The organism is Taibaiella soli (genome assembly GCF_003236175.1).
Taxonomy (GTDB): Bacteria; Bacteroidota; Bacteroidia; order Chitinophagales; family Chitinophagaceae; genus QKTW01.
The window spans coordinates 1-57,671 of sequence record NZ_QKTW01000015.1 but is presented as its reverse complement, the minus strand read 5'-3'; the positions used below and the strand labels follow the sequence as shown (position 1 = coordinate 57,671).

General features: G+C 43.8%; 48 protein-coding genes, 1 tRNA gene and 1 pseudogene (1 of these 50 running past the window's edge). 27 read left to right on the top strand and 23 right to left on the bottom strand.

Annotated features, from left to right (window positions below):
• The 15 genes from DN068_RS09450 to DN068_RS09380 all read left to right on the top strand — a co-directional run.
• On the top strand, nucleotides 1-602 hold the 3' portion of the coding sequence (locus DN068_RS09450; protein ID WP_110998667.1) for a geranylgeranylglyceryl/heptaprenylglyceryl phosphate synthase. Its footprint begins 157 nt before the window's first position; only the last 602 of its 759 coding nucleotides appear in the window; the start codon falls outside the window, past its left edge; it ends in the stop codon at nucleotides 600-602.
• Nucleotides 603-772: 170 nt separating this feature from the next.
• Nucleotides 773-928 (top strand): 50S ribosomal protein L34, encoded by a 156-nt coding sequence (gene rpmH, locus DN068_RS09445; RefSeq protein WP_110998666.1) that lies wholly within the window; start codon nucleotides 773-775, stop codon nucleotides 926-928.
• An 18-nt stretch (nucleotides 929-946) separates the two neighbouring features.
• Nucleotides 947-1,339 (top strand): ribonuclease P protein component, encoded by a 393-nt coding sequence (locus tag DN068_RS09440; protein WP_110998665.1) that lies wholly within the window; start codon nucleotides 947-949, stop codon nucleotides 1,337-1,339.
• Nucleotides 1,332-1,553: a membrane protein insertion efficiency factor YidD gene (gene yidD, locus DN068_RS09435; protein ID WP_207798890.1), complete on the top strand. Its 222-nt coding sequence runs from the start codon at nucleotides 1,332-1,334 to the stop codon at nucleotides 1,551-1,553. The genes DN068_RS09440 and yidD overlap by 8 nt, the downstream gene beginning before the upstream one ends.
• A 257-nt stretch (nucleotides 1,554-1,810) precedes the next feature.
• Nucleotides 1,811-4,627, top strand: coding sequence for a GH92 family glycosyl hydrolase (locus DN068_RS09430; protein ID WP_110998663.1), 2,817 nt, complete (start codon nucleotides 1,811-1,813; stop codon nucleotides 4,625-4,627).
• Nucleotides 4,628-4,737: 110 nt separating this feature from the next.
• Entirely contained in the window at nucleotides 4,738-5,526 is a 789-nt protein-coding gene (locus DN068_RS09425; RefSeq protein WP_110998662.1) for an SDR family oxidoreductase, read from the top strand.
• A gap of 263 nt (nucleotides 5,527-5,789) precedes the next feature.
• Nucleotides 5,790-7,049 (top strand): c-type cytochrome, encoded by a 1,260-nt coding sequence (locus tag DN068_RS09420; RefSeq protein ID WP_110998661.1) that lies wholly within the window; start codon nucleotides 5,790-5,792, stop codon nucleotides 7,047-7,049.
• Between the two features lie 115 nt (nucleotides 7,050-7,164).
• On the top strand, nucleotides 7,165-10,338 hold the full coding sequence (locus tag DN068_RS09415) for a TAT-variant-translocated molybdopterin oxidoreductase (protein ID WP_110998660.1): 3,174 nt from the start codon (nucleotides 7,165-7,167) through the stop codon (nucleotides 10,336-10,338).
• 112 nt (nucleotides 10,339-10,450) lie between these two features.
• Nucleotides 10,451-11,887 carry an NrfD/PsrC family molybdoenzyme membrane anchor subunit gene (gene nrfD, locus DN068_RS09410; protein WP_110998659.1) on the top strand — a complete coding sequence of 479 codons (1,437 nt, stop codon included), beginning with the start codon at nucleotides 10,451-10,453 and terminating at the stop codon, nucleotides 11,885-11,887.
• A gap of 64 nt (nucleotides 11,888-11,951) precedes the next feature.
• Complete coding sequence (locus tag DN068_RS09405; RefSeq protein WP_110998658.1) at nucleotides 11,952-12,527, top strand: DUF3341 domain-containing protein; 576 nt, start codon at nucleotides 11,952-11,954, stop codon at nucleotides 12,525-12,527.
• A 69-nt stretch (nucleotides 12,528-12,596) separates the two neighbouring features.
• Nucleotides 12,597-13,292, top strand: coding sequence for a c-type cytochrome (locus DN068_RS09400; RefSeq protein WP_110998657.1), 696 nt, complete (start codon nucleotides 12,597-12,599; stop codon nucleotides 13,290-13,292).
• A gap of 40 nt (nucleotides 13,293-13,332) precedes the next feature.
• Nucleotides 13,333-14,553, top strand: a complete 1,221-nt coding sequence (locus DN068_RS09395) for a quinol:cytochrome C oxidoreductase (protein ID WP_110998656.1) — start codon at nucleotides 13,333-13,335, stop codon at nucleotides 14,551-14,553.
• Nucleotides 14,554-14,648: 95 nt separating this feature from the next.
• Nucleotides 14,649-15,701, top strand: a complete 1,053-nt coding sequence (locus tag DN068_RS09390; protein WP_110998655.1) for a cytochrome c oxidase subunit II — start codon at nucleotides 14,649-14,651, stop codon at nucleotides 15,699-15,701.
• A 37-nt stretch (nucleotides 15,702-15,738) separates the two neighbouring features.
• Nucleotides 15,739-17,559, top strand: coding sequence for a cytochrome c oxidase subunit I (locus DN068_RS09385; protein WP_110998654.1), 1,821 nt, complete (start codon nucleotides 15,739-15,741; stop codon nucleotides 17,557-17,559).
• A 312-nt stretch (nucleotides 17,560-17,871) separates the two neighbouring features.
• On the top strand, nucleotides 17,872-18,996 hold the full coding sequence (locus DN068_RS09380) for a BamA/TamA family outer membrane protein (protein ID WP_123985296.1): 1,125 nt from the start codon (nucleotides 17,872-17,874) through the stop codon (nucleotides 18,994-18,996).
• A gap of 3 nt (nucleotides 18,997-18,999) precedes the next feature.
• Here the strand turns inward: DN068_RS09380 and DN068_RS09375 are convergent, their stop codons facing one another.
• From DN068_RS09375 to DN068_RS09360, 4 genes are all read right to left on the bottom strand, one after another.
• Complete coding sequence (locus DN068_RS09375; RefSeq protein ID WP_110998652.1) at nucleotides 19,000-20,076, bottom strand: DUF4421 domain-containing protein; 1,077 nt, start codon at nucleotides 20,074-20,076, stop codon at nucleotides 19,000-19,002.
• 73 nt (nucleotides 20,077-20,149) lie between these two features.
• The gene (gene gltX / locus DN068_RS09370; protein WP_110998651.1) at nucleotides 20,150-21,679 is read right to left on the bottom strand and encodes a glutamate--tRNA ligase; all 1,530 of its coding nucleotides are present in this window, start codon (nucleotides 21,677-21,679) and stop codon (nucleotides 20,150-20,152) included.
• A 288-nt stretch (nucleotides 21,680-21,967) separates the two neighbouring features.
• On the bottom strand, nucleotides 21,968-22,678 hold the full coding sequence (locus DN068_RS09365; RefSeq protein ID WP_165836338.1) for a porin family protein: 711 nt from the start codon (nucleotides 22,676-22,678) through the stop codon (nucleotides 21,968-21,970).
• A 126-nt stretch (nucleotides 22,679-22,804) separates the two neighbouring features.
• On the bottom strand, nucleotides 22,805-23,641 hold the full coding sequence (locus DN068_RS09360) for an aminotransferase class IV (protein WP_110998649.1): 837 nt from the start codon (nucleotides 23,639-23,641) through the stop codon (nucleotides 22,805-22,807).
• Between the two features lie 74 nt (nucleotides 23,642-23,715).
• Between DN068_RS09360 and DN068_RS09355 the strand changes: the two genes are divergently transcribed.
• Nucleotides 23,716-24,672 carry a UDP-3-O-(3-hydroxymyristoyl)glucosamine N-acyltransferase gene (locus DN068_RS09355; protein ID WP_110998648.1) on the top strand — a complete coding sequence of 319 codons (957 nt, stop codon included), beginning with the start codon at nucleotides 23,716-23,718 and terminating at the stop codon, nucleotides 24,670-24,672.
• A gap of 380 nt (nucleotides 24,673-25,052) precedes the next feature.
• On the opposite strand, the gene DN068_RS09350 is transcribed toward DN068_RS09355, so the two are convergent.
• The 6 genes and pseudogenes from DN068_RS09350 to DN068_RS09320 all read right to left on the bottom strand — a co-directional run bounded on the left by DN068_RS09350 (nucleotide 25,053) and on the right by DN068_RS09320 (nucleotide 35,675).
• Complete coding sequence (locus tag DN068_RS09350; RefSeq protein WP_110998647.1) at nucleotides 25,053-25,598, bottom strand: GNAT family N-acetyltransferase; 546 nt, start codon at nucleotides 25,596-25,598, stop codon at nucleotides 25,053-25,055.
• Between the two features lie 81 nt (nucleotides 25,599-25,679).
• Nucleotides 25,680-27,194: a bifunctional phosphoribosylaminoimidazolecarboxamide formyltransferase/IMP cyclohydrolase gene (gene purH, locus DN068_RS09345; protein ID WP_110998646.1), complete on the bottom strand. Its 1,515-nt coding sequence runs from the start codon at nucleotides 27,192-27,194 to the stop codon at nucleotides 25,680-25,682.
• 134 nt (nucleotides 27,195-27,328) lie between these two features.
• Nucleotides 27,329-29,383: pseudogene (locus DN068_RS22350) on the bottom strand (ComEC/Rec2 family competence protein).
• Nucleotides 29,384-29,557: 174 nt separating this feature from the next.
• On the bottom strand, nucleotides 29,558-31,405 hold the full coding sequence (locus DN068_RS09330; RefSeq protein ID WP_110998643.1) for a tetratricopeptide repeat protein: 1,848 nt from the start codon (nucleotides 31,403-31,405) through the stop codon (nucleotides 29,558-29,560).
• Nucleotides 31,406-31,497: 92 nt separating this feature from the next.
• Nucleotides 31,498-33,900, bottom strand: coding sequence for a 3-hydroxyacyl-CoA dehydrogenase/enoyl-CoA hydratase family protein (locus DN068_RS09325; RefSeq protein ID WP_110998642.1), 2,403 nt, complete (start codon nucleotides 33,898-33,900; stop codon nucleotides 31,498-31,500).
• A gap of 989 nt (nucleotides 33,901-34,889) precedes the next feature.
• Nucleotides 34,890-35,675: an OmpA family protein gene (locus tag DN068_RS09320; protein ID WP_110998641.1), complete on the bottom strand. Its 786-nt coding sequence runs from the start codon at nucleotides 35,673-35,675 to the stop codon at nucleotides 34,890-34,892.
• A gap of 152 nt (nucleotides 35,676-35,827) precedes the next feature.
• Here DN068_RS09320 and pheS point away from each other — a divergent pair, with 152 nt between their 5' ends.
• The 3 genes from pheS to rho all read left to right on the top strand — a co-directional run bounded on the left by pheS (nucleotide 35,828) and on the right by rho (nucleotide 39,901).
• Nucleotides 35,828-36,853, top strand: a complete 1,026-nt coding sequence (gene pheS, locus DN068_RS09315; RefSeq protein ID WP_110998640.1) for a phenylalanine--tRNA ligase subunit alpha — start codon at nucleotides 35,828-35,830, stop codon at nucleotides 36,851-36,853.
• 106 nt (nucleotides 36,854-36,959) lie between these two features.
• Complete coding sequence (locus DN068_RS09310; RefSeq protein ID WP_110998639.1) at nucleotides 36,960-37,940, top strand: NAD-dependent epimerase/dehydratase family protein; 981 nt, start codon at nucleotides 36,960-36,962, stop codon at nucleotides 37,938-37,940.
• A gap of 191 nt (nucleotides 37,941-38,131) precedes the next feature.
• The gene (gene rho, locus DN068_RS09305; protein WP_110998638.1) at nucleotides 38,132-39,901 is read left to right on the top strand and encodes a transcription termination factor Rho; all 1,770 of its coding nucleotides are present in this window, start codon (nucleotides 38,132-38,134) and stop codon (nucleotides 39,899-39,901) included.
• Nucleotides 39,902-39,985: 84 nt separating this feature from the next.
• On the opposite strand, the gene DN068_RS09300 is transcribed toward rho, so the two are convergent.
• From DN068_RS09300 to DN068_RS09265, 8 genes are read right to left on the bottom strand one after another with little or no spacing between them, the layout of a single operon-like run.
• Complete coding sequence (locus DN068_RS09300; protein WP_123985295.1) at nucleotides 39,986-40,663, bottom strand: hypothetical protein; 678 nt, start codon at nucleotides 40,661-40,663, stop codon at nucleotides 39,986-39,988.
• Nucleotides 40,664-40,707: 44 nt separating this feature from the next.
• Nucleotides 40,708-40,995 (bottom strand): hypothetical protein, encoded by a 288-nt coding sequence (locus DN068_RS09295; RefSeq protein ID WP_110998636.1) that lies wholly within the window; start codon nucleotides 40,993-40,995, stop codon nucleotides 40,708-40,710.
• Nucleotides 40,996-41,009: 14 nt separating this feature from the next.
• On the bottom strand, nucleotides 41,010-41,303 hold the full coding sequence (locus DN068_RS09290; protein WP_110998635.1) for a hypothetical protein: 294 nt from the start codon (nucleotides 41,301-41,303) through the stop codon (nucleotides 41,010-41,012).
• Between the two features lie 14 nt (nucleotides 41,304-41,317).
• Nucleotides 41,318-41,599 (bottom strand): hypothetical protein, encoded by a 282-nt coding sequence (locus tag DN068_RS09285; protein WP_123985294.1) that lies wholly within the window; start codon nucleotides 41,597-41,599, stop codon nucleotides 41,318-41,320.
• Nucleotides 41,600-41,627: 28 nt separating this feature from the next.
• The gene (locus DN068_RS09280; RefSeq protein WP_110998633.1) at nucleotides 41,628-41,903 is read right to left on the bottom strand and encodes a hypothetical protein; all 276 of its coding nucleotides are present in this window, start codon (nucleotides 41,901-41,903) and stop codon (nucleotides 41,628-41,630) included.
• Complete coding sequence (locus tag DN068_RS09275) at nucleotides 41,900-43,306, bottom strand: radical SAM protein (protein WP_110998632.1); 1,407 nt, start codon at nucleotides 43,304-43,306, stop codon at nucleotides 41,900-41,902. Before DN068_RS09275 ends, DN068_RS09280 begins: the two co-directional genes overlap by 4 nt.
• Nucleotides 43,296-44,066 carry a prolipoprotein diacylglyceryl transferase gene (locus DN068_RS09270; RefSeq protein WP_110998631.1) on the bottom strand — a complete coding sequence of 257 codons (771 nt, stop codon included), beginning with the start codon at nucleotides 44,064-44,066 and terminating at the stop codon, nucleotides 43,296-43,298. Before DN068_RS09270 ends, DN068_RS09275 begins: the two co-directional genes overlap by 11 nt.
• 19 nt (nucleotides 44,067-44,085) lie before the next feature.
• Nucleotides 44,086-44,508: a YybH family protein gene (locus DN068_RS09265; RefSeq protein ID WP_110998630.1), complete on the bottom strand. Its 423-nt coding sequence runs from the start codon at nucleotides 44,506-44,508 to the stop codon at nucleotides 44,086-44,088.
• A gap of 52 nt (nucleotides 44,509-44,560) precedes the next feature.
• Between DN068_RS09265 and DN068_RS09260 the strand changes: the two genes are divergently transcribed.
• A complete protein-coding gene (locus DN068_RS09260) occupies nucleotides 44,561-46,033 on the top strand; it encodes a sulfatase-like hydrolase/transferase (RefSeq protein WP_110998629.1) in 1,473 nt (490 codons plus the stop codon).
• A 130-nt stretch (nucleotides 46,034-46,163) separates the two neighbouring features.
• On the opposite strand, the gene DN068_RS09255 is transcribed toward DN068_RS09260, so the two are convergent.
• Complete coding sequence (locus tag DN068_RS09255; RefSeq protein WP_110998628.1) at nucleotides 46,164-47,546, bottom strand: class I SAM-dependent methyltransferase; 1,383 nt, start codon at nucleotides 47,544-47,546, stop codon at nucleotides 46,164-46,166.
• Nucleotides 47,543-47,713: a hypothetical protein gene (locus DN068_RS22060; protein WP_165836337.1), complete on the bottom strand. Its 171-nt coding sequence runs from the start codon at nucleotides 47,711-47,713 to the stop codon at nucleotides 47,543-47,545. Before DN068_RS22060 ends, DN068_RS09255 begins: the two co-directional genes overlap by 4 nt.
• 84 nt (nucleotides 47,714-47,797) lie before the next feature.
• On the opposite strand from DN068_RS22060, the gene DN068_RS09250 reads away from it, so the two are divergent.
• From DN068_RS09250 to DN068_RS09230, 5 genes are all read left to right on the top strand, one after another.
• Complete coding sequence (locus DN068_RS09250; RefSeq protein ID WP_110998627.1) at nucleotides 47,798-49,309, top strand: sulfatase-like hydrolase/transferase; 1,512 nt, start codon at nucleotides 47,798-47,800, stop codon at nucleotides 49,307-49,309.
• A gap of 142 nt (nucleotides 49,310-49,451) precedes the next feature.
• On the top strand, nucleotides 49,452-50,909 hold the full coding sequence (locus DN068_RS09245; RefSeq protein WP_110998626.1) for a glycine--tRNA ligase: 1,458 nt from the start codon (nucleotides 49,452-49,454) through the stop codon (nucleotides 50,907-50,909).
• A 64-nt stretch (nucleotides 50,910-50,973) separates the two neighbouring features.
• The gene (locus tag DN068_RS09240) at nucleotides 50,974-51,309 is read left to right on the top strand and encodes a hypothetical protein (protein ID WP_110998625.1); all 336 of its coding nucleotides are present in this window, start codon (nucleotides 50,974-50,976) and stop codon (nucleotides 51,307-51,309) included.
• A gap of 87 nt (nucleotides 51,310-51,396) precedes the next feature.
• Nucleotides 51,397-52,179 (top strand): MbnP family protein, encoded by a 783-nt coding sequence (locus tag DN068_RS09235; protein WP_110998624.1) that lies wholly within the window; start codon nucleotides 51,397-51,399, stop codon nucleotides 52,177-52,179.
• A gap of 6 nt (nucleotides 52,180-52,185) precedes the next feature.
• Nucleotides 52,186-53,268 (top strand): cytochrome-c peroxidase, encoded by a 1,083-nt coding sequence (locus tag DN068_RS09230; RefSeq protein WP_110998623.1) that lies wholly within the window; start codon nucleotides 52,186-52,188, stop codon nucleotides 53,266-53,268.
• 130 nt (nucleotides 53,269-53,398) lie between these two features.
• On the opposite strand, the gene DN068_RS09225 is transcribed toward DN068_RS09230, so the two are convergent.
• Together DN068_RS09225 and DN068_RS09220 are read right to left on the bottom strand one after the other, a co-directional pair.
• Nucleotides 53,399-53,710, bottom strand: a complete 312-nt coding sequence (locus DN068_RS09225; protein ID WP_110998622.1) for a hypothetical protein — start codon at nucleotides 53,708-53,710, stop codon at nucleotides 53,399-53,401.
• Between the two features lie 114 nt (nucleotides 53,711-53,824).
• Nucleotides 53,825-54,535: a response regulator transcription factor gene (locus DN068_RS09220; RefSeq protein WP_110998621.1), complete on the bottom strand. Its 711-nt coding sequence runs from the start codon at nucleotides 54,533-54,535 to the stop codon at nucleotides 53,825-53,827.
• A gap of 213 nt (nucleotides 54,536-54,748) precedes the next feature.
• Here DN068_RS09220 and DN068_RS09215 point away from each other — a divergent pair.
• Both DN068_RS09215 and DN068_RS09210 read left to right on the top strand, forming a co-directional pair.
• A tRNA-Leu gene (locus DN068_RS09215) sits at nucleotides 54,749-54,830 on the top strand.
• 60 nt (nucleotides 54,831-54,890) lie between these two features.
• Nucleotides 54,891-56,270 carry a trigger factor gene (locus DN068_RS09210; RefSeq protein WP_110998620.1) on the top strand — a complete coding sequence of 460 codons (1,380 nt, stop codon included), beginning with the start codon at nucleotides 54,891-54,893 and terminating at the stop codon, nucleotides 56,268-56,270.
• 1,151 nt (nucleotides 56,271-57,421) lie between these two features.
• On the opposite strand, the gene DN068_RS22255 is transcribed toward DN068_RS09210, so the two are convergent.
• Nucleotides 57,422-57,671, bottom strand: a 250-nt coding sequence (locus DN068_RS22255; RefSeq protein ID WP_207798888.1) for a hypothetical protein, incomplete at its 5' end; no start/stop codon positions are given.

Below are 57,671 nucleotides of genomic sequence, written 5' to 3'. Positions count from 1 at the left end.
GCGGCAGCCTGTTGATCGACAATGAGCTGGAAGTTTGTATTCAGCGTTTTAAGGCGAATTCAAATATCCCGGTTGTACTGTTTCCGGGCAGCCCGATGCAGGTGACGCCTTATGCAGATGCCTTGCTTTATCTTTCCCTTATCTCCGGCCGTAATCCGGATTTGCTTATCGGTCAGCATGTTGTTTCTGCACCGATGGTGAAAGCCAGCGGCATTGAAGTGATTTCTACCGGTTATATGGTAATTGACGGAGGTGTGCCGACAACGGTTTCTTATATGAGCCATTCTGCGCCAATCCCGGCCAATAAACCAGATATTGCTTTGTGTACTGCCTGGGCGGCTGAGCTTCAGGGCAAACATGTGATTTATATGGATGCGGGTAGTGGTGCCCGCAACCCGGTTTCTGAAGAAATGATCCGTAAGGTGAGCAGTCACATCAGCGCACCGTTGATTATTGGTGGCGGCATTCATACTCCGGAAAAAGTTTATGCTAATTGTCAGGCAGGTGCAAACGTCGTAGTAGTGGGTAATGCGATCGAAAAAGATCCGATGCTGATCCGCGATTTGGCGCAGGCAGCAAAGCAATCGATGGTGGAAAAATAACTCCGCTTAAAAATAATATCTCTTATTTTGACTGATAATGAGGTGTTTGTAAGAGTAGTTGCTGATTTTTATATTTTTCAATTTGGTGGGTAAATATATATCCTTACCTTTGCAGTCCTTGAAAAAATGAATACCCTTGTAAAAGGGCAAAATTATAATAAAAGTAGATTATGAAACGTACGTATCAACCTCACCGCAAGCGTCGTAAAACTGTACACGGTTTCCGCAAGCGTATGCAATCAGCTAATGGCCGTAAGGTTCTTGCTTCACGTCGTGCTAAAGGACGCCACAAGCTGACTGTTTCTGACGAAAAGCGCCTGAAATAACCTTAAAATTATTTCGCCATTCGTAATACTTTAAAAGCATACGAGCGGCTGAAGCGCGAACAGCATATTGATACGCTTTTCCGTACAGGGAAAGCGTTTTCTGTTTTTCCGCTTAAGTGTGTTTATCTGCCGGTAACGCGCGCATCTGAAATGCCGCCAACGCTGGCAGGTTTCTCTGTGCCCAAGAAAAAATTTCGCAAGTCGGTAGACCGGCAGCGGGTAAAACGTCTGATGCGTGAAGCGTGGCGATTGCAAAAGCATGTACTTGCTACAGCTGCCGCGCCCGAACGACAGCTGCACGTTTTCTTTATTTTTACAGGGCCGGAATTGCCGGATCTGAAAACGGTACAGACTGCTATGGCAAAATGTATCGACAAGCTGATGCCGCAAATGACTGATGCTCATGCGTAAGTTTTTCTCCATACTTTTTAGCGGACTGATCCGTTTTTATCAGAACGCCATTTCTCCGTTTTTAGGAGCTAAATGTCGTTATACGCCTACCTGCAGCGCATATGGATTGGAGGCTATTCGCAAATATGGTCCGTGGAAAGGTGGTTGGATGGCATTGCGCCGTATTCTTTCCTGCAATCCCTGGGGCGGGCACGGTTATGATCCGGTACCGTAGATCGCTGATTTGGTGAATGGTCAATTGTGAATGGTGAAAAGTCAAACGTCAATGGTCAGCGTTTTGTTAGGCTTCGACTCCGCTCAGTCTCACAAGCGTAAGGAGCAAAGGTCGCAAAGTTTGTCACCCTCTGAGCGAAGGCGTGAGGGCTCACGGTGGCACAACGGCGCTAATTCGTGTTAACGTATCAACCAGTCATTGACCTATTAATGTATTAACTTATCAACGTACATTGTTTGATAATTAATGTGCATTTAATGAAAAGGGTTTCTGCTTTAGCGCTTTTTCTTCTTTCCTCTGTTACAGTTATCGCTCAAAAACAATTGAGCCAGTTTGTAAATCCATTTATTGGCACGGGTGGCCATGGGCATACATTTCCGGGCGCGATTGTGCCGTTTGGGATGATGCAGGTGAGCCCGGATACGCGGCTTGACGGCTGGGATGGCTGCAGTGGTTATCATTACAGTGATTCGGTTGTCTATGGGTTTTCGCATACGCATCTGAGCGGTACAGGTTGCAGTGATTATGGAGATATTCTGCTCATGCCGGTCGTGCAAAATATTTCGCTTGATCATTATCAGTATGCTTCTGTGTTCTCCCATAAAAAAGAAAAAGCAACGCCGGGCTATTATCAGGTTTATCTGGCAACGCCGAAAGTGAACGTAGAACTCACGTCCACGGCACGTTGTGGTATGCATCGTTATACGTTTCCCAAGAATGCAGCGCAGTCTGTGGTGCTTGATCTGAAACACCGGGATGAAGTACTCGACAGCAAATTGGAAGTGCTGGACAGTTTTACGCTGCGTGGCTACCGTTTTTCAAAAGCCTGGGCGCGCAATCAGAAGGTTTTCTTCGAAATAAAATTCTCAAAGGCAATACAGCAAATGGACGGACTAAATACAAGTTCGTTTGTACCGTTTAGTATTTCTGGTAAACGGATTATTACCCAAATTCATTTCCGGAATGATGGTAAACCTTTGCTCGTGAAAGTAGCCGTCAGCGCCGTAGATGAAAATGGTGCGCATCAGAATATGCAGGCAGAAATGCTGGACTGGAATTTTGAGAAATACCGTAAGGCGGCCAAAGAAACCTGGAACAAAGAATTGGCGAAAATTGAAGTGGGCGGCGGTACGGCGGATCAGAAAACTGTTTTCTATACAGCTTTGTACCATTGCATGACGGCGCCCAATATTTACAGTGATGTAGATGGTCGTTATCGCGGCCGCGATGATAAAATTCATACTACAGGAGGTAAATTCGATTACTATACCGTATTCTCACTTTGGGATACTTATCGTGCGGAACATCCGCTGCTGACGATCATTGATCCGAAGCGGACCAACGATATCATCAACACATTTATTAAAGAGTACGAGCAAGGCGGAATTCTTCCTGTCTGGGAACTTTCTTCGAATGAAACCTGGTGTATGATCGGTTATCATGCTATTCCGGTAATTTGGGATGCGTATAGCAAAGGTATTCGAGGCTATGATGCAGCGAAAGCTTTTGAGGCTATGAAGCATAGCGCCATGACGAATTATTTTGGTTTGGGGTCTTATAAAAAGTATGGTTATGTGCGTTCGGAAGATGATTATGAATCGGTTTCCAAAACGCTGGAATATGCCTACGATGATTGGTGCATCGCGCAGATGGCAAAGGCTTTGGGCAAAACAGACGATTATAATTATTTCGCGAAGCGGGCCCAGAACTGGAAAAACGTGTACGATCCAACAACCGGTTTTATGCGGGCGCGTAAGAATGGAACATTAACAGAGCCATTCAGTCCGTACATGGTCGATAATAATTTTACAGAAGCTAATTCATGGCAGTACTCATTTTCTGTACAACAGGATATTGACGGATTAGCTGCGATGTTGGGCGGAAAAGAAAAATTCGAAGACAAGCTGGATGCATTATTTCACGCCAAAACAGAAACCGAAGGCCATCAGTTGGATGACATCGCGGGTTTGGTAGGGCAGTACGCGCATGGAAATGAACCGAGTCACCATATCGCTTACTTATACAACTACGTCGGCAAGCCCGAAAAAGAACAGGCCGTCGTGAAGTATGTAATAGACAGCTTTTACAAAAACACGCCGGACGGACTGATTGGAAACGAAGACTGCGGGCAGATGAGCGCCTGGTATGTGATGAGTGCGATTGGTTTTTATCCCGTTGTTCATAATCGGGCAGAATATGAAATTGGGATGCCGCTGTTCGACTCTGTAAAAATTGGCAACACGCTGATCACGAAAAAACGATTTGCGGCGGAATTGGCTATGGGTAGTGGAAAGCATCGCGTGCTGCGTTATCACTATTTCAAAGACACAGTTGCTTATCAATTTTTAGATGCTCATTTGGAGAAAGATCTGATTAATGAAATTGTGCCCAATCCGTTTATTATTAATGCCGGTCGTGTTTTCAGGGATGCACAGGATATTACGATTCAATGCGCCGATAAAAACGCTGATATCTATTATTCATTCAATAACCTGGAATTTGCCCGGTATAACCGGCCATTGCCGATTTCCCAAAATGCCAATTTGAAATTCTATGCGCAAAAAGGCAATGTGAAAAGTTATGTTCAGGAAGCAAACTTTAACCGTTTGCCAGATGATCGGTCCATTACTTTGATTTCGCCTTATGTAAAACAGTATAACGCCGGTGGGCCAGATGCATTGATTGATGGTTTGCGTGGTACGCTTAACTGGCGCAAAGGCAATTGGCAGGGATTTCAGCAAGATTTTGAAGCGGTGGTTGCATTCGATAAGATTAAAGATGTTCACCAGATCTCCATTGGCTTTTTAGAGGATCAGGGAGCCTGGATTTTTTACCCGAAAGTGATTTCTTATTGGGCAAGTGACGATTCTAGCCACTGGAATCTTATAAAAACGGTTGTAGCCGGAAAAGCGGAGCACGATGAAAAAGTGAAAATGGAAAACTTCACGCTGGATAAGGGTTTCAGAGCGAAGTATGTCAAAATAACGGCCCAAAACTTTGGAAAATTGCCGGAATGGCATGAAAGTGCAGGTAAGCAATCATATCTGTTTATCGATGAGCTGGAAATTAAATAAGTACATTTTTGCGTTAATTATCAGCGTATTAAATAGATCACTAAAAAAATCTGTATATAAAGTTTGCGATAAAAAGTCGGGTGTTATCTTTGCGCCCACAACTTTAAAACATGCTCTCACTTGATTTAACTGGTAAGACGGCGTTGGTCGCTGGTAGTACGCAGGGTATCGGGTTGGCATCAGCACAGGAACTGGCCGAAATGGGCGCTACCTGTGTGCTGATTGCCCGCAACGAAGATGCACTGAAGAAGGCAGTAGCTACGTTGAATACAGGTAAGGGTCAGGCTCACAGTTATCTGGTGGCCGATTTTTCCAAAACAGAACAAGTGCGTGAGGTAATGACGGGTTTTGTAAAAGATCATACCGTTCATATTTTGATTAATAACAGTGGCGGTCCCGCAGGCGGCCCGATCACTGAAGCTACTACAGATGCTTTCCTGGCTGCGTTCCAGCAACATCTGATCTGTAATCATATCACTACTACGGCCGTGGCTCCCGGAATGAAGGCTGCAGGATTTGGTCGTATTATTAATATTATATCTACTTCCGTAAAAATTCCGCTGAAAGGTTTGGGCGTATCCAATACTATCAGAGGGGCAGTTGCGTCATGGGCTAAAACAATGGCCAATGAACTGGCGCCATTTGGTATCACGGTTAATAACGTGTTGCCGGGTGCTACAGCTACCGCCCGATTGGAATCAATTATCGGAAACAAGGTTGCCAAGACCGGTTTAGGTCAGGATGCTGTGGAAAAGGAAATGATGGAAGAGATTCCTGCGAAACGTTTTGGCCGTCCCGAAGAGATTGCCTCAATGGTTGCATTTTTGGCGTCTCCTGCTGCTGCTTATGTCAACGGAACAAGTATTCCGGTGGATGGTGGCCGTACCGGGTCGATTTAAAATGCAAGTACCGGAAATTCTAAGACATCCATTTTAAAAAAACGGAAAAATTAGGGTTTCAAAAAGCGGAAAAACGGTGACATAAAAATGACATTTCACATTGTCATTTTATTAAAAATGTCCTGAAACCCGCTCCAGTACTGAAAAACATTTTTTGTGAAATGTGTGGAAAGTTTGGGGATTGTGTTGTAGTTTTGCCCCTGCTTTGTCTAAAAGGAACGTTAATTTTCAATTTTATTCCTGTGCCAGAATCATTTAAGCCGATGTTCCAAAAAATTACCCGGAGCGCATTTGCTTTCGTAATTGCACTGCTGTTAAGCTCAATTTCTGCTTATGCTGCCCCAGATGGTAAGGCCATCTTCCAATCTAATTGTGCCAGCTGTCACAATCCTCTGAAGGATGCGACTGGTCCTCACCTCCAAGGTGTTGACGGACGCGTACCAAGCAAGGACTGGATCTACAACTGGGTTCACAACTCTTCAGCTGTTATCGCAAGTGGCGACAAGTACGCCAACGAGCTGTATAACAAATGGGGTAAAACCAACATGACTCCGTTCCCGGGTCTCTCTAAAGAAGAGATCGATGCGGTAGTTACTTACGTTAACTCAGTAAAGGCTCCTACGCCGGGTGGTGAAACGCCAGGTGCGACTGGTGAAGCTCCTGCGGAAAACAACGGTTGGCTGTACACAATCATTACACTGGCGCTGGTAGTGCTGATGATAATCTTGTGGAGAGCAAACGCTGGTCTGCGTCGCGTAGCTTCTGAAAAAGAAGGCCTGCCGGTAGAAAAAGAAATCCCGGTTTACCGTAATAAAGTATTCATCGCGGTTGCTGCTATCGTAGTGTTTATCGCTGCAGGTTACTGGATCGTAAATGGTGCGATCAACATGGGCCGTCAGCAAAACTATCAGCCACAACAGCCGATCTTCTACTCACACAAAGTACACGCCGGTATCAACCAGATCAACTGTCTGTACTGTCACGCAGGTGCTGAGAAGAGCCGTCAGGCGATGATTCCTTCTCCAAACATTTGTATGAACTGTCACAAGCAGATCAACGAATACACTGGGGAGAAAGAATATCCACTGTACACTGCTGAAGGTAAAAAAGTAGATGGTACTGCTGAGATCCACAAACTGTATGAATATGCTGGCTGGGATCCTGTTAAGAAAGAATACAAGCGTAAGGCTAACGGCGATATCGATGCAAAACCGATCAGCTGGGTGAAAATCCACAACTTGCCTGACCACGTATACTTCAACCACTCACAGCACGTGAAAGTTGGACAAGTACAATGTCAGCGTTGTCACGGTCCGATCCAGGATATGGACGAAGTTTACCAATTCGCTCCACTGTCAATGGGCTGGTGTATCAACTGTCACCGTCAGACACAAGTTCAGTTTGCAAACAACAACTACTACAGCATCTTCGAAAAATATCACCAAGAACTGCAAGCTGGTAAACGTACCGGTGTAACAGTAGAAGATATCGGCGGTCTGGAGTGTCAACGTTGTCACTACTAAAAATAATCAGTCGGTTAGCTGATTGTAAGATTGGCTAACCGATGTAGCAAATAAGTTTTAAGAAACAATATATCATTAGCTAATCAGCTAATTAGCATAAGCTAATCAAAAAGATATGAGTCAAAAACAATACTGGAAGGGACTTGATGAGCTGAATAACACAGATGCTCATAAAGAAGTGGTAGAAAACGAGTTCAGAGAATCATTGCCTTTTGATGTCAGTGATAGTCTGCTTGGTTCTACAGCTCCCCGCCGCGACTTTTTGAAATATTTAGGTTTCAGTACTGCTGCTGCAATACTGGCTGCAAGCTGCGAAATGCCGGTACGCCGTGCGATTCCGTACGCTATCAAACCAGAGGACATCGTTCCGGGTGTTCCAAACTATTATGCTTCTACGTTTACTGATGGTGGTGATTATTGCGCTGTAATTATTAAAACACGCGATGGTCGTCCTATTAAATTAGAAGGCAATCCAAAATCTTCCATTACAAAAGGTGGTACTTCTGCACGCGTACAGGCTTCAGTTCTGAATCTGTACGATAAAGCACGTCTCCGTCAGCCTCAGGCAGATGGTAAAGAAGCGAGCTTCGATGCAATTGACCGTCAAATAAAAGAAGCGCTTACGGCTAATGCACGTCCGGCTTACATCCTGACGTCTTCTATTCTGAGCCCTTCTACAAAAGAAGTTATTGCTCAATTCCTGGCTAAATACCCTGGTTCTAAGCACGTAGTTGCTGATCCGGTTTCTTACTCAGGTATGCTGATGGCTAACGAAGCAAGCTACGGTAAACGTGCCCTGCCTTCTTACCATTTTGAAAAAGCAGAAACAATCGTGAGCCTTGGTGCTGATTTCCTTGGTACATGGCTTTCTCCGATAGAATTTGCAAAACAATACAGCTCTGGCCGTCGCATCAGTGCACAGAACCTGAAAATGTCTAAGCACTATCAGGTAGAATCAGTTCACTCTCTGACTGGCGCTAACGCGGATCACCGTGCTACTTGCCGCCCTTCAGAAAGCGGTGCTGTAGCAGTTGCATTGTATAACGCGGTTGTAAACGGAACTGTACCTTCTTTCGGCAGCAAGAAACTGAACGAAGTAATTACTAAAGCTGCTGCTGATCTGAAGAAAGGCAACGGTCTGGTAGTTTCCGGTTCAAACGATGTAAGTGTTCAAACAGTAGTAAACGCAATCAATGATAAGATCGGTGCTAACGGCACTACTATCAACTGGGGCGTTGCTTCTAATTATAAACAAGGTATCGATGCGGATATGGTTGCGCTTGTAGAAGCCATGAACGCAGGACAGGTAGGCACTTTGATCATCCACGGTCTGAACCCTGTTTACGAATACCACGACAGCAAAAAATTCGTAGACGGTCTCGCAAAAGTTCCGGTTACGGTTTCTACTGCTGATCGCATGGATGAAACTGCTCAGAAAGTAAAATTTGTTATTCCTGATCATCATTTCCTGGAAAACTGGGGTGACGCTGAACCTAAAACAGGTTTCTTCAGTCTGCAACAACCTGGTATCGCTCCGCTGTTCAAAACACGCGCATTCCAGGATAACCTGATGACCTGGGCTGGTGCAACCGGTACTTACGCTGATTTCTGGAAACAGTATTGGATGGGTAAACTGGGTAGCCAGGCAAATTTCGATCAGACTTTGCAAGAAGGTATTCTGGAACCGGCTGCTGAAACTATCAGTGGCGCTGCATTCAGCGGTAATGTTTCAGATGCTATCGCTAAAGTATCTGCTAATAAAGTAGCAACAGGAATGGAAGTTGTAGTGTACCAGAAAGTGGCTATCGGTCACGGTGGTGCATGGAGTAACAACCCATGGTTGCTTGAAATGCCTGATCCGATCACAAAAGCAACCTGGGACAACTACGCTGCTGTTTCTCCTCTTCGTGCAAAAGAACTGCATGCTGAACTGAACGGTCAGAACGAAGTAGATGCTAAGAAGCATGTGATCAAAGTAAAAGCCGGCGGCGTTGAAATGGAATTGCCAATTGTAGTGGTTCCAGGTATGCACAACGACGTAGTGGCTGTAGCACTTGGTTTCGGTCGCGATGCAAAAGTTGGTCGCGCTGCTGCAAGTGATGCAACGAAAGGTGGTAAAAATGCTTATCCGTTCACTTCTTTCAACGGTCAGACTGTAATGTATACAGCACCTGCTACTGTAGAAGAAACTGGTAAATTATATGATATAGCTATCACGCAAACGCACCATAGCTATGAAGGTCGTCCGGTAGTTCACGAATTCACAGCTGAAGAATTCGCTAAGAATCCGAACGCACTGATCGAAGAACGTTTCGAAGAAATCGGCAAATTCACTGCGCTTCCTTGGTCAGAAGGTAAGAAAGAAGAGGGGCATAAGGAAGAGAACGCAGGTGAAATGGCTGAGAAAATGGACGAAGGTTTCCGCGAAAACGGTACCATGTTCCCTAACTACGACAACGAACCTAGTCACCAAGGTATTCACTGGGGCATGTCATTTGACCTGAACAGTTGTATCGGTTGCGGTGCTTGCGTAGTAGGTTGTCAGGCTGAAAATAACATCTCTGTAGTAGGTAAAGAACACGTAGCCAAAGCGCATGAAATGCATTGGATCCGTATCGATCGCTACTTCTCAGGTATGCCGGAAGATCCAGATAGCATCCAGACTGTATTCCAACCAATGACTTGTCAGCACTGTGATAACGCTCCTTGTGAAAACGTTTGTCCGGTATCAGCTACCAACCACAGCTCTGAAGGTCTGAACCAAATGGCTTACAACCGTTGTATCGGTACCAAATATTGCGCGAACAACTGTCCTTATAAAGTACGTCACTTTAACTGGATGGATTGGAACGGTGCAGACTGTTTTGATGACAACCTTTACGAAGATGGCCGTCGTGATGATATGAACGATGATCTGACACGTATGGTGTTGAACCCAGACGTAACAGTTCGTAGCCGCGGTGTAATGGAAAAATGTAGCTTCTGTGTACAACGTCTGCAAGATGGCAAGCTGAACGCTAAGAAAGCTGGTCGTCCGCTGATTGATGGCGAAGTGAAAACTGCTTGTCAGCAAGCATGTCCTACAGATGCGATCACGTTCGGTAACTATTATGACAAAGAAAGTGCGATCTACAAACTGCGTCAAAAGGATCAAAAAGAACGCTTGTTCTATGTACTGGAGCAAATCCACACATTGCCAAACGTTAGTTACCTTGCAAAAGTTCGTAACACTGACGAAATCGTAGCTGGTAACGAGAAGCTGGACGGAATGATGAACGAGCACATTTAATAAGTGCTGCCTGAATAGAGTATAACAGATGAACGGAGCGTCGCAACGGAGTTGAGGAGAATGGAGGCGCTGAAATAAAAAATATAATAACACTTTTTTCTAATTACGTGCTATGCATTTAAAGTACGAATCATTTGTACGGGAACCACTGGTAGATGGTGACAAAACCTACCGCCAGGTAACGGAAGATATCGTTAGTCCGATTGAAAAGAAACCAGGCCGTATGTGGTACATCGGTTTCTTCTTCTCGATCTGTCTGTTATGTTTTGGGGTTTTCTCCGTGTTTTGGGAAGTTTATTTCGGTATCGGTGTATGGGGTATCAACCGTACCATCGGCTGGGGTTGGGATATCACCAACTTCGTATGGTGGGTAGGTATCGGTCACGCAGGTACACTGATCTCTGCGATCCTCTTACTCTTCCGCCAGGGCTGGCGTACCGGTGTAAACCGTGCGGCTGAGGCGATGACAATCTTCGCGGTAATGTGTGCGGGCCAGTTCCCGATCTTCCACATGGGTCGTGTATGGGATGGTTTCTTCGTACTTCCTTATCCAAATACGCGTGGTCCACTGTGGCCGAACTTTAACTCGGCGCTTCTTTGGGACGTATTCGCGATCTCTACTTACTTTACCGTGTCACTGTTGTTCTGGTACTCAGGTCTGATTCCTGACTTCGCAACAATCCGCGACCGTGCTAAAACTAAACTGCGTAAGCGCTTATATGGTCTTGCTTCTTTTGGCTGGACTGGTACAGCGAAAAACTGGCAGCGTCACGAAGCTTTGTCGCTCGTACTCGCCGGTGTCTCTACGCCACTTGTACTTTCTGTACACACGATCGTATCTTTTGACTTTGCTACATCTGTAATTCCGGGCTGGCATACGACGATCTTCCCTCCTTACTTCGTTGCGGGTGCGATCTTCTCTGGTTTCGCGATGGTACAGACGCTCCTGATCCTGGTTCGTAAAATTCTTCACCTTGAAGAGTACGTAACCCTCGGTCACATCGAAGCGATGAACAAAGTAATTGTATTGACAGGTTCTATCGTAGGTGTTGCCTACCTCACTGAGTTGTTCATGGCGTGGTATTCTGGTGTTCAATACGAACAAGCAGCATTCCAATGGCGTATCATGGGGCCTTACTGGTGGAGCTACTGGGCGATGATGACTTGTAACGTGGTTTCTCCGCAGTTCTTCTGGATTAAGAAACTCCGTCGTAACGTACCGTTCACGTTTATCATGTCAATCGTAGTAAACATCGGTATGTGGTTCGAACGTTTCGTAATCATCGTTACATCACTTTACCGTGACTATATTCCGGGTAGCTGGGCATACTATAGCCCAACATGGCCTGAGGTTGGTTTCTATCTTGGTACTTTCGGTTTGTTCTTTACGTGCTTCTTCCTGTTCGCTAAATACTTCCCGGTAATTGCGATTGCAGAGATTAAGTTTGTACTGAAAACTTCCGGTGAGAACTACAAGAAGAAAATGGAAGTGATCGAAACAAAGAGCACAGAAGAGTTTGTTCATGAACAAATGCATGCTCACCACTAATTAAGAATAATAAAAAACGAATTTGCCAAATAGGCTAATTGTCTAATTGACTAATTAAAATAAAATGGCTATAAAGAAATTTGCGGTTGCTTGTTACGACGATGAGGATGTACTGTTTCCTGCGGTGAAAAAAGTACGTAACAGTGGGTACAAACTGCATGATGTTTACACTCCGTTTCCGGTGCATGGTCTGGATCAGGCTATGGGACTGAAAGAAACAGATCTGCACGTTGCAGGTTTTATCTACGGTCTTACCGGTACATCTACGGCGCTCGGTTTTATGTCATGGATTTTTACCAAAGACTGGCCGGTAAACTTTGGTGGTAAACCACACCTTTCTTTACCAGCGTTCATTCCGATCACGTTTGAGTTAACGATCTTGTTTGCAGCGGTAGGTATGGTGATGACATTCTGCTATGTGAATCAGATTATGCCGGGTGTTAAAAAACACATTTTCCATCCGCGTCAGACAGATGATTATTTTGTAGTCGCAATTGAACTGAACGACAACACCAGTGAGACAGAAGTGATTGATTTCCTGAAATCAACCGGTGCGCTCGAAACTTCAGTACAAGTAGCCGAAGATTCATGGTGGTACGGCCGTTTTGATAAAGACGAACCTTATCAACAACTGGCTTAATAATTTAAATAAACAGAAGCATCCGATAGTTTGCCTTTGAATTTTTGAATTTTGAATTTCAAATTATATATGAATAAGACCAAAAGCATAGTAGTTGCAAGCCTGATGGTAGGTATGGGTCTCACTGCGTGTAACAGCGGTAATGTGCGCCGTAACCCGGGTAAGACTTATGCACCTGATATGACTTACTCACGTGCTTACGATGCTTATACATCCAACCCCAACTTTGCCGACAGCCAAACCAGCCGTAAGCCAGTTGATGGTACCATCGCAATCGGCCACGAACTGCCGGATCACCTGGTAGAGGGCGATACAAATGCGTACAAGACATTTACCACTGCAGCTCGCTTCGATGAAGCGCAACTGAAAGAAGGTCAGCGTCTGTTCAACATTTACTGCGGTATCTGTCACGGTCAGAACCTCGATGGTAATGGTCCGTTGTACAATGGCGGTAACGGTAAATTTGCTGCAGCACCTGCCAACTTTAAAGACGGTAAATATCTGCACATGCCTGTTGGCCAGATGTACGCTGCCGTTAAATTCGGTAAGAATGCAATGGGTTCTTATGCAAGTCAGGTAGACATCAAACAACGTTGGATGATCCTGGCGTACATTAAGAAAGTACAGTCGGAAAATGGCGGTGAAGCATTTGTTTTTGGTACTGCTGCTCCGGCAAAAGACTCTACCAAAGCTGCTGCTCCTGCTGCAGATACTACTAAAAAAGTAGCTGCTGCAACCGGTGCTGAAAACAACAAAAAAGGATAATTCAAAAATTAATTAGACGTACTTCAATAAAAGTTTACCAATGAACGAACGTTTTGAAATACCAGCCAGATTAAAGACCACCAGCCTCGTGTTGATGATCATCGGTTTGCTGGTTTTGGGCATAGGCGCTTTCACTTTGCTGAATGGTGCCGGTGCAACGGAACTGAGTAAAACACGTTTTTGGATTGTTCTGCTCCATAACAGTGTCTTCTTCTTATTAATGACAGTTGCTTGTGTGTTTATCCAGGCTGCTGCTTCTCTGGCTCAAGGTAGCTGGATTGTGGCTTACCGCCGCATTCCGGAAGCCATCGGCGCCAATGTTTGGATCTTCGGTATCATTACGCTGGTGATTCTGTTTTTGATCGCTTATACATTCCAGGTAGACGGGCACAATCCGATTTACCACTGGGCGACACCTCATGGTGATAAGATCCTGGAAGGTAAGCATGCGTTTTTGAGTAAAGGCATGTTCGCAGGTTTTACCATCGTAACGATCGCTTTGTGGTCTTTCTTCGGTCGCAAATTCCGCGCATTGTCACTCGCTCAGGAATCTGCTCCTAAAAACAGCACAAAAATCTACTGGACTACAGTAAAACTGTCTGCGATTTTCCTGTTGGTTTACGCCCTGACGCAAATGAGCACCACTCCGTGGATGTGGATCATGAGCATCGATGCACACTGGTATTCAACTATGTTTAGCTGGTACACTTTCGGTAGTGCTTTCGTAAGCGGTATGAGTCTGATCCTTTTGTGGGTTGTTTACCTGAAAAACCAAGGTAACCTGGAACTGGTAAATAAAGAACACGTTCACGATCTTGGTAAATGGATGTTCGCATTCAGTATCTTCTGGACATATGTTTGGTTCTGTCAGTACATGTTGATCTGGTACAGTAACATTCCGGAAGAAACAACTTACTTCAAGATTCGCCAGCACGGTCCTTACAGCATGATTTGGTATTCAGTATTCATTATCAACTTCATCATGCCGATCCTGATCCTGATGAGCCGTCCTAGCAAACGTAACTACTTCACTGTTACTTTCATGGCGATGACAATCATCTTCGGTCACTGGTTAGATTTCTATATCATGACAATGCCTGGTCCGATGGGCGCTAACTGGCACCTCGGCTGGTATGAATTGGGTATTTTTGTTGGATTCGTTGGCGTAATAATGTTCACGGTTTCTCGTACACTTGCAAGCGCTTCTCTGGTTCCACAAAACAACGTATTACTCAAGGAAGCAGTATTGCACCAAAGCTAGTAACAGCCTTTTGGGCAGTGAACAGCGAACGTTTAACCTATTTTTGAATTAGTACAACCGGTAAACATACTTATAACAATAAGTGATTTAAAAAGATGTCGGGATTTATAATTATAGCATTGATTGTTCTGGTATTTATCATCATATACCAGATTGCTAAAGCAAGTGAATATGCATCCGTGCTGCGCGGTGAGGAAAAGGTAAAAGCGCAGACCAACCGCACGATGGCCGGATTGCTGGTAGCATTCTTTGTCTTGGGCGTGTATGGTATCTGGAAATGCCATGAACTGTTAATTGATAAAATGTTGCCGGTTTCTGCATCTGAGCAAGGTGTGGGCTACGACAGCATGCTGAAGGTTACATTGATCATCACTGGTCTGGTGTTCTTCGCAACTCAGGCAATCCTGTTCTGGTTTGTATGGCGTTATCAGGCAACTGAAAAACGTACTTCTTTCTACTATGCACACAACAACAAACTTGAATTGTTGTGGACTACAGTTCCGGCGATCGCAATGGCCTCTCTCGTTGCAATCGGTCTCCGCAACTGGTTTAATATTACTTCTCAGGCTCCTGCGAACGCAGCCGTTGTAGAGATTGTTGGTAAACAATTTAACTGGATTGTTCGTTACCCAGGTCATGACAATGAACTTGGTAAACGTGACTTCCGCAAAATCAACGATGCGAATAACATCCTGGGTCTTGACTGGAATGACACACACAACCTCGATGACATCATTTCTCCTAGCGGTGAAATGCACCTCGTGGTAAACAAGCCGGTAAAACTGATCATTGGTTCACGTGACGTAATCCATGACGTAGGTCTGCCACACTTCCGTATGAAAATGGATGCTGTGCCAGGTATTACCACTACCATGTGGTTTACGCCAAGATATACCACTGAACAAATGAAACAGATCACTGGTAATCCGAATTTCGTTTACGAAATCTCTTGTGATCAGATGTGTGGTAAAGGTCACTACTCAATGCGCGGAACTATTATTGTTCAGACACAAGCTGAGTATGATGCATGGATGGCTAGTCAACAGTCTTACTATGCACAAAACAATGCAGCGCCAGCAGCAGCTCCTGCAGCAGGTGATTCAGCAAAACCGAAAACTGATAGTGTTAAAGTAACAGCGATGAAGTAACAGATCACTTTATTGTGATCTAATAAAAGTGAAAAAAATGAGCAACGACGTTATTATTCAAGGTCCTGGTGTAGCGCACGCACATGACGCCGCTACTGAGCATCATGGTCACGAGCATCATGAGCAACACTTCATCTGGAAGTACATTTTCAGTCAAGACCATAAAATTATTGCGAAACAATACCTGATTTCCGGTATCATCTGGGCCGTTATCGGTGCGTTGATGTCCGTATTCTTCCGCCTGCAGCTGGGTTTCCCTGATAAGACTTTCCCTATCATGGAAAAATTCCTCGGCGAATGGGCTAAAGGTGGTAAACTTTCTCCTGAATTCTACTATGCCCTCGTTACAATGCACGGTACGATCCTCGTATTCTTTGTATTGACAGCGGGTCTTAGTGGTACGTTCAGTAACTTTCTTATTCCGCTTCAAATCGGTGCACGCGATATGGCGTCTCCGTTTATGAATATGCTTTCTTTCTGGTTCTTCTTTGCAGCTGGTGTGATTATGTTCGCTTCTCTGTATGTTGAAACTGGTCCTGCATCTGGTGGTTGGACTACTTATCCTCCGCTGAGTGCTTTGAAAGAAGCTTCTTTGGGATCGGGCGTAGGTATGGATCTCTGGTTGATCAGTATGGTGCTGTTCGTAGTTTCTCAGCTCCTCGGTGGTCTTAACTACATCTCCACTATCCTGAACATGCGTACTAAAGGTATGGCAATGACTCGTCTGCCGCTGACAATCTGGGCGTTCCTGTTCACTGCTATCCTTGGTGTACTTTCGTTCCCTGTACTGACTTCAGGTTTTGTACTGCTGATTTTTGACCGTCACTTCGGTACCAGCTTCTACCTGTCTGAAATCTTTATCGGTGGTAAAGCACTGCCGCACATCGGTGGTTCTGCTATCCTTTATCAACACTTGTTCTGGTTCCTGGGTCACCCAGAGGTATACATCATCATGCTGCCAGGTATGGGTATGGCTTCAGAAGTGCTTTCTACGCACAGCCGTAAACCAATCTTCGGTTATTTCGCGATGATCATCTCCCTGGTAGGTATCACCGTTCTGGCGTTCCTCGTATGGGCACACCACATGTTCGTAACAGGTATGAGTCCGTTCCTCGGTTCTATCTTCGTTCTCCTGACATTGTTGATCGCAGTACCTTCAGCGGTAAAAGTATTTAACTGGCTGACTACTATCTGGCGTGGTAATATCCGTTTCACAGTTCCGATGACTTTCGCTATCGGTTTCGTATCACTGTTTATCTCTGGTGGTCTGACTGGTATCTTCCTCGGTAACTCTGCTCTGGATATCCAACTGCACGATACTTATTTCGTAATTGCGCACTTCCACTTGGTAATGGGTGTGTCGGCCTTCTTCGGTATGTTTGCCGGTATTTATCACTGGTATCCGAAAATGTTCGGCCGTTTCATGAACAACACGCTGGGTTATATCCACTTCTTCATTACAATCATCGGTGCTTATCTGATTTTCTGGCCGATGCACTATGAAGGTATCGCTGGTATGCCACGTCGTTACTATGACTACAGCGCTTGGGAATCATTCAAACAATTCCAGGGTCTTAACTCTTTCATCAGTATCGTTGTAATCGTTGTATTCTTCGGTCAGCTGATGTTCGTGTTCAACTTCTTCGTGAGCATTTTCCGTGGTCGCAAAGTAACTGTTCAGAATCCTTGGCAGTCAAATACACTCGAGTGGACAACTCCGATCAAACCTGGTCACGGTAACTGGGAAGGTGATATTCCGGAAGTTCATCGTTGGGCTTATGACTACAAAGATGATGGCAATGGTAATGACTTCATTCCGCAGACTGTACCGCTTAAAGCAGGTGAAGAGTCTCACTAAAAACATAAATAGAAAAGGAAGCCTCAAGGCTTCCTTTTTTATTTATACTAATTGGACAACTGTTCATCGTATTGAATTTTAAGTTTTTTTTCAGATTTCAAAGTTGAACCTTGTCATGATTTTTGTGTCTAATGAATTCTACTGGATATCGTATATGGTAAAATAATGCGATATTTAATCTAAAGGGCGAATGTATCTATAGTGTTTAAGCGCGTCATTATCTTACTCTGTTTGTTTATTTCCTGTATAGCGGAGGCTCAGATTCCTGAGTCCAGCATTCCGGACCGGACAAAAGCGGAAAAGAAGGAGGCAATGAAAGATCATTCCGATGAACTAGACCTGATCGATATTGCTTCCAGTCTGATGGAAGTTAAAGACAAAAGGCATTTGGATACGGCCACTGTACAGCATAAAAATATTCGTATCTCAGCATTGCCTGCCGCAGGCTATACACTTCAAACAGGGTTTGCCGCTATCGCTTTTGCCAATGCTGCTTTTTATCTTGATCATTCGAAGGAAACTAATGAATCGAGTGTATTGACCAGTGTTACTTATTCGCAGTATAACCAGATCATTTTTCCAATTCAAACGAATATCTGGACGTCCGGGAACAAATACAATATTGTAACGGACTGGCGGTTTCTGAAATTTCCTTCTTACACTTACGGGATAGGCGGTGGTACTTCGCTCGATGACGCCTATACGGTCGATTATTCTGCGATAAGGCTTCACCAGAAAATATTCAGGAAGGTTACTAAAGATTTTTACGCCGGCGTCGGTTACTCTTACGATGTCTTTTGGAATATAAAGGAAGTAGATCCTCCACCCGGACAACAAACAGATTATGAACAATATGGCTTTTCTAAAACAGCGATTGCATCCGGCGTCACACTGAATTTGCTTTATGACAACCGCAAAAATTCTATCAATCCGGAGAAAGGGCTTTATGCCAATATTGAATACCGCCCCAATTTTACAGCATTGGGCAGCGATGGTAACTGGCAGTCGTTGCAGGTGGATGTAAGAGATTACATTAAAATGCCGAATAAGAGTGTACTCGCATTCTGGACATTTGACTGGTTTACGATTGATGGGTCGCCGCCTTATTTAATGTTGCCGAACACAGGCGGAGATCCGTACAGCAATACGGGCCGGGGTTATATTCAGGGACGTTATCGGGCTAAGAACATGGTTTATGTGGAATCTGAATATCGTTTTAATCTGACGCATAATGGACTGTTGGGTGCAGTTATTTTTGCGAATGCAGAGTCTTTTTCGCAACAAGGTTACGGTATGTTTGACATTATCGCACCCGGTTTTGGCGGTGGTTTGCGCATTAAGCTTAATAAGTATTCCCGTACCAATCTTGCTATCGACTACGGTGTCGGTATCGGTGGTTCCAAAGGCTTTTTCGTAAATCTGGGAGAGGTATTTTAGTGTCTATTTACCTGGAATCACTTTGTCCATCACCTCATTAAATTTCTTTTCTGTTTTTCTTTTTACCTTGAAGCGGTCCGCAACTGTGATCCGGACATTTCCACCACCGTATGTTTGTGTTACACCCGGGATAGGAGAGCCGCTCAGACTATTCATATCTACGATATGAATACCGGCAAAATATTTTTCAGAGTTATAACCTGCCGCGAAACGTACCGTCGTGATTAATTGAGGTCCGCCGCGATCGTCTTTGGTGTCGGACCAGGTATTTTTCATTACAGTGTAGTTGAAACCCGCTTCCAGCATGGCGGATGCCGTGATAAAGAAATGTTGTTTGATCACAAAAGTATAAGCACCACCCCCGCCAGCCGCAATGCTGTAAATGTTTGACTTATTAAAATAGTAATTGGCGTCGTTCTCCGGTTTTACGAAGTGTGTAGGAACGAAAGCTGTATCGCCGCGGAGGAAAACATTGTAAATACTGCCGCCCAGCATCCAGGAACCTGAACTTTTTTTCTGGTATTCATTCTGTAAAAATGCCGCGCGGAATGAGAATTTCTCATCGTTGAAAATATATTGCAGATCTATGCCTAAAGCCAGCAAATGAATGTCCGGACGTATCGGATAGCTGCTTGCATTGAAATTGCTGAGCGCATCTGACGGATTGGATAGATAGAACCCTTTGTAGTATTGGCCCCATAAATCAACGGTTAGCTTGCGGAGGTAAATATGAGATTGCACGTCGAGGTAGTTCGTCGTGCCGTATTTATCATCATCGTGGTTGATAAACGGAAAATTGAGACCAATATTCAGACCGATGAATTTGTAGTTGAAACCGAAGCCCAGATTATAATTATCGTTCGGTTTATAAGCAAGCTTGGTGTCCTTATCGTGGTCTCGCAGGGTATAGCTGGTGTACTTTCGTGATCCGTACAGCCGAAATGTGAAGTCGTTGCTGTGATCACTGATATAGGCAGTGTCATTTATTGTTTTCAGATTTATCTTCTGACTTTTTGCGTTCCATCCGCAAAGCAGCAGCAGAAAAACTGAGATCGGTGTGAATAAATGGGGTAGACGCATGTTACTATAAATATAAAATAAAGCCACGCGATTTACATCACGTGGCTCAATAAATATTTTAGAAAAAACTTATTTAATTAAGTAGTGCTAAAGTGGCGTAGATGCGGCCTATAGTTTCTTCTTTGCCGATCAGTTCCGCGATGTGGAATACCCCCGGACCGTATTTGCCACCAACGAGCATTATGCGGAACGGAAGCATCGCATCTCCCTTTTTGAGGCCATTTTGCTGCAATGCGTCATTGAAGCTTTGTTCAATAGCAACCTGATTAAATACGTCCAGATTTGAAAGAGTATTTGCCCAGCTTTCGAAGAATGCTTTTTTTGCTTCATTCCATTTATCCTGAATTGCCGGCAATTCTTTGATCTCTGGTCTTTCGAAGAAGAAATGCCCCTGATCCCAAAATTCAGAAAGCACGCTGCAGCGCTCTTTGATCAGCTCCACAATTTCCTGAAGATGGGCGTCATTTTCCACTTTTACACCGTGTGTTTCGATGAATGGAATCGCAAGACTAGTAAGTTTTCTGGTTTCCATCAGTTGAATGTACTGGTGGTTGAACCATTTTGCTTTTTCGAAATCGAATTTTGCGCCGCCTTTATGTACGCGGTCAATGGAAAATTTTTCGATCAATTCATCCATTGAGAAAATTTCCTGGTTGGTGCCATCGTTCCAGCCCAGCATTGCCAGCAGGTTTACAAACGCCTCCGGTAAAAAACCACGTTCGCGGAAACCTGTAGTTACCTCACCAGATTTGGGATCAGTCCAGTCCATCGCGAATACTGGGAAACCGAGGCGGTCGCCATCACGCTTGCTGAGCTTACCATTGCCATCAGGCTTCAGGATAAGTGGCAGATGCGCCCATTCCGGCATATCATTTTCCCAGCCGAGATAACGCCACAGCAAAAGGTGCACAGGCGCGCTTGGCAGCCATTCTTCGCCACGGAAAGCGTGCGTAATTTTCATGGAATAATCATCCACAACTACGGCCAGATGGTACGTTGGCATACCGTCTGCTTTCAGCAATACTTTATCGTCGCTGATATTGGTATCGAAACTGATTTCACCGCGAATCATATCGTGGAAAATCACCGTTTCGTTTTGTGGCATTTTAATGCGGACAACATATGGTGTGCCGTTTGCGATCAGCGCGTCTGTTTCTTCTTTTGAAAGAGACAGAGAATTGCGCATGCTCATACGTGTTTTACCATCGTACTGCGGCATTGGATTTTCCGTAGTCTTCAGATCGTGACGCATTTTTTCCAGGTCTTCCGGTGTATCAAATGCGTAATATGCATGGCCCTGATCAACGAGCTGCTGCGCATACTGACGGTACATCGGTTTGCGTTCGCTCTGGCGGTATGGTGCATATGGTCCACCTCTCTGCGGACTTTCATCCGGAGTCATGCCGCACCATTCCAAAGTATTCACAATATATTCTTCAGCACCCTCTACAAAACGAGTCTGGTCGGTGTCTTCGATACGCAGTACAAAATCGCCGCCATGATGACGAGCGAAGAGATAATTATATAAAACGGTGCGCACGCCGCCAAGGTGCAATCCACCTGTTGGGCTCGGTGCAAAACGTACACGTACTTTTTTAGTCATAGACTGCAAATTTAGGAAAAACGGTGAGTGGTGAGTTGTCAGTTGATTTTTTTGGAGACGTTGCGTGCAACGTCTGTATTATGTTTGATATTGGTGAAACGTGAAACGTCAATGGTGAATGGTCAATCCTGTGCCTTTGCGGCACCGTGCCGTTGCAAGATGAATTTTTTGGAGACGTTGCATGCAACGTCTGTACGAACCCAATCAGCGATCAGCCATAAAGAACAAAGGTTGCCTGGGGAAAGTGGCAACCTTTTTGGAGGAGAATATATATATGAGAGGAAAAACTTAGTGTACTCTGAATAAATAACCAACAGTAAAACTCATACCGATATTGTGCATGGAGTTGTCTGCATCACCGGCTGGCATTACGTTTGCGATACCCAGACCGAGATTGTAACGGAGCAACAAACCACTGCGGAATTCATAACCACATTGCATATTGATACCAACGTCGCCGCCGCGTATATCGTCTGTATTTGGGTTATTACCTATGTTTACCGAGTATGTGTTTGACGTATGATTGGTAGTGGTTCCATTGTCATTGGAAACAGTACGGGTGCGTTCATTTTTTATTTTACCACCCAAGAGTGCTGCCATATATGGGCCGCCTCCAGCGAAGAATCGTCCTGTGTGAGAATAATTAGATTTATAAAGGAAATTTACCGGTACTTCAAAGTAGTTGAGCCAAAGTTGGTCTCTGGTGGTTACTGAGGTCGTTGTAGCGCCTACTGTAGTATAGTCTGTTGATTTATCCACGGCTCCTTTTGTCGTGAAGAACATACCTGGCTGGATAGAAAAATGACGAGTCAGTCCAAAGTCTACCACACCGCCGATTTTGAAACCAGGAATCAGTCTGTTTGATTCTTTGCTTCCGTCGAAACGTTCGGAGATGCTGTAGAGGTTGAGTCCGGCTTCAGGGCCGAGGCTGATATGCTGTGCTTTTGTGGCGCTAATGCCCATTAATCCAATTCCGAATAAACAAATAATCTTTTTCATAACTATCATTTCCATGCGAAGCGATTAAGAACCATGCCAGGGTGTCTTGTATGCTTGTTAAAAGAAAATAATGTGTTTAGGAATGAAGAAGAAAGAAATTAAGGGTCATTCCAAAATATGTGCTTGTTATTTGAATATTTCGAAGTAGAGATGCCGGGTGAAATCGTGGCGAAAATCAATGTTTGTAGCCGATTTTACCCATTTTAATCGGCGGATTGCGTTTGTCAGGAAAAGCTCGTCCGCATTCCCCAATTCTGAAGCCGATAAAGACTTTTCGATCACAATTGTTTTTTGCGTCAATAGTCTGTTGATGATAAACTGACGCATCACGCCCGCTACACAGCCATCTGAGAGGGGTGGCGTGTATACTTTTTCATTTTTGACCCAAAAGATGTTGGAAATAGTACTCTCCACAATATTATCGGCAGCGTTGCAGATCAGTGCATCATTCCATTTTTTATGTTTTGCCTGCTGCGCCGCTATTACATATACGAGTGCGTTTGATGTCTTGAGGTTGGAAAGACTATCGTTATTCTTTACAATTTCTGATGCAATGCCCACATCAAGGCCGTTTTCATTGAGCTTTAAAACATGCGGCTGCAATTCAAAACAATCAATGAGAAATTCCGGAATCTGAGATTTGCCATCGTAAAGACCGCCACTGCCTGCAAATACCTGCAATCGCACTCTGCAAAGCTTTTCGCATTTATTCTTTTTGACTGTGCGTACAATTTCTTCCGCAAGGTATTCGGTGGTAAAATGCGGCGGAAGCGTAAAGAACAATCGTTCCAGCCCTCGAAACAGTCGTTGCCAGTGTAGTGTCGCATAGGGGATTTGCCCATCCTGAATCAACATGGTTTCAAACAGCCCGTAACCGTAGCGGAATGCACGGTTGTCGTGGCTTACCTGCGCCAGGTCTGCGTCTGTTATGTGACCGTTGATGTTGATGTAGTTGGGTTTCATCGCTTAAATTATCGGACTACGAAAATTGACAAATTGCGGTATTATCATATTACTTTTGCGCAAACTTAATACATATGAAGTTTGAGCAGCCAGTTTCGGTGACATGGATCGCTGAATTTATAGGAGCAAAGCTGGTAGGCAACCAGTCTCAAATGGCCACCGGTCTTAATGAAATACATAAAGTAACGAACGGCGACATTTCTTTCGTCGACTTTGAGAAATACTATAGCAAATGTCTGAATTCTGCAGCAACTGTGATCATCATCAATAAAGAAGTTGACTGCCCGGAAGGAAAAACTTTATTGGTAATCAATGATCCGTTTACTGCATACGTAAAACTGGTCAAACATTTTCGTCCGTTTGAACCGTCTAATAAGCTGATTAGCGATTCTTCGCTGATCGGAGAGGACACGATTATACAGCCGGGTGTTTTTGTTGGGAATCATGTGCGTATTGGCCGTAATTGCATTATTCATCCGAACGTAACTATTTATGATCATGCAGTGATTGGCGATAATGTCATCATCCATGCAGGAACGGTAATTGGTGCGGATGCATTTTACTTTAAACGTCGTAAAGACCGTGCGGTACAGTATGATAAACTGGAAAGTTGTGGTCGCGTAATTATCGAAGATGATGTGGAAATTGGCGCCAGCTGTACTATTGACAAAGGCGTGAGCGGCGATACGATCATTGGACAGGGCACGAAACTGGATAATCAGATTCATATTGGTCACGGTGCCGTGATTGGTAAAAACTGTTTGTTTGCTGCGCAGGTTGGTATTGCAGGTAAAGCAATTATCGAAGATGAAGTAATTCTCTGGGGACAAGTGGGTGTGAACAAAGATCTGGTGATTGGCAAGGGCGCTGTGGTGTATGCTCAGAGTGGTGTGCCGGCAAGCCTGGAAGGTGGTAAAATCTACTTTGGCAGTCCGGTAGAAGAAGCCCGTGAAAAAATGAAAGAACTCAACTGGATCAAGCGCATTCCGCAGTTATGGGATAAAGTGCATCGTGATTCGGAGGAAGGATAAGTTGATTTAGTTAACTAGTTAAAGGGTTAAAAGGTTAAATCGGGCAATGCGTAAGAATCCGAATTGACTTTTTAATCCTTTTTTTTGTTCCAGGAGAGTAAAGCATTAAATAGATTTCAAGCAAAGCAAAATAAGGGAACAAAGCGGCAAAGTTTTATTTCTCGCGGCGACATAACGGCACTACGTTTTTGGCGGATTTCATACAAGCAAATAAATAGTTTGTGATCACGTTATGTGGGCGCTGTGTCCCTGCGTTGTCGTGAGAAACCCTTCGACTTCGCTCATGGTGACAAGCGCGGGCAGGGCGTTGTGCCTTTGCGTCTTTGCGAGAAAAAATACGTTTTGCTGCGGGAAAAAATCAGACATCAGCGATCAGAAAATCAACGATGCGCCCATTCATCCTTCAAAATTCCCGTCACCACAATATCTTCCAGTTTGCCATTAAAGAGATGACTTTGGCGAATGATGCCTTCCACTTTTGCGCCTAGTCTTTCCGCAACAGCTGCACTGCGTTGATTATGCGGCATGAAACGCAATTCAATTTTATTCAGGCCGATCTTTTGAAATGCGAAATCAATAAACCGGGTCGTACATTTCGTAATAAGTCCTTTCCCTTCAAATTCTTTCGTAATCCAGTATCCGATTTCAGCTTTACGCAGATAATGATCCCAATGGTGTAATCCGATACCACCAATGATCTGGCGATCGTGGAAAATACCAAGCGACAAAGCGCGTTGATCGTGCTGATCGATGAGCGATTGCTGTATGAAATTGACGGAATGTTCAGGCTTTAATGTAGAATCCACCCAGGAAAGCCATTTGCGCAGATGCAGGCGGGATCCGTTGATAGCAAGAAAAAGCTCCGCCGCATCATCAGGCTGATACGAGCGGAGCAGTATATTATCGTCAATTAAGATCGAGACCATGCAGGCGAAAAATTGATAGTGACAGACACAGCATCTGCTGCTATAAATCTAATAACTATCAGTCAATCGCCACAACAAAAATTAGTGTTTGAAGTGACGTACTTCAGTCAACACCATTGCCAGGCCATTTTCTTTTGCGAACTGGATGCTGTCGTTATCACGAACAGAACCACCTGGTTGAATCACAGCAGTGATACCTTCTTTATGAGCCATGCGTACACAGTCATCAAACGGGAAGAATGCATCAGAAGCCAGTACCGCGCCTTTCAGGTCAAAGTTGAATTGTTTTGACTTTTCAATTGCCTGACGCAGTGCATCTACACGGCTGGTCTGACCACAACCTTTACCGATCAGTTGTTTGTCTTTCACCAGAGCAATAGCGTTTGATTTCAGGTGTTTACAAACGATGTTGGCGAATACCAGATCTTCTTTTTCTTTTGCAGAACACTCACGGGCGCCAGATTCTTTCCATGCCGCGAAGTTTGTTTTATCAGCTTCCTGTACCAGTACGCCGTTCAGAATACGTTTGAATTCGCGGTTAGGGTAGAAGCTTTGTTTTTGTTGCAGCAGAATACGGTTTTTTTTGCCTTTCAGGATTTGCAATGCATCTTCATCAAATGCAGGTGCAATCAGAATTTCAAAAAACAGTTCGCTGATTTTTTGAGCGACAGCAGCGTTTACAGTCTGGTTTGTAGCCAGTACACCACCGAACGCACTTTCAGGATCACCGCTCAGCGCCGCTTCCCAAGCCAGTTCTACAGTATCGCGTTCTGCAACGCCACAAACGTTGGTATGCTTGATGATCGCAAATGCAGGTTGTTCAAATTCAGAAATGATTTGCGCAGCAGCATCAACGTCTACCAGGTTATTATAAGAAAGTTCTTTACCATTCAGTTTTTCGAAAATTTCATCAATGTTGCCATAGAAAGCAGCAGCCTGATGTGGGTTTTCGCCGTAACGCAAAGGTTGTTTTGGCGTAGCAGAAATCTGGAAGCTCTCCGTTTCGGAAGTAGCATTGAAATAATCAGAGATTGCTACATCATAGTGAGCCACTACTTCAAATGCTTTCGCTGCATAAGCGCGACGCTGTTGAATGGTAGTTTCACCTTTTTGTTCATCGAGTAGTTGTTCCAGTGCGGCGTATTCTTTTTTCGCGGCAACTACCAGAACATCTTTAAAGTTTTTCGCTGCAGCGCGGATCATTGACGGACCACCGATATCTACTTTTTCAACGATCAGTTTTTCTTCGTCAGTTTGTTTCAGTGTTTCTTCGAATGGATACAAATCAACGATCACGAGATCCAGGAAAGGAATTTCATATTCAGCCACGTGTTTCTGATCGTCTTCAAAATCGCGACGCGCCAGGATACCGCCAAATACTTTCGGGTGCAATGTTTTTACACGGCCGCCGAGAATGGACGGATAGCTGGTAACGCTTTCTACAGTACGGCAAGGAATACCGAGTTGTTCGATAAAAGTTTGGGTACCGCCGGTAGAATAGATGGTTACGTTCAATTCGTGCAGTTTGCGCACAATTGGTTCAAGACCATCTTTGTAGAAAACAGAAATCAGAGCGGACTGGATAGTACGATTCATGAAAAAAACTTTAAAAGCGTGGAAATTTGCCGCAAAGATACTGCGGAATTAAACAAAACTTAAAACACAACGCTTTTATATGTTGCTTTTTTATGTTTTTAGGACCGGCCCTCCATGCTATTAAAGAAGAAATTTCATTGGCTATAGTACCAACCATGTTCAGCGGCATCATGAAGTATAATGTGGTGTGCGCTGCACGAATCCTTCCATGCGGTTGTCAATTGTTTGGGTTGGCCGGACGGCAGTACTATTTGTCCTGGTTTGAAAATAGTATACGCATCTAAGAAATCGGTTTTCTTTAGTGGTTTGCCTATGATGAGTATGTCAACCGGAAAAGGTTCGCCACTTTCCGGTGATGTTTTTAAAACCAGCACTTTTTTGTTTCCGATAAAAAATGCGTCGGATGAAATTGCTTTCTGTCTGGTAAGGTGGAAACCTGTGTGTGCATTCCGCACAGCGAAATTTTCTTTCAGCGTATCTGTTTTTAGTAAGGTGCTGAAGCTGCGGCCCACAATGAGCTCGGCATTTTGTGCTTTACCGGTGTTGTAGACAATCAGTAAATGTTGGTGTAAAGATTGCCATTTGTCGAGAATTAAAAGTGCCGTAAATGTGCAGCCAAACGACATGGCCACTAATAACATTTTCCTTTTTTGATGAAAAATCCAGACCGAACAACAAATAATAATAAAGTAGAACAGTGAAATTTCCGTTGCGGAAAATTGAAACCGGTTAAAACTATTCGGGCTCCAGGCCTGTAGCGCAAAAATGATCTTGTTGAATATGAGTGTGATCAGCGAACAGCAAGATGCAATCAATGTTGCGAACGTAGTGCTCCAGCACACAGCAATAAGCGCAATGCCAGCGATCAGTAGTACCGACATACAAATGGATGCAACAATATTGGCAATCAGAAACATTGCAGGGAATGAATGGAAATAGTAAAGCACAAGCGGGGCGACCAATAATTCGGCTGCGATACTTGCTGCGCAAGCATTCCATAACCAACGTAATATTTTATTGCCAGGCTGAATCAATTTGCAAAGCGGACTGTAAAAAACAATCAGCGACAAGACTGCGAGGAAAGAAAGCTGAAAGCCCACACTGAAAAGCCATGTCGGCTTGATGACGAGTAAAATGAATGCTGCGGCAAATAATGTATTTAGTGGATTGTGATCGCGCTGCAAGACAATCCCAACGGTGAGCATACTAAACATCACCGCCGAGCGAACGGCGGAAGGGGCACCCCCTGCCATTAGAACATAAATCCAGATAGGAATAATAGCAAGCAGGTATTTTAGAGCTGTATATTTTTTGTGTCGCAATCAGGCAAATAAGGCACAAATAATATAAAAGAGAAGCACGACGTGCGATCCTGAAATCGACACAATATGAATGATGCCTGTCTGTGAATATGCTTGCCGTGTATCCTCGTCTAGCGCGTTGTCTTCGCCAACCAGCATTGCCTGCAGCAACGTGAGTGTTGGTTTGTCTTTAATGAAGCGCGCCAGCTGATTCAGGCTGAATTGATGTATTTGCGCCAGTAAGCCAGGTTTGGAATGATCGGGCAGTAGCACAACGTCGTGTAGTGAAAGAAATTGCTGGAAGTAAAAATTGTCTCTGGCTGCGAATCTTGCATAATCCATTTCGAAGGGATTGCCTGCATTTTTGACGGGCTGAAAATGGTTAGGGATAATCAGCTGGTCATTTTCGTGTACGTTGAATGAGCTGTCTTTATACAAATACAAGAATGCTTTGCCGGAAACAATATTGCTGGAATCTCCGCATAGCGCATTTTGAACAGACACTTTTAACTTCCGCGTTTTTTCTTTTTCCTGAGGTGGTGCGATTACCTGAACTTTCCAGGCTTCTGCTGTTACCATTTGGTGCGCAAAACAGTCGCTTTTTTGCCGGTCATCATGGGCAAATGAAATGATCAGTGCAATAAAGAAGAGTGAAACAAATATTGCTGAGCTGTTGATTTTCCTGGCAACTGAAATCGATAATTTCTTTTTAGAGAGAAGTAGGAAACCTACAGCGAAAGCTGCTACTGTAAAGGATGTGACGGCATGGATATTGTTGAAAATCGCAAATCGGTCATAACAAATAATACCGGCAATAAACGGAATAAGTATTCTGAAAAATGGGGCTTTCTCCCAAAAATAAGCACGTGATATCGGCCAATGCTGCATACGGCGATTTTTGCCGGATGTAAAGCAAATTCAATGCCAATCTTTTGGAATGTCTGATCGCTTATTTTCTGATATCTGATTTCGTCTTTGGTAATTGTAAGTATAAAGTGTTCTGCCGAAATTGCTTTTACTCTTTAAAAAAATCAGACACCAGCGATCAAAAAATCAGCGATTTTACGGATTCGCCTGCATTGCCTGCAGTTCTTTTCGGGCAGTTTGCACATACGTGCTGCCTGGATATTCAATGATCAGTTTTTCGTAGAAAGTTTTTGCCTGATCATTTTGATGCAGTCGCTTTTCGTAAATTTCAGCAGTTTTAAAAACAGCGTCATCGGCGAGTACATCTTTCCCGTATTGGATGTAAATCGTTTTTAAATAATCCAGCGCTTTGGTGTATTCGCCATGCTTCTCGGCAAGTTTCGCACGCAGCATAAGGATATCGTCATTCAGCGGATGTTTTGGAAATGCCTGTGAAATGCTGTCCAGCAAAGCTTCTGCTTGCTGATCTTTATTTTGGAACAGTAAAAGATCTGCATACGCAAAACGTTTGAGTGGAACCAGATTGCTATCCGGGGGAATGTTTTCCGTAATCAAAACAGAGAGGTACAAAGCGTCGTTCGCAATCAGCTCAGAAGTTGATGCTTTAAGCACCGATAATTGGCCCTGCGCCCACTGAAAGTCGCCACGATAATACGCCAGTTTTGCATTCCGGAAACGTGCTTCTTCACCAAGCGCATCTTCACGAAAAGCTTTATCCACCTGACTATAGATTAATGACGCATCCCAGATTCTACCGGCGAGAATATAATAGTCGCCCATCTGCAATTTGCAGCTGCCAACGAAATCCTTTCTGGCATTGGGTTGTGCAATCGCTTTGGTGAGCAGGTCAATTCCTTTTTGAGGATTGTTGTCATATTGTGCTTCCAGCAGCGCATAATCGCTTACTGTTTCAGTAGCATAATACTGCGGTGCTTCGGCAAGAAAAGCGTCATAATCTTTAGCAAGTCTGCTTACATCTTCTGGTTTGTACTGCGGATTATTTTGCAGCTGATCCAGCTGAATACTCAACTTTTCAGCTTTTGCAATAATATAATACGGCTTGTCGTTTCCTTTTGCCACCACTGCGTCCAGCGCCTTTACTGCAATGTCATATTGTTGCTGGCGGTTTGCTTCGTGGGCAAAATCCAGCAAGCGCTGGCCACCTTCCCGGTTGCGTTCATCTATTGCCTGAATCTGGATCAGCGCGCCATCCCAGTCGTTACGTTGTGTAAATAACCAGGTAAGCAGATCTGCGTAATATGGATTTTCCGGTTGTGCATTGATCCGTTTTACCAAAGTTTTTTGAGCCGTCAGCAATTTTTGATCATCCCCGCCGAATAATTCCAGCATCGTCGCTTTTGTATCTTCAATGCCGCCAATCTGCGCCGGACCTGCATTTAGTAATGTATTAACCGCTTTGTCGACATCTCCGTTTTTGGCATAAAGCCGGGCAAGCGCATTGCCGTAGATATATGGATTATGCAGTAATTCCTGCGCGCGTTCATACGTTGCAATGGTATATTTTTCCTTGCCGGCCGCAGTAAAACTATTGGCCATTTGCGTGGTCAGCAGATCGTCGCCGTTAATGTATTGAATGGCTTTGTCATATTGGTCTTCGGCCTTTTTACTTTTGCCGGTTTTGTCATAAATCTTACCGAGGTCAATGAATAACAGCGGACTTTGCGGACGCATTTTTATCTGATCATTCACCAGCTTTTCTGCGTTTTTATAATCTTCTGTTGCAATTAGTGCATTGTAATATTCATGATAAAGATCTTGGTTAGTCGGTGTCTGGTCATACAGTTTTTCATAGATATCGATCGCTTTGGCGTATTCCTTAGCTTCTGCATATTGGCGCGCCTGCGACATCTGGTCGGATTGCGCAGCTGTAACTAGCGGCAGTGAAAGCAGCAGGCATAAAAACAATCGCTGAAGTTTTTTCAGCGGAGCAAGGCTATAAATCGCAGACCAATCGTTCGACATAAATTTTTTCACAAATAATCCCTCTAGGTTTATGTAGTATAAAGTTGCAAAAGCGCCAGGATTTCCCGGCGCTTTTAACAGACAAGCTCTTGTTAATTTCTTAATGGTTTCCCTGTTTGTAAAATACTTTGCAGTCGTTCCAGTGTTTTTCGCTGGCCGCAAAGGCTAAGGAATGCTTCCCGCTCCAGATCAAGCAGATATTGTTCGCTGACCAATGTAGGAGCCGATAAGTCGCCACCGCACATTACATGCGCGAGTTTATTGGCAATCAGTAAATCATAATCAGAAATGTAATTAGCGCGCCACATAGCATGCGTACCAGCTGTAATGCCGCCTAATCCACCGCGACCCTGTACTTTAATGTCATGGCGTGGTGCCGGCTGCGTATAGCCTAGTTCATGCAATTGCAATACTTTACGTTTGGCGTCAGCGATGCGACGATCCGGATTGATGGAAATTTGATCGATGCCTGGTCTCAGGATAAAGTTTTCAAATGCTTCGTGGGCCGAAGTAGAAACTTTTGCGGTACCGAGGTTAATGAACAATTGCTGCAGATAGTTGACTTCGATATCTTCTTTGATATTGCGATCTGAAGCACGCAATGCCATTTCTTTAGAACCGCCGCCGCCAGGAATCAGACCCACGCCAACTTCCACCAGCCCGATATAAGACTCCGCTGCCGCCTGAACGGCATCCGCATGCAAACACATTTCACAACCGCCGCCCAATGCCATGCCGTGTGGTGCTACCACAACGGGAACGCTGCTGTAACGGAGGCGCATGGTTGTTTGCTGGAATTGACGAACTGCAAAATCAAGTTCATCATATTCCTGTTCTGCGGCAAACATAAAGATGAGGCCCACATTCGCACCAGCGCTGAAATTGGCGCCGCTGTTGGCAATCACGAGCCCTTTATAATTTTGTTCGGCAAGCGCCACGGCTTTTTGTACGCCTTCCAGCACTTCGCCGCCAATGGCATTCATTTTTGTATTCCAGCTTACAGCAATCACATCATCACCGATGTCTACCACTTTACACGCACTGTTTTTCCAGATAACTTTTTCATCCAGATGTTCCAGAATGATAAACGATCCCGTGCCCGGAATAACCTTGTATGATTTGCTTGGAATATCGTAGTACTTACGTTGTCCGTTTTCTGTTTTGTAAAAAGTTTTATTACCGGCATCGAGCATTTCCTGTACCCACGGTGCAGCTTGTATGCCTGCAGCTTTCATGTTGGCCAATACTTTCTCTACACCGAGTGCGTCCCAACTTTCAAATGCGCCAATTTCCCATCCGAAGCCGGCTTTCAACCCATCATCGATTTTATATAGTTCGTCGGAAATTTCAGGAATGCGATTGGAAACATAGCCAAACAGCAGATGATGGAATTCACGGTAAAATTCGCCCGCTTTATCTTGTCCTGCGTACAATGCTTTCAATCTTGTTTTGAGATCTTCAATTGGTTTAGCTGTCTCGATGGTCGCAAATTTTGATTTTTGCTTCGGCTCATATTCCATCGTTTGAAGATTCAACGTCAAAATATCTGACTTGCCTTTTTCTCCTTTTACTTTTTTGTAGAAACCTTGTCCCGTTTTGTCGCCGAGCCATTTATTTTCCACCATTTTTTCGAGGAATGGCGGGAGTTTAAACAATGCAATGGCTTCATCGTTCGGTGCATTTTCAACTAACCCTTTTGCCACGTGTACCAATGTGTCCAAACCCACCACATCGCCGGTGCGGAATGTAGCGGATTTTGGACGGCCCATAATCGGTCCGGTAAGTGCATCTACTTCATCCACATTTAGTCCCAGTTTTTGCATCGCAGCAAACACAGCCATAAATCCGAATACACCCACGCGGTTGGCAATAAATGCCGGCGTGTCTTTACAGAGTACAGTTGTTTTGCCGAGCATCCGGCTGCCGTAGTCCATGAGGAAATCGATAATTTCTGGCTTTGTGGTTGGTGCCGGAATTATTTCGAGTAAGCGCAAATAGCGTGGCGGATTGAAGAAGTGCGTACCGCAGAAGCACTGCTGAAAATCCTCGCTCCTTCCTTCAGTCATCAGATGAATCGGAATGCCTGAAGTATTGGAAGTAATGAGTGTGCCCGGTTTGCGGTATTTTTCTATTTTTTCAAACGTCTGTTGTTTAATGCCCAGATTTTCCACCACCACTTCAATTACCCAATCGCAATCTGCAATCTTCGGCAGGTCATCGTCGATATTGCCAGTGGTAATGCGGGCGATCACGCTTTTGGTATAAACTGGAGAAGGTTTGCTTTTTAATGTAGCCTGCAAAGCATCGTTGACAATACGGTTGCGCACCGCTTTGCTTTCTAAAGTCAAACCCTTTGCTTTTTCAGCGTCATTTGGTTCCTTCGGAACAATGTCAAGCAATAAAACCTGTGCGCCAATACCTGCAAAATGTGCTGCAATACGGGATCCCATTACGCCGGAACCTATGACCGCTACCTTACGGATCGCTCGATTCATGGAAAATCAGTTTAGATACACAATTTAGGTTAAAAGGTTGATAGGTTGATACGTTGAAATGGTGTTGTTTGTGAATTAAATTTGGGGTTTTCCGCATCCTCACGCTCCGCTCAGGACGACCAGTCTAAGGAGCAAAGTTTTCTCCCGCAGCGAGCAGGATATTTCTCACGGCGGCACTATGTTTTTAATATTACGTCAGGATAATGGCTGCTTTTTATATCTAAATAAGAGCTTAGCGCCTTAGCGAGCGTTGTGAGAAAAAATAGCTTAGCGTCTCTGGCTCTTGGTTTTTTCCCGCAGCGAGCCGGATATTTCTCACGGCGGCACTACGTTTTTAATATTACGTCAGGATAATGGCTGCTTTTATATCTAGATAAGAGCTTAGCGCCTTAGCAAGCGTTGTGAGAAAAAATAGCTTAGCGTCTCTGGCTCTTGGTTTTTTCCCGTAGCGAGCCGGATATTTTTCGCGGCGGCACTACGTTTTTAATATTACGTCAGAATAATGGCTGCCTTTTTATATCTAAATAAGAGCTTAGCGCCTTAGCAAGCGTTGTGAGAAAAAATAGCTTAGCGTCTCTGGCTCTTGGTTTTTTCCCGCAGGGAGCCGGATATTTCTCACGGCGGCACTACGTTTTTAATATTACGTCAGGATAATGGCCGCTTTTTATATCTAAATAAGAGCTTAGCGCCTTAGCAAGCGTTGTGAGAAAAAATAGCTTAGCGTCTCTGGCTCTTGGTTTTTTCCCGCAGCGAGCCGGATATTTCTCACGGCGGCACTACGTTTTTAATATTACGTCAGAATAATGGCTGCTTTTTATATCTAAATAAGAGCTTAGCGCCTTAGCGAGCGTTGTGAGAAAAAATAGCTTAGCGTCTCTGCCTCTTGTGCATCTTTGCGGGGAAACCCATCGCGCAAAAAAATAAGGTTGACCGAAGCCAACCTCATTCCACATATAAAACAGAAACATTTTTCTAAAGATTTAAAGACATCACTTCGTCTCCGTTGCCGGGACCTGTTGCCCTTCAATAAGCTTCATGATTTCATCCAGTTTAGGTTCCAGGATAATTTCCGTACGACGATTGTGTGCGCGTCCTTCCGGCGTTTCGTTGGTTTCAACTGGTTCGTATTTGCTGCGGCCACTTGCGGTGATCGTTGCTGGGTTTACCTTGTAATCGTCAATTAATATTCTGGCAATGGCGGTACTTCTCGCTACGCTCAGCGCCCAGTTGTCAGGATAAGCTTTTTTGATAGGTACGCTATCCGTGTGGCCTTCCACATTCACATTGATATCAGGATTTTGATTTAATACTGTTGCCAGTGTGGCGAGTGCGGCTTTACCACTATCATTTACTTTTGCACTACCTGACGGGAAAAGCAGACTTTCCTGCATGCTTACGTACACTTTACCATTTTTCATGGTTACTGCCAGCTGGTTGGCACTAAATCCGGCCATGGCATCGGCTATTTTCTTACGAAGTGCCTCGGTATTTCTTTGTTGTTGTTCAATTAACGCCTGAAGTTGCGCCAGCTTTTTCTGTTGTTTAGCCAGCTCTTCCTGGCTCATATTCAGCTTGTTATTTGTAAATTCATTGGTAGCCTCCATTTTACTGACACGACCTTGCAATTCCTGTACCTGACGGTAAAGATCCAGGCTATCAGCATGCAAACGGTTGATGCGCGATTGTGCGGCAAGGTATTTTTTCTTGGCCACACAGGATGGCAGCATGGCCACTCCAATCATCAGGCAGGCTAGTGCGATCAGGATGCGTTTCATAATATTGTGGTTTTTCTTCTAATGTATGAAAAATTATGCCAAAAGGACTTACAATTGGTTCCGCAATACTACATAAACCCGATGAATGTCAAAATTAAATCGACGTTGCGTCGCCCTTTATAAATCGCAAAACCCGCCTATCTTTGTCCATTATGGAAGCCTTACAGGAGCAAATAAGCTCATATGAGCAGGAAATAAAAGCATTTCAGCCGGCAGATGCTGCTGAGCTGGAGGCTTACCGCATCAAATTTTTAGGGACGAAAGGCATTGTGAAGCAGATTTTTGGTGAAATGAAAAATGTACCTGTTGAGCAAAAGAAAGAAGCCGGACAGGTGCTGAATGCGTTTAAGCAACTCGCGGAATCACAATACGAAGCATTTAAACATTTGACAGAAAACAGCCAGAAGAAAGGCCCTTCTATCGATGAAACGCTGCCGGGCACGAAATTGCCGATGGGTACGCGTCATCCGCTGCGTGTGGTAGAAAACGAGATCGTTTCTATTTTCGAAAAACTGGGTTTTAGTGTGGCAACCGGTCCCGAAATTGAGGATGACTGGCATAATTTTACTTCGCTGAATATGCCGGAACATCACCCGGCACGCGATATGCAGGATACGTTTTACGTTGCTCAAAATCCTGACTGGGTGTTGCGTACGCATACCTCGTCTGTACAGGCACGTATTATGGAGCAAGGGAATCTGCCTGTACGCGTGATCTGTCCGGGACGTGTGTACCGTAATGAAACGATTTCTGCACGTGCACACTGTTTCTTTCATCAGTGCGAAGGCTTGTACATTGATAAAAATGTTTCTTTCGCTGATCTGAAACAGACACTTTATTATTTCGTGACTGAAATGTTCGGACCAGATACTAAAGTACGTTTCCGCCCGTCTTATTTCCCATTCACAGAGCCAAGTGCGGAAATGGATATTTCCTGTACGGTTTGTGGCGGTAAAGGCTGTAACCTGTGCAAACACACCGGTTGGGTTGAAATTCTGGGTTGTGGCATGGTACATCCAAACATGCTGCGTAATTTCGGTATCGATCCTGAAGTGTATACTGGCTTTGCATTTGGTATGGGTGTGGAGCGTATTACACAGGTAAAATATCAGGTAAATGACCTGCGTTTATATTCGCAGAATGATGTTCGTTTTTTACGGCAATTCCAATCTTCATAAATGAAGCGTCAAACGTCAAAAGGTGAAACGTCAAAGCTCATGTAGTGCAGCTATTGTTTTACGTTTCACTTTTTGATTTTGACTTTTGACTTTTGACTTTTATTGTATGATTCTCGTTACAGGAGCAAGCGGATTTGTAGGGCAGCATCTGGTACGCCATCTGAGCGGCCAGGGTAAAACCGTGCGCGCTTTGTACCGGAATACAGTTCCTGATAAAGAATTGATTTCGTTGCCAGGTGTTTCCTGGATGAAGTGTGATCTGCTTGATGTTTTCGACGTAGAATCGGCGATGGATGGAGTGGAAGAGGTATTTCACTGTGCGGCGATCGTTTCTTTTCATCCGAAGAAAAAAGAAGAAATGCTGCATGCTAATGTAGAAAGTACTGCAAATGTGGTAAATGAAGCATTGGTACAAAATGTGCGTAAACTGGCCTATGTAAGTTCTGTAGCGGCGTTGGGGCGTACGGTAGCTTCCAAGAAAATATCCGAAGAAGAAGAATGGGAAGAAAGCCGGTATAATTCTGCCTATGGTCTCAGCAAGTATTATGCTGAAATGGAAGTGTGGCGCGGCATGTCTGAAGGATTGAATGCGGTAATTGTAAATCCGGGTATTATTCTCGGGGAAGGTGATTGGAGCGATGGCTCTTCGCGATTGATGAAACTGGCCGCAGATGAATTCCCATTTTACACTGAAGGCATTAATGGTTGGGTAGATGTGAAGGATGTCGTAAATGCTTTGTATAACCTCATGTACAGCGATATTGATTCCGAGCGTTTTATATTAAGTGCAGGTAATTTCTCTTACAAAGAGATTTTTTCTATCATGGCAGAGGTGCTGAATAAAAAACCACCACGTATTAAAGCCAGTGCATTTATGACTGGTGTTTTATGGCGCTGGAATATGTTAAAAACAGCATTTACCGGAGCCACCGTTACTATTACAAAAGAGTCTGCGCGCAATGCACAAAAACAGTGCTGGTATGACAACGGTAAATTATTAACGTTCCTTCCTGATTTCGCTTATACGCCTATCCACAAGACGTTACAGCGGATGGCTGCGGCATATATATCCACAGAAAAAATGTAATTGGAAATTTTTTTTAGTTTTTTAGAAAAACATTTGTAATCTTGCAATCGAGGGTTTCACACAACTCGATCCTCATCTTTCTTCAGTCTTTTCTGAATTTTCCCATTTCTATATTAACCAAACTCACCCGCCACTGGTCTTTAAATTTTTAATTTTTTCAGACATCTTTTAAACTACATAGAAGAATATACATGCCTTACGATATTTTGCAATTAAACGACATGCTCGTTCCCGAGCTGATTGATGTAGCAGAACATTTACACATAAATAACGCCCGGTCGCTCGACAAGCAAAGCCTTATCTATAAAATTCTCGATCAACAGGCTTTAAAAGCTCCAGCCGCCCCAAACACCAAAAACGATATGAATACAAATACAGACGACGAACCGAAAAAACGTCGTGGACGTAAACCTAAAGCTGAAGCTGAAGAAGAAACAGCGCCTGTAGCAGAAACTGCTCCAAAAGCAGCAGTACCTGTTGTGGCAGAAGTAGAAGACGAACCGAAAAAACGCCGTGGCCGCAAACCACGTACCGAGTTTCAACCTGAGTTGCGTGCACACGAATCAGAAGCGGGCAACTGGTCTGCTGGCGATAACGCGGAAGAATCAGAAAGCGCAGAGCAGAATGAAGAGGAAACTCCGATCATTATGCCAGTAGAAGAAACTTCGGAAGTACAGCCTCCACAAGAGTCGATTGCACAGGAAGCGCCGCGCCCGCAGCCATTCTTCCCGAATCAGCAGAATGCCGGCAACAACAATAATCCCAACAACAATAACAATAATTCCAACAATAATAATAACCGCCGCAATCGTGATGCGCAGCAATATGGCAACTTCAATGTAGAATTTGACGGTGCTGTAGTAAGCGAAGGCGTTCTGGAAATGATGCCTGATGGTTATGGTTTTCTGCGTAGCAGCGACTACAACTATCTGAGCTCACCGGATGATATTTATGTTTCTCCTTCACAGATCAAATTGTTTGGTCTGAAAACGGGCGATACTGTTACTGGTACCGTACGTCCGCCGAAAGAAGGTGAAAAATATTTCGCCCTGTTGAAAGTAGAAACGATCAATGGCCGTCTGCCAGACGAAATCCGTGACCGTGTTCCTTTCGATTATCTCACACCATTGTTCCCGTTTGAAAAACTGAATCTGTATACTGCTGCTGCCAGCTATGGTACACGTATCATGGATTTGTTTACGCCAATCGGTAAAGGTCAGCGTGGTCTCATCGTAGCGCAACCGAAAACGGGTAAAACAATGCTGCTGAAAGAAGTGGCAAATGCAATCGCAAAAAACCATCCTGAATGTTACCTGATGATCGTTCTCGTTGACGAACGTCCGGAAGAGGTAACAGATATGCAACGCAGCGTACGTGCAGAAGTTATCGCTTCTACATTTGACGAGCCTGCGGAAAAACACGTGAAAGTTTCAACCATCGCATTGCAAAAAGCAAAACGCCTGGTAGAAGTTGGTCACGATGTAGTAATCCTGCTCGATTCTATCACGCGTCTGGCACGTGCACACAACACTGTAGCACCTGCAAGCGGTAAAGTATTAAGTGGTGGTGTGGAAGCAAACGCTATGCAGAAACCAAAACAATTCTTCGGTGCTGCACGTAAAATTGAGAACGGTGGTTCGCTCACTATCCTGGCTACAGCATTGATCGATACTGGGTCTAAAATGGATGAGGTAATCTTTGAAGAATTTAAAGGTACTGGTAACATGGAATTGCAGCTGGATCGTAAACTGGCGAACAAACGCATTTATCCTGCTATCGATATCACTTCTTCTTCTACACGTCGTGATGATTTGTTGCTGGATAAAGATGTACTCAATAAAATGTGGATTCTCCGTAATCACATTTCTGATATGAATACAGATGAAGCAATGAAATTCCTGATGCAGCAAATGAAAGGAACAAAGAATAATGAAGAATTCCTTGCTACAATGGGTAAATAAGAACGATTCACAACTAGAGATAAAAAAGCGCCCCCCACAGAATTGTGGGGGGCGTTCTTCGTTTGTATTTTGTAATTGGTGAAATTATTTGTGGAAACTCATTGTACAATTGTCGGAAGAGGTTCCGTAGTTGATCGTATACGAGATGTTGATACTTTGGTCGGTAAATGTGCCGGTTCCAGAACAGGTATAGCTACCATAATAGTATTGGGTTGGAATAATAATTGTTTTCGAAGCACAATCAAGACTAGCCTTTATGGTGGCGTTGCCACCAAAATTTTTGATAATTATGTTGTTTCTATCAGCGTCGGCCTGCACGTCAATAGTGTATTGATTGCTGCCACAACTTGAACCTTCATAGGAGCCACTAACTGCATTGGCGCAATCAGCGGTTGTTGTAATGGAGCAAGATAATTCTTTCACACTGCCTGATTGAGCAGTTGTTTTAATCTTGATTGGAAAAGAGCCTGTAGCGACAGTTGGATCTGTAGTGAATGTGATCAGACTTGCAAATGATGGCGTACCGGATTGCGGATAAGCACTGGCTGTAACACCTTTAGGCAGATCAGTGATAGAGATTGAAACCGGTTCCTGAGTACCGGCAGCATATTCTAATGAGATAGGGAGGCCGTAAGTTCCTGTACTGGGAATCGTGAGATTTGCAACGCCATTTACCTGATAGCTCATTGAAGAATCGTTGTTCTTTTTGCAGGATAGGGCGAAAAAGGATAGGAGGCAAAAAATGATGTGTAGCTTCTTCATAAGGTTGTTTTAGGATCGTGAAAGTAATAAATTTGATTGACAGACTAATGCTGCGCTGCAACCTTCCAAATCACTAAAAAGCCGCAAAGCAGCATCATTAGCGCAAGAATAAACGAGGCGTAAGTATAATATCGCAAAGGTTTTCTGCGAATGCTAATCAGTAAAAGAATAATTCCTGAAAGAAGGTTTAATACGCCAGCCCCAAATGTAGCAGCCCCAAAAGCAATTGCAATGGAATCATTCTGACCGGGAAACATGATCATTGCCCAGGTCATTACAATGGCAATGATGGCCAGACTGATGAACAAGACAATTCCGAAAGCTTTATTCATGGAGAGAATGGGGTTTAGAGACGAATATGCGCTACGCTACAAAAGGAAAATCCACAAAGCAGGGCAATGCCTGCCAATAGCAACATGCACGCGCCATAGCGGCGAACGGCAATGTTTTTATTGATAAAACTGACCAGAAGAAAAATAATTCCGATGCTGGTATTGACAAAAGCAACCAGTAAAAATCCTAATCCCAGAAACGCCATAAGTTCTTTGCCGCTACCGATATGCAGGATCAGGGCAAGTATGAGTGCCAGCGAAAAAACAACTGCGTCGTAAGCTGCGATTCTTTTTAACTCTTTTTTCATTCGAAGAATAGCCTTTACATACTAAAAGATGAGGTACTGCAAAAAGTGAGGCTACAAAGTAGAAGAATGCCGGCGACCATTAGCATAGCGCTGCCGTAATGTTTGGCGGGGCCTTTGGAATCAGCAATGGCGGCAAGTAAAGTCACCACACCCGCAAAAATATTGAGCAGCGCCAGCAACAGCAGTCCAATTCCCATTGCTATGGTGATATCATTGCGACCGCCATTTGACGAAAACAGACTAAACAATAGTATGATTCCGGCGAGGGCTGCATTGACGATAAAAGTTCTCTTCATCTCGGGTTTCATACGCAGAATGTTCCTATCAATTTACGGAAATTTTGGTTTGACTACATAGTGTAAAACCGGATAGTAAATAGATACCTGAAATTGCCAGCATCGCCAGCCCATATTTCATGACTGCTTTTTCCGCCATGCCGATAAGGCATAGCAGCACGCCAACCACGCCATTGAATGCACCGATAAGCAGTATGACGATGCCAAATGCGGCATTGAAATTGCTATCGTGGAGGATAGAAAAAAGAGCCAGCAAAGTGATGCCCAGATTAATTCCTGCGATTATTAAGAATGGCTTTTTCAAAATTGAATTTTATCGTAGCGTGATTTAAGATCGTTGAGGTAAGTTTCTTTGTCATCGCGGTAAAACAGATTCATGGTTTCAAACGGAATGATTCTCCCGTCTTTGCTCACAATGTGCACACAGGATTTTTTGATGGCCCGCACATCAAAATCATAGGCGTCAATAAAGCGCATAATGATAACTCGGAATAAATTTTCGTAAGAAAGGCCCGGGGCATAAATTTGAGGCAGACAACACAACAGCTGGTGCATATTCTCGGTCACTTTATCTACCGAAATACCTGTGCTGAAAATATTGATCAGATGATCGTGCAAGACCGTGTCTTGTTCGTACACAATTGTATTCTTCGAATTGTCCAGCAGATAAGCCGGATCAATGTAGCGCGTCAGCGGAACTATATTGCCATTTAATTTCAGCGCGTAGCCCATTGCGAGCGCATCAGGGTTGCAAGGCACAGGAATGATATCGTTTGGCTGAAAGATCGAAGTCTGGGATAGAATATTATCGCGCACTTCCGTAAGCGTTAGTCGGTTTTTTTCTTCGTTTTCATGTTCAAATCGGCCAGCAATCTGCACTGGCTGAAAAGTAACACCACGAACACAACGCTGCTTCAGCGCATACTCTATGATTTTTCCGGCCTCGTCATCATTCATGCCTTTCTGCATCGTCACTACGAGCGTGGTAGAAAGATTGAGTTCATTGAGTTTTTCCAGCGCTTTATAACGGATGTCTGAAAGATCTTTTCCGCGCAATGCCGTTAATACTTCCGGCTTGAAAGAATCAAACTGAAGATAGATCTCAAAGTCGGGCATATACGTCGCCAGTCGTTCTGCAAAGCCAGGATCCTGCGCAATCCGAATGCCATTTGTATTTACCATTAGATGCTTGATGGGCAGGCGTTTGGCGATGTCTAATATTTCGAAGAACTGCGGATGAATTGTTGGCTCGCCGCCACTGATTTGCACCACATCTGGTTCGCCTTCGTTGGCCACAATGATTTTTAGCATCTGTTCTACTTCTTCTAACGTACGATGACGTCCGTAATGCGGCGAAGACATTGCGTAACAAGTAGGGCAGGACAGATTGCAGCGATCTGTGATTTCAACTAATGTTAAACAACTGTGTTGTTCATGATCGGTACAAAGTCCGCAGTCGTATGGACAGCCGTAGTGTGTTTTCGTATTGAAGCGCAATGGCGTTTCCGAAGGTTTGTTATAATTGCGGATGTTTTTGTAATACGCTACATCTGTTGCAATGAGTGTTTTGTGAAACCCGTGATCCGGGCAGGTTTTCAGCATGTACACTTTGTTGTCTTCAAACACAATCTTCGCTTCAATGCGCTTCAGGCATTCCGGACAAAGGCTGATGGTGTAATCGTAATAGGTGTATTTTCTAACCGGCATAAGACAATTCTTTTTTCTTCAGTAAAAGTGCGGGGCGTAATAAATAACGGCCATAATAAATAAGTCCTGCAAGGCAGGCCAGTTGTATAGATCCGAGGCCAAGGCAGTAACGCCAGCCTGGTTTTATAAAATCTAGCAGGAAACGGAATAGCAGGTAGCCGATCATGAAAAGTTTGAACAATGCACCTGAATCCAGTTTTTCTTTTTTATTCAAAACAGACAGTGAAGTCCAAAGTAAAATCAGAAATACAATTTCATACAAAGCTACGGGATGTCGCAGGATACCATCGCCCAGATCCATTGCCCATGGCAGTTTTGAAGGTAGTCCGTACGTTTCTTCGTAAATGCCCGCGCTAAAACAACCGACTCTGCCAATAATCATTCCCAGCAACAATGGGAAAACAAAAAGGTCGCCGCTGCGCTGTTTTTCGCCAACTAAAAGTTTTACAGATTCAACGCCGAATAATCCGCCAAGTACGCCACCGACCAATGTTTTATTGCCATAGAGATATTGCCATTTGCTGGTAGCTGCCATCCATTCCGGAATATTTTCCAGAGCACCTAATAGATGCGAACCAATAACTGCACCAAACGTGGCTCCGATTACAATAAAAAGTCTGTTTTCCGTATTGATCGTATCACCTTTCCGGCGACGCAAAAACAGGTAGTAACGGAATGCAATAAAAATGCCCAGGAATTCGAAAACTCCATGCAGCCTGATGATTTGTTGTCCGATATGTACGCTATAGGGAAATACCACTAATCATACGTTTTTTGCCTTACGAACTATGGTCACAAACAATTACCCAAACATCGTTTATTTTGCGCAATAACAACGTGTAGCTGCCGGAAACGTTGCCAGCGCTTCGTTTCAGGGCCCATTTGCCTACAATGAAATAATATTCCGGAGAAAGTTGCTTCATGCTGGTAATCGTAGATGTCAATGTGCCCATGTGTGCTTTGTCGGGATAGGCTTGCTGGTACCGTTTCAGCGTGGTTGTATAGCCGTAGCGCGGTCCGTTACTGCCAATAAAAAGCAGGCTGTCATTTTCCCAGTAGCCGTGCATATAACCGGCGATATTCCCTTTGTTCCATTCTTTCACCTGTGCATCCAGCATCGTAAGAATTTGTTGTTCGTTGCTGTTTTGCGCAAATGCAGGAACAGCAAAACAAATCAGCAAGAGTAAGATCCAATTTTTCATAAGCGAGTGATGTCTGCCGTAAAATAGCAATAAACTCAATTATCTTTACCTGATGCCTGCACCGCAAGCCATACTGAAGCAATGGAAATTATTTCCATTCCTGTTGCCGTTGTTTTTTGTGATACACGGCTGGCAACATTATTTCGGGTTAGTGGGTGTAAAGGATGTGTTGCAGCTCTCCGTGATTTATTTAGCGGTAGCGGCAGTGTTATATCGCGTCATCAGGCTGTTTGCAAAAGACAGGATGAGTGCTGCGGTTCTTTGTTTTTTAATATTGTTATTGCAGCTTTATTGGGGCGATACATTAGGACTGGCAAAAGCTCAATTTCCAGATGGTTTCTTTTCCAAAATTCCGGTCGTTTTTGCGATCTGGACCATTGCAATTATTGCTGGATATTTTCTTTTCAAAAAACTCGGGGACAAGACGCAACAACAGTTTGTTTTCTATCTCAATCTGCTCTTTGTGATTTATCTGCTGGTCGATATTTCTGTTATCACCGGTAAAAGTTTTAATCACCGAAAAGTAGTTGCCGGACAGGAGTCCACATCGGCAAATACAACCGCTGCCACACATTGGAATGTTTATTTCATTTTGTTTGATGAATATGCAGGCAGTAAATCGCTTCGTGAAGACTATGGATTTGACAATGCAGCGACCGACAGCTTTTTGCGTGCGCATAATTTTTCCATTCAGGAGCATAGCCGTTCCAATTATCCGCAGACATTCTTCTCAATGGCTTCGATTCTGAACGCGAATTATCTCACGGGCGTTAATCCGAAAGCGGTGCGCCCGGCGGATTATAAGCAGGCGATAAAAAACATTAAAGAGAGCAGCGTAGTGAAGACGTTTGTGCAGCAAGATTATCTGTTTAATAATTGCTCTTATTTCGATGTGGGCAATATGCCGGCATTGAGCCAGAATGAGTTTTTATTGAGCGGAACGGAAATTATTACCGCAAACACTTTGTACGATCTTTTTGTAAAAGATTATTTGCAGATGCTGCATCTGAAATCGGACGAAGCGGTCTATCGTACAAATACCTACAATAATAAAATGATGGATCGGGTTATGGAGCAGGCAAAAGAGCCGAAGCAAAAACCTGTATTTGTCTATTGTCATCTCACTATGCCGCATCCGCCGTTTTATTACGGTCCAAATGGGAATTTATACACACCCGACAGCGTGGAATATGGCTTTTTTCACAATCGTACACAGCATTATTTATACAATGTTGCACATGCGAATCTGAAGATGAAAATGCTGGTAGATTCCATTTTGCATTATGATCATAACGCCGCCATTTTATTGTTGAGCGACCATGGCTATCGTGTGCCTTATGATACTGTAAATCTCGCCGCCAAGTTCAGAAACCTGAATGCTGTTTACTTCCCGGATAAAAATTATCAGTCGCTTTACGACAGTATTTCTAATGTGAATGTTTTAAGGGTAATCATGAACAAAGTATTGGGCACCAATTATCAGATGCTCCCGGATAGTACGTCAGAGCTCAATGACGTGAAATGAGTTTTGTGAGTAGCTCGCGTTGTGGTTTTCGTGTTTTTGTGGGCTATTCAATAATGCTTCGACTCCGCTCTGCATGACAACCGCGCTGAGATAATACCCTAGGGCCGGAAATTCTCCTCCTTCGGAGGAGTTAGAGGTGGCCTTTTTTAAGCAGATAAAGTACCCGCTCACTTCCCTGCATTGGCGTTTGTTTTTCAATAGTGAAAAACTGTTGCGCCACAGTTTCAAAATCTGCCTGTGTGTAAGACGGAAAAATATCCGTTTTGTTTTGCAGCAATGTTTGCGAACGCGGATCAGACTTGGGAACAAATTCCATGATCACGTATTGCGTGCTGATATTGGCGAATGTTTCCAGAATCATCTCAAGTGGTACGTTTTTCGTCAGCGCCAGGTGATGAATTAATGCCAGAGATAAAACCATATCACCTTTCAGGCGACTTAGCAGCGCACTTTGCTCCGCATTATTCCAGCCAAACGCCGCAGCTGGGTTACAGATATCACCTACAAAAGTTGTCAGGTTTTTTACGCCCTCTTTTTGTGCCATTAAAAAAAGCAGGTCAATGCTGTATGGATCAGTATCCAATGAAACAACCTGCCCGCTGTTTTGTGAAGCAATAAAACTGAATACGCCTGTGTTACAACCTACGTCTACTGTGGTTTTGGGCGATTTTTCTTTCAGCCATTGCGCAACGGTCTGTTCCTTAAACTGAAGATATTCCTGACTAAGAATTGTTTCGCTGTAGTAATGATTCCAGTTGGAATGTACCACCGGCGGTTTCATCTTTTGAATAAAGCCGGAAAGCTGTTCCATGTTTTGCAGGATTTTCGTTTTCGAAACGGAAATGCTACGTTGTTTGGCTGAATCGTCTTGTTTGCCTTCTAGTTTGGCCGGCAGATAGAGATAGAGCCAATTGTTGAGATTATATTTAGAAGACTTTGGCAATAAAGAAGCCGTTAGCTTCGCGGAAATGCCGTCCGGGTATTGGCTAAAGATAGCCGGGTTCAGACCTTCCACTTTGCTTTGCAGCAAAAGCGGATAAACAAAATGGGTGCAGAACTGGCGAAAAGCCTTCCACGGAGCACCTTCTGTGTATTTTTCAAAAGAAAGACTGTCGATCAGAATCGGTTTGCCTGCTACAAATTGAATATTATAAGCGGTGGCATCTTTCAGAATCATATTTTGCGCCAGCGCCAGTTTATTCAACTGCAATGTGAGTAACGCCGCCTGTTTCAGCTGTTCAAAACTCCATTCATAAGGATACGTCCAGAAAGGAACTGCTTCTGGCTGGATTACTTTATAGGCATTTGGCGCTAAAGAAAATTGTGCAGTTACATCGGTGTGCGACAACATTATTTTCTTTTCGGCCAATGAAGTATAAAGACCAGATTGCATCAGCAGGTCGTAATCCTCTTTGTACGAAATATTAACCATGCGGTAAATGTCTCCAAAATGACGAAACACAAATCCCGAAGGATCACGGTAAGAAGCAGGGTGGCGGGTTATTGCAGTCATTTTGATTCAGAAGTGGTGTCTGTATCATTCTTTTCCTTGCGGAAAATTGATTTGATCCTGTAAACAATAGTCTTAAAAAAGAAAACGACACCAAGGCAGGCGCCAATGATAAATTGCAACAGCATACTGCCGCTTCCCGGATCGATATATAATAACTGAACGCTCATTTCTAAATACAGTTTTCGGCAACGCTGTGCTGCGCAGTAAATCTTATTAATTTTAACACCATAATCAGTGACAGATCAAATAAGATGCCGCAAATTATTAAAACGAGATCAATTTTCATTTTTCTGGTGCCGATATTCTATGTCATTCGGTTATATAGGAGATATTGGGGTTATGTAAAATGGGATGCAGCACTGGAGATGACTTGTGTTTATCTGCTGATAACCTTTGTTGTGTTTGCAATTACCCAGGCATTACTCGGATCAAGGAAAAAAGCAGCGGTCTTATGTTTGTCTGCCAGTGCATTTTTTTATTTCTGGAGTGCATGGCAAGGGTTTTTTATAAGAACCGAGGAACATTTTTCAGGAAAACTGTTCCTCGCGATGGCGGCAGCACTTGCAGTAATCGTTCTTATTTCACTGATTTTTAATCGGCTAGAGGAAAAAAAGCAGCAACGGACCGTTTATTTTCTCAACCTGCTGTTTATTGTTTATTTATTGTTCGAGGTCGGACTCATCATAAAACGAAGCTCAGATCCTAAAAAAGAGGACAAGCTTTCTTCGTTGGTTAATAACACGTCTCTAAATACGGTGACCACAAAGCCGGATGTTTATTTGATTGTTTTCGACGAATACATGGGAACGAGGGGATTGCAGCAAGCGTTAAACTATGACAACAGTTATGTCGACAGTTTTCTGAAGCAGCATGGATTTTCTGTTCAGACCAATAGTCGCAGCAATTATGATCTTACTTTGTATTCTACGGCATCATTACTGAATACCTCTTATTTTCCTGTAACGAACGCCAGAAGGGCTGTGGGCGTACCCAATCTCCATGAGAGTTTCGTTCGGATTTATAACAACCGTCTGCAGGATGTTTTCACTGAGCACGGTTATCAGATTCGTAACTACTCTATGTTTGATATGAAAGACGGGCATGCGCTGCAATATTCACAAGCTGAGTTTTTTCCATATAATATTTCGCTGCTCACAGAAAACACATTTTACGATGTGGTTTTGCGGAGATATCGGCTAAGTACAAAAGGGGGCAAGTTGCATTTTGCTCCCGGGGTTCATTATTTTCAATCTTACCGGTATAATGAGCAGCTGGCAAAGGATTTGATTGCAGATGCAGCGGTAAAGGCATCAAGGCCTTCGTTTTACTATGTACATTTTTATACACCGCATGAGCCATTTTATTTTAATAAAAATGGCCGGCTGTTAAGTGCTGATTCCGCGCTTTATGTATCAGATCACAGTGTGCCCGAGTTTTACACCTACAATCTGCAATATGCCAGCAGAAAAATGTTTGAAGTGGTAAAAGCTATTCAGAACTGCAAAAAGAGTAATGCTATTATCGTTGTCCTTGGCGATCATGGCTATCGGAACAACAACCTGACACTTAACTCGCCTTTGCGTTGTGCCAATCTCAATGCTATTTATTTTCCTGACCAGGATTACCGCGCTTTATATGATTCGATCACCAGCGTCAATGCTGTTCGGACTGTAATGAATAAAGCATTAGGAACTCAATACCAGTTACTGCCGGATTCTTCCCAGCTGCTCGTTCAGGACCCTACAGACAAAATGTTGCAATAAATTAAGATTGAAGATTTTTGATTTGGAATTGCTTCGTGTCGTGTCTTCGGCGTTTTGAGAGAAGGCTACACACGCCGACACTCACCTTTGGGTGTTTGGGCAAGCTGGATATGTCAATATAACCTTTTATTTTTGCGACGTTATGGCAAATGAAAATAAGCTACAAGATATTATAGGACACTGTAAAGAATACGGATTCGTCTTTCAGTCGAGCGAAATATACGATGGTCTCAGCGCGGTATATGATTATGGTCAATACGGTTCTGAGCTTAAGAAAAACATCCGTGACTACTGGTGGAAGAGCATGACTCAGATGCATGAAAACATTGTGGGTATTGACGCTGCCATCTTTATGCACCCGACAGTTTGGAAAGCAAGTGGTCACGTAGACAACTTCAGCGATCCGATGATTGACAACAAGGAAAGCAAAAAACGCTACCGTGTCGATCACCTGATTGAAGGCCATGCAGAGACATTACCAGAGGCAGATGCAAAAGCATTGCTCGATGAAATGGACCGTTTGCTGGCAGCTGATGACTTCAGCGGTTTGAAAGATCTCATCATCAAACACAAGATGAAAGGTCAGCCAAACGACTCGAACGAGTGGACAGATGTGCGTCAGTTTAACCTGATGTTTGATACGGAAATGGGCGCGGTTGCTTCTGACAATTCAGATGACAACAAAGTATATCTGCGTCCGGAAACGGCTCAGGGTATCTTCGTGAACTTCCTGAACGTGCAGAAAACCGGCCGTATGAAAGTGCCGTTTGGTATTGCGCAGACTGGTAAAGCATTTCGTAACGAAATCGTAGCACGTGGTTTTATCTTCCGCATGCGCGAATTCGAACAAATGGAAATGCAATTCTTCGTTCGCCCTGGCACACAGAAAGAGTGGTATGAATACTGGAAAGAAGCGCGTATGAAATGGCATCTCAGCCTGGGTATTCCGGCAGAGCATTACCGTTTCCATGACCACGTAAAACTGGCACACTACGCAGATGCTGCTTGTGATATCGAGTATGATTTTCCGATGGGGTTCAAAGAAGTGGAAGGTGTGCATAGCCGCACCGACTTCGATCTGAAAAGCCATCAGCAATTCAGTGGTAAAAAAATGCAGTATTTCGACAACGATCTCGACGAAAACGGAAAGCCTTACGGTAACTACGTTCCGTACGTAATCGAAACTTCAATTGGCCTGGATCGCGCTGTGATGATGGTTCTGAGCGAAGCTTACGAATTGCAGGATCTGAGTACAGAAGAGAAGAAAGATGACCGCGTGGTATTGAAGTTCCCACCGATGCTTGCGCCGATCAAACTGGCCATTTTACCATTGACTAAAAAAGATGGTTTGCCGGAAATCGCTCGTGAACTGATGAAAGAATGTATGCCACTTTTCAGATGTTTCTACGAAGAAAAAGATGCAATCGGTAAGCGTTACCGTCGTCAGGATGCAATCGGTACGCCGTTCTGCATTACTGTAGATCACCAGACAAAAGAAGATCAGACCGTAACTATTCGTTACCGTGATAGTATGGAACAAGAGCGCATTCCGCTTTCTTCTGTAAAACAATTAGTGCTCGATAAAATCCAGATGTTTTAGGCTGATTTTCAAAGCACAGAAATAAAAGAGTTAACTTGCCGGAGGGAAACTTCCGGCTTTTTTTATGGCAGATGAGCAGCAACAACTGGAACTGGCAAGGCAATTGCAAACCGAGTGGGGTATTGCCATTCCTGAACTCATCTCCGAGGAAACCATTCTGGCGCAGCTTGAAATAAAAGTCGTGCAGATCCTCGAACGCGGTCCGGAAGCGTTTTTTCAACTTATGTATCGCCTTGATATCTCCGAAAGGAAATTGCAGGAGGCCATGTATTTCTCCAAAACGCCTGCTGCTGCGATTTCCCGTTTAATTTATGTTCGCCAGTGGCAAAAGATGCAATCGCGTATTGCACATAGAAGGAAAGGTTTTCAAAAAGATGAAGATCAGGATCTTGCGTGGTAATACGCTCATATGGCACATCCTTAGATAAGATTTCTTATTTTCGGAAAATTTTTAAAACGAGTTCGCTCCCCAAACATTCCTGAACTTATGATGAGAAAAATGATGCTGCTTTCTGCGGCTGTGCTGGTTTTGCTAAGTGCCTGCCATAAAAAAGATGATCCCAAACCAAGTAATCCGACTACGCCGACAAATACAACCGGTACGATGGGATTCTCATTTGCCAATAAAGTAGGCAATCAACCGGTAGTGCTTCATACAGGTGTGTATCAGAACGCAAACGGAGATACATACAGCATTAATCTTTACAAATACTACATCAGTAATATCAAGCTTACCAGCGATAACGGAACCGTTTTCGCAGAACCTAACAGTTACCATCTGGTAAATGAAGAGCTGACTTCGTCCAAAACATTTTCGATCAGCAATGTGCCTTCCGGCAATTATACATCTGTTACATTTCTGATCGGTGTAGATAGTGCAGCAAATACTTCTGGCGCAAATACCGGCGCGCTGGATCCGCAGAATGGTATGTACTGGGCCTGGAATTCGGGCTATATCATGGCCAAGCTCGAAGGAACTTCACCTCAGTCAACTGCTCCGAATAACGCGATAACATTTCACATGGGAGGCTTTGCCGGTAAAAATAATGTATTGAAAACCGTAACCCTGCAATTGCCAACTGCTGCAACGGTCAGTGCTGCGAAAACGCCCGTGATCAATCTGAATTCAGATGCGGCTCAGTGGTTCGGAACACCGAATGTGATCAACTTTGCGCAGCTAAATACTGTTACAGATGCGGGTCTTGACGCCGCATCTATTTCGCAGAACTACAAAAATATGTTCTCCATCGATCACGTAGATAATCAGTAGAGCTGAATGTCATTTTCAACTAAGATTAGTTTTAAAAAAATAAGGAATACAGCATTCCTGCTTCTTGTCGGAGGGATTCTGGTAGAAAGCTGTAAAAAAGATCCGCAAATTACTGATAGCGGAAAAGCAACGGATGAAACACCTGTGGTTTTTCAAATTCCGCAGGGCTGGCCGACGCCTTTCTACCAGTTCGATAATAACAAGCTTTCCAATGCGGGGTTTGAATTAGGCCGGAAACTATTTTTCGATCCACGTCTTTCCCGTGACAATACGGTTTCCTGTGGCAGTTGCCATCAACCGTTTGCCGCGTTTGCGCAACTTGATCACCCGGTAAGTCATGGTGTCGATAATCTTTTAGGAAAAAGGAATTCGCCCGCATTGTTCAACCTCAACTGGCATACCAGCTTTTTCTGGGATGGCGGCGTCAATCATATAGAAGCGCAGCCAATCAATCCTATTCAGAACCCGGTAGAAATGGACGAGAATTTGCCGGACATTATTACCAAACTAAATGCCGACGCAGATTACAGAGCGCAGTTCAAAAATACGTTTGGCGACGAAACCATCAATTCGCAGCGCATCTTCAAAGCGATCTGTCAATTCATGGGGATGTTGGTTTCCAATAATTCGAAGTACGATCATTATATGCGTGGAGAGGCAGGCGGATCAATGACTGCGCAGGAATTGAGCGGATTGCAGATTTTTAAAACCAATTGTGCGAGCTGCCATAAAGAACCTTTGTTTACTGATTTTTCGTTCCGCAATAACGGGCTGATGCCAACAGCAGTGAACGACAGTGGCCGTGCGCATATCACGCGAGATATTGCTGATTTGTACAAATTCAAAGTGCCTTCATTGCGAAATCTGAAATATTCAGCGCCGTACATGCACGATGGTCGTTTCTCAAAACTTGATTCTGTGCTCGCACATTATGATCACGGCATTCAGCCGTCACCGACGCTTGATCCGGCACTTCAGAACGGCATTCATCTTTCAGTGCAGGAAAGAGCAGATCTGCTGGCATTCCTCAATACATTAAACGATGAAACCTTTATAAAAGATCCAAGATTTCAGGAACCAAAACCATAAAAAAAATCGTCCCAACAGTACTGCTGGGACGATTTTTTTTATCGCTGATTTTTCGATCGCTCATTGTCTGATTTAAGTTGCGGGATTCAGAACTGACTACTCACCACTCACAAATCCGCTATCAGACATTCTAGTTAAGATCTCGTTTGATATCGTCGATTTCTATACTCGCCATATTCTTTGTGCCGTCCGCTGTATTGCAGGATACAGGGCTATTTACAGTGTGGAATTTTACTTTTACAGCAAGACCATCATAGGTATATGCAGTTGGCAAATTGATTGGCTTTTGTTCCGACAGGTCATCCATTTTTAAAACAAAACCACAGCCGGCGGCGGTAATATCGCCAGTGTTGACAACAACGGCAGATTTCCAGTCTTTATCCTTTTTACAGGCGGTAAAACTCATCGGTATAAGCAGCAGTAATAATAGTTTCGGGCGCATTTCAAAAGATTATTAAAGCATTAAAATACAAAAAAACGTCAGAATGCTGCTTTTTAGCAAGAAAAAGGCAGGCTGTAAAAACAACCTGCCTGTGTTAATCACCCATTATATTGTTTAAACTGTAAACTTGTAGCCAATACCGCGCACAGAATGAAAGTGTTTTGGATTGCGGCTATCTTCTTCAAAATACTTCCGGAAATTGAGAATGAAATTGTCGATCGTACGTGTAGTCGGGTACACATTATAGCCCCAAACAACTTGTAAGATGTGCTCGCGTGATACCACCTCATTTTTGTGCTCAATCAGAAGTTTCAGCAACGCAGCTTCTTTTTTACTGAGTTCCTGCACACTGCCATCCTTGCTGGTACATTGATGCGCTGCAAAATCGATTTTACAGCCGCCGAATTCGTACACGTCAGGAACAGCCTGAGGTTCACGGATCTTTTTATTTTTTACAACCAGTTTGTTGACACGGAGTAATAATTCTTCAAGATTAAATGGTTTGGTTAAATAATCGTCACCGCCTTTTTTGAGCCCTTCTACACGATCACCGCTGCTGTTGCGCGCCGAAAGGAAAAGAATAGGAACGTCATTGTGTTGCATCCGGATCGTTTCGCAAACAGTCAGGCCATCCATGTCGGGCAGCATAATGTCAAGCACTATAAGATCGAAATATTCATTTTTAACCATTTTCAATACAGAAGGACCATTGTCAACGGTTGTCACTTCGTAGCCTTCCAGTTCCAGGTTTAATTTTAGGGCTTCCCGCAGACTTTCTTCATCTTCAACCACCAAAAGCGAAGCTTTTCTTTCTTTGACGTTCATATACGTTCGGTTTAGTACCTTAAAAATAATGACAATTCGCGATGCCTGTCAAGTAGCGAAATACAGATGTGTGATTCTCATGACAATAATGAGATACATATGATAATTGTATGACTAAACGCCATTTTTCCTGATTTTGAAAGTGCGTTGAAACCTATTATAAACTGATTTGTTGAATTTGATTATTAATTATTACCTTTGCCGTCCTTAAAAGCGGATGTGGCGAAACTGGCAGACGCACTAGACTTAGGATCTAGCGGAGTAATCCATGTAGGTTCGATTCCTATCATCCGCACAACTGCAATCAGCCGGTCTTAGATCGGCTGTTTTTTTAACATAATTAAATTTAAAAGCAATGGCAACCGTAACACGCAATAACATCGGAACCCTGCACGATAAAATCACAGTAAAACTGGCAAAAGAAGACTATATGCCTTCTTTTGAAAAGTCTCTGAAACAATATGCCAAAACCGCGAATGTACCAGGTTTCCGCAAGGGAATGGTGCCTTCTGGTATGGTTAAAAAAATGTACGGTCCAAGCATCTTCAATGATGAAGTGTTCCGTTCTGCAGGCCGTAAACTGGAAGATTATCTGAAAGACGAAAAAGTAGCCATCTTCGCTCAGCCGATGCTGGTTCCTGGCGAAACTCAGGTGTCACTGGATATGAACGCTCCTGCTGAAGTAGATTTCGTATTCGAAGTAGGTCTGAAACCAGATTTCGAAATCGCTCCACTCAAAGAAAAAGCAACGCTGACTCGCTACAAAGTAGCAGCTTCAGATAAAATGGTAGAAGACGAGATCGAACGTATCCGTCGTCGTTATGGTAAAGTAGAAAATCCAGAAACGATCACTACTAAAGATGACATCCTGTACGGTACTTACGAAGCTTGTGATGCAGAAGGTAATGTTGCTGAAGGTGCACACAAAGTAGAAGAAACTGTTCTGGTTGAAAAACTGCCTGCTAAACTCCAGGAAATGGTGATTGGCAAAGGTGTAAACGAGACTTTCGTTTTCCGTCCGGCAGATGTTTGTACCGCAGAAGAATTGGAAGGCTTCCTGAAAGATCCGCTGAAACAAGGCGAAGAAGCTGCACAGCAATATTTCAAACTTACAATCACTAAAGTTGGCCTGCTGATCCCTCGTGATTTAGATGCTACACTTTTCGTAGAAGTTTTCCCGAACGATAACGTAACCAGCGAAGCTGATTTTAAAGATCGTATCAAAGCAGAACTCGGCCGTGAATTTGATCGCATTACTAAAGATCGTTTGAACAACGAGATCTTCGAAATGCTCGTTCATCAGACAACCATTGAATTGCCTGTTCCGTTCCTGAAACGTTGGTTGAAAGACGGTGGTGAAAAACCAAAAACAGATGCAGAAGTAGAAAATGAATTCGGTTCTTTCGAACACCAGTTGCGTTGGACTTTAATCTCTGATAAACTGATCATCGATAACAACATCAACGTAAGCCTCGAAGAAGTAAACGAAGACATCAAAGCACGCGTACTGGCTTACTTCGGTATGGAAGCCGGTGACGATGCACCTTGGTTGGATAGTTACATGGCAAAAGTGGCAAAAGATGAAAAAACAATGAACGAAACATATCGTCGTCTGTTGTTCGATCGTCTGTTCCAATTCCTGGAAACACAATTCAACACAGAAGAGAAAGAAATTTCTGAAGAAGAGTTCTTCAAACTTCCGGATGCACACGCTGCACACCACCACCATCATTAGTAGATACTAATCAGAAAATACAAAGGCTATCCGAAAGGGTAGCCTTTTTTATTTCCTCCACTGGCAAAAGTTAGCGTAGCGCTCTTGTGTCTAAAAATTCTACGCAGATTGTATCTGGTTCTAAAACTCTCTGTCACCAACATTCCTGCTCCGGTTAAGCCTGAGTTGCGACGCTCCGTTCATCACTAGTACTGCTATTGAAGGCGCCTATATATAATATACGATTTGGCGCGTTTTAGTTGTGAGTCGTTCCTATTGTACTCGCGTTTGTCATGCCGAGGAACGAGGCATCCCGCGTAACAGAGTGCTATATGTAATAGAACAAATGAAATGGAGCACGAACGTTTGGCCACATAGCACTACTGGCCTAAGAATCCGGTGTTAAGAAATGAAATGCAGGCAGGTTGCAATTCCAGTAGCCGGGACTGGGAAATCTGAGCTCAATGAGCCTTTGCCTGGTAGCATAGTAGCAATGTGGTTAAATCGGGCGACTGTCTGAACCCCGGCGTGATCGGGTGAAGAGAGCGCTTTTTGGGGCAAGCAAAAAAATAGCAGACTAGCGTACTAATGTTGGTGTGTGGCAGAAAAGCTCGCTTGCACCATACAACCGGCCTAAGGAAACTCCGGCGTTAAAAAATGGAATGCTTCCAGCGTAAAGCAATTATGGTGGTGCCCGGAGCTCCGAAGCTCAGTTATAGCTTCGCCAGGGACAGCCCTAGCGCTAGATAGTAAGCTTTAATAATTGTAGCTGGATGCATTTCATTTTAGCCGTAGTTTCCTTCAGCCTTGAATTTTTGGTTACTTTTTGTTCAAGCAAAAAGTAACAGACTACATGGTTATGCTATATAAGAAGGTTAATAGTGTGCCTTTTGCTTCATTGCAAAGGGCGCCGACATATATTTTGAAACGCATGCCAGGCCACAGTGCTGCATTCCGTCCATTACAAGGAGGTTTTCATCAAAAAACTTGCGCCAGACATTTGGAAGTGAAGAGACTTTATCTACCTTTGCACTCCCAACAAAAACGGGACAGTTCTTAAAGAGGTTGCCAGAGGTGATGAAAAGGCTGAAAAGCTTGCACAGCAAGTGATTCAGTGAAAGCGAGACTTGAAAAACTTTTTCAAAGAAAGTTTGGAAATTTGAAAACAAACACTACCTTTGCACTCCGCTTCTGAAAAGGGGCAAAGAAAAAAGAAGATCTTTAAAAGGCGCGGTTGTTTCAAACAGAGGCTGAATGAGTTGTGAAAATAAATCTTGAAAAAAGATTTGGAAGTTTGAAAATAAAAAGCGTACCTTTGCAGCCCGCTTCGCGGCGGAAAGCAACAAAAAGATAACACAGTTCTTAAATAAAAAGATGCGCAGGTTAAAGGCCTGAGAGAAAAAGAAGCGGTTCAATTCCGAT

Bases quoted from the DNA above. Each gene is read 5' to 3' on its own strand.
- rpmH (WP_110998666.1), top strand. From the start codon at position 773: ATGAAACGTACGTATCAACCTCACCGCAAGCGTCGTAAAACTGTACAC.
- yidD (WP_207798890.1), top strand. From the start codon at position 1,332: ATGCGTAAGTTTTTCTCCATACTTTTTAGCGGACTGATCCGTTTTTAT.
- DN068_RS09430 (WP_110998663.1), top strand. From the start codon at position 1,811: ATGAAAAGGGTTTCTGCTTTAGCGCTTTTTCTTCTTTCCTCTGTTACA.
- DN068_RS09425 (WP_110998662.1), top strand. From the start codon at position 4,738: ATGCTCTCACTTGATTTAACTGGTAAGACGGCGTTGGTCGCTGGTAGT.
- DN068_RS09420 (WP_110998661.1), top strand. From the start codon at position 5,790: ATGTTCCAAAAAATTACCCGGAGCGCATTTGCTTTCGTAATTGCACTG.
- DN068_RS09415 (WP_110998660.1), top strand. From the start codon at position 7,165: ATGAGTCAAAAACAATACTGGAAGGGACTTGATGAGCTGAATAACACA.
- nrfD (WP_110998659.1), top strand. From the start codon at position 10,451: ATGCATTTAAAGTACGAATCATTTGTACGGGAACCACTGGTAGATGGT.
- DN068_RS09405 (WP_110998658.1), top strand. From the start codon at position 11,952: ATGGCTATAAAGAAATTTGCGGTTGCTTGTTACGACGATGAGGATGTA.
- DN068_RS09400 (WP_110998657.1), top strand. From the start codon at position 12,597: ATGAATAAGACCAAAAGCATAGTAGTTGCAAGCCTGATGGTAGGTATG.
- DN068_RS09395 (WP_110998656.1), top strand. From the start codon at position 13,333: ATGAACGAACGTTTTGAAATACCAGCCAGATTAAAGACCACCAGCCTC.
- DN068_RS09390 (WP_110998655.1), top strand. From the start codon at position 14,649: ATGTCGGGATTTATAATTATAGCATTGATTGTTCTGGTATTTATCATC.
- DN068_RS09385 (WP_110998654.1), top strand. From the start codon at position 15,739: ATGAGCAACGACGTTATTATTCAAGGTCCTGGTGTAGCGCACGCACAT.
- DN068_RS09380 (WP_123985296.1), top strand. From the start codon at position 17,872: ATGAAAGATCATTCCGATGAACTAGACCTGATCGATATTGCTTCCAGT.
- DN068_RS09375 (WP_110998652.1), bottom strand. From the start codon at position 20,076: ATGCGTCTACCCCATTTATTCACACCGATCTCAGTTTTTCTGCTGCTG.
- gltX (WP_110998651.1), bottom strand. From the start codon at position 21,679: ATGACTAAAAAAGTACGTGTACGTTTTGCACCGAGCCCAACAGGTGGA.
- DN068_RS09365 (WP_165836338.1), bottom strand. From the start codon at position 22,678: ATGAAAAAGATTATTTGTTTATTCGGAATTGGATTAATGGGCATTAGC.
- DN068_RS09360 (WP_110998649.1), bottom strand. From the start codon at position 23,641: ATGAAACCCAACTACATCAACATCAACGGTCACATAACAGACGCAGAC.
- DN068_RS09355 (WP_110998648.1), top strand. From the start codon at position 23,716: ATGAAGTTTGAGCAGCCAGTTTCGGTGACATGGATCGCTGAATTTATA.
- DN068_RS09350 (WP_110998647.1), bottom strand. From the start codon at position 25,598: ATGGTCTCGATCTTAATTGACGATAATATACTGCTCCGCTCGTATCAG.
- purH (WP_110998646.1), bottom strand. From the start codon at position 27,194: ATGAATCGTACTATCCAGTCCGCTCTGATTTCTGTTTTCTACAAAGAT.
- DN068_RS09330 (WP_110998643.1), bottom strand. From the start codon at position 31,405: ATGTCGAACGATTGGTCTGCGATTTATAGCCTTGCTCCGCTGAAAAAA.
- DN068_RS09325 (WP_110998642.1), bottom strand. From the start codon at position 33,900: ATGAATCGAGCGATCCGTAAGGTAGCGGTCATAGGTTCCGGCGTAATG.
- DN068_RS09320 (WP_110998641.1), bottom strand. From the start codon at position 35,675: ATGAAACGCATCCTGATCGCACTAGCCTGCCTGATGATTGGAGTGGCC.
- pheS (WP_110998640.1), top strand. From the start codon at position 35,828: ATGGAAGCCTTACAGGAGCAAATAAGCTCATATGAGCAGGAAATAAAA.
- DN068_RS09310 (WP_110998639.1), top strand. From the start codon at position 36,960: ATGATTCTCGTTACAGGAGCAAGCGGATTTGTAGGGCAGCATCTGGTA.
- rho (WP_110998638.1), top strand. From the start codon at position 38,132: ATGCCTTACGATATTTTGCAATTAAACGACATGCTCGTTCCCGAGCTG.
- DN068_RS09300 (WP_123985295.1), bottom strand. From the start codon at position 40,663: ATGAAGAAGCTACACATCATTTTTTGCCTCCTATCCTTTTTCGCCCTA.
- DN068_RS09295 (WP_110998636.1), bottom strand. From the start codon at position 40,995: ATGAATAAAGCTTTCGGAATTGTCTTGTTCATCAGTCTGGCCATCATT.
- DN068_RS09290 (WP_110998635.1), bottom strand. From the start codon at position 41,303: ATGAAAAAAGAGTTAAAAAGAATCGCAGCTTACGACGCAGTTGTTTTT.
- DN068_RS09285 (WP_123985294.1), bottom strand. From the start codon at position 41,599: ATGAAGAGAACTTTTATCGTCAATGCAGCCCTCGCCGGAATCATACTA.
- DN068_RS09275 (WP_110998632.1), bottom strand. From the start codon at position 43,306: ATGCCGGTTAGAAAATACACCTATTACGATTACACCATCAGCCTTTGT.
- DN068_RS09265 (WP_110998630.1), bottom strand. From the start codon at position 44,508: ATGAAAAATTGGATCTTACTCTTGCTGATTTGTTTTGCTGTTCCTGCA.
- DN068_RS09260 (WP_110998629.1), top strand. From the start codon at position 44,561: ATGCCTGCACCGCAAGCCATACTGAAGCAATGGAAATTATTTCCATTC.
- DN068_RS09255 (WP_110998628.1), bottom strand. From the start codon at position 47,546: ATGACTGCAATAACCCGCCACCCTGCTTCTTACCGTGATCCTTCGGGA.
- DN068_RS22060 (WP_165836337.1), bottom strand. From the start codon at position 47,713: ATGAGCGTTCAGTTATTATATATCGATCCGGGAAGCGGCAGTATGCTG.
- DN068_RS09250 (WP_110998627.1), top strand. From the start codon at position 47,798: ATGCCGCAAATTATTAAAACGAGATCAATTTTCATTTTTCTGGTGCCG.
- DN068_RS09245 (WP_110998626.1), top strand. From the start codon at position 49,452: ATGGCAAATGAAAATAAGCTACAAGATATTATAGGACACTGTAAAGAA.
- DN068_RS09240 (WP_110998625.1), top strand. From the start codon at position 50,974: ATGGCAGATGAGCAGCAACAACTGGAACTGGCAAGGCAATTGCAAACC.
- DN068_RS09235 (WP_110998624.1), top strand. From the start codon at position 51,397: ATGATGAGAAAAATGATGCTGCTTTCTGCGGCTGTGCTGGTTTTGCTA.
- DN068_RS09230 (WP_110998623.1), top strand. From the start codon at position 52,186: ATGTCATTTTCAACTAAGATTAGTTTTAAAAAAATAAGGAATACAGCA.
- DN068_RS09225 (WP_110998622.1), bottom strand. From the start codon at position 53,710: ATGCGCCCGAAACTATTATTACTGCTGCTTATACCGATGAGTTTTACC.
- DN068_RS09220 (WP_110998621.1), bottom strand. From the start codon at position 54,535: ATGAACGTCAAAGAAAGAAAAGCTTCGCTTTTGGTGGTTGAAGATGAA.
- DN068_RS09210 (WP_110998620.1), top strand. From the start codon at position 54,891: ATGGCAACCGTAACACGCAATAACATCGGAACCCTGCACGATAAAATC.